At 36.9% G+C, this 48,776-nt stretch carries 40 protein-coding genes and 2 pseudogenes; 23 read left to right on the forward strand and 19 right to left on the reverse strand.

Going from position 1 to position 48,776, the window contains the following annotated elements; translation table 11 throughout:
• The 5 genes from dnaB to CY0110_RS19080 all read right to left on the reverse strand — a co-directional run.
• Window positions 1–1,197: replicative DNA helicase (gene dnaB / locus CY0110_RS19060; protein WP_008277158.1), on the reverse strand; the 1,197-nt coding region annotated here is incomplete at its 3' end.
• Window positions 1,197–2,048, reverse strand: coding sequence for a DUF6262 family protein (locus CY0110_RS19065; RefSeq protein WP_008277159.1), 852 nt, complete (start codon window positions 2,046–2,048; stop codon window positions 1,197–1,199). The genes dnaB and CY0110_RS19065, both read right to left, overlap by 1 nt.
• Window positions 2,041–4,200, reverse strand: coding sequence for a tyrosine-type recombinase/integrase (locus CY0110_RS19070; protein ID WP_008277160.1), 2,160 nt, complete (start codon window positions 4,198–4,200; stop codon window positions 2,041–2,043). Before CY0110_RS19070 ends, CY0110_RS19065 begins: the two co-directional genes overlap by 8 nt.
• Window positions 4,193–5,665, reverse strand: coding sequence for a site-specific integrase (locus CY0110_RS19075; protein ID WP_008277161.1), 1,473 nt, complete (start codon window positions 5,663–5,665; stop codon window positions 4,193–4,195). The genes CY0110_RS19070 and CY0110_RS19075 overlap by 8 nt, the downstream gene beginning before the upstream one ends.
• Window positions 5,662–6,774 carry a tyrosine-type recombinase/integrase gene (locus CY0110_RS19080; protein ID WP_008277162.1) on the reverse strand — a complete coding sequence of 371 codons (1,113 nt, stop codon included), beginning with the start codon at window positions 6,772–6,774 and terminating at the stop codon, window positions 5,662–5,664. Before CY0110_RS19080 ends, CY0110_RS19075 begins: the two co-directional genes overlap by 4 nt.
• A 262-nt stretch (window positions 6,775–7,036) precedes the next feature.
• Here CY0110_RS19080 and CY0110_RS31000 point away from each other — a divergent pair.
• Together CY0110_RS31000 and CY0110_RS19085 are read left to right on the forward strand one after the other, a co-directional pair.
• A pseudogene (locus CY0110_RS31000) lies at window positions 7,037–7,120 on the forward strand (MBL fold metallo-hydrolase); the annotation flags it as partial.
• Window positions 7,121–7,160: 40 nt separating this feature from the next.
• A complete protein-coding gene (locus CY0110_RS19085; RefSeq protein WP_008277163.1) occupies window positions 7,161–7,664 on the forward strand; it encodes a DUF3122 domain-containing protein in 504 nt (167 codons plus the stop codon).
• Here CY0110_RS19085 and CY0110_RS19090 read toward each other — a convergent pair.
• Together CY0110_RS19090 and CY0110_RS19095 are read right to left on the reverse strand one after the other, a co-directional pair.
• Window positions 7,661–9,286, reverse strand: a complete 1,626-nt coding sequence (locus tag CY0110_RS19090) for a CocE/NonD family hydrolase (protein ID WP_035800041.1) — start codon at window positions 9,284–9,286, stop codon at window positions 7,661–7,663. The two genes, CY0110_RS19085 and CY0110_RS19090, sit on opposite strands and share 4 nt — an antisense overlap.
• Before the next feature lie 25 nt (window positions 9,287–9,311).
• Window positions 9,312–9,788 (reverse strand): YbjN domain-containing protein, encoded by a 477-nt coding sequence (locus tag CY0110_RS19095; RefSeq protein WP_008277165.1) that lies wholly within the window; start codon window positions 9,786–9,788, stop codon window positions 9,312–9,314.
• A gap of 150 nt (window positions 9,789–9,938) precedes the next feature.
• On the opposite strand from CY0110_RS19095, the gene CY0110_RS19100 reads away from it, so the two are divergent.
• A complete protein-coding gene (locus CY0110_RS19100) occupies window positions 9,939–10,571 on the forward strand; it encodes a TetR/AcrR family transcriptional regulator (protein WP_198139208.1) in 633 nt (210 codons plus the stop codon).
• A gap of 30 nt (window positions 10,572–10,601) precedes the next feature.
• On the opposite strand, the gene CY0110_RS19105 is transcribed toward CY0110_RS19100, so the two are convergent.
• Both CY0110_RS19105 and CY0110_RS19110 read right to left on the reverse strand, forming a co-directional pair.
• Window positions 10,602–13,526, reverse strand: a complete 2,925-nt coding sequence (locus tag CY0110_RS19105) for a leucine-rich repeat domain-containing protein (protein ID WP_008277167.1) — start codon at window positions 13,524–13,526, stop codon at window positions 10,602–10,604.
• A gap of 248 nt (window positions 13,527–13,774) precedes the next feature.
• Window positions 13,775–14,740, reverse strand: a complete 966-nt coding sequence (locus CY0110_RS19110) for an RpnC/YadD family protein (RefSeq protein WP_008277168.1) — start codon at window positions 14,738–14,740, stop codon at window positions 13,775–13,777.
• Between the two features lie 96 nt (window positions 14,741–14,836).
• Here CY0110_RS19110 and glpK point away from each other — a divergent pair, with 96 nt between their 5' ends.
• Window positions 14,837–16,342 (forward strand): glycerol kinase GlpK, encoded by a 1,506-nt coding sequence (gene glpK / locus CY0110_RS19115; RefSeq protein WP_008277169.1) that lies wholly within the window; start codon window positions 14,837–14,839, stop codon window positions 16,340–16,342.
• Between the two features lie 174 nt (window positions 16,343–16,516).
• Here the strand turns inward: glpK and CY0110_RS19120 are convergent, their stop codons facing one another.
• A complete protein-coding gene (locus CY0110_RS19120) occupies window positions 16,517–17,068 on the reverse strand; it encodes a thioredoxin family protein (protein ID WP_035800031.1) in 552 nt (183 codons plus the stop codon).
• Window positions 17,069–17,166: 98 nt separating this feature from the next.
• Between CY0110_RS19120 and CY0110_RS19125 the strand changes: the two genes are divergently transcribed.
• The gene (locus tag CY0110_RS19125) at window positions 17,167–17,571 is read left to right on the forward strand and encodes an NIL domain-containing protein (RefSeq protein ID WP_008277171.1); all 405 of its coding nucleotides are present in this window, start codon (window positions 17,167–17,169) and stop codon (window positions 17,569–17,571) included.
• A gap of 40 nt (window positions 17,572–17,611) precedes the next feature.
• On the opposite strand, the gene CY0110_RS19130 is transcribed toward CY0110_RS19125, so the two are convergent.
• Complete coding sequence (locus CY0110_RS19130) at window positions 17,612–18,523, reverse strand: cation diffusion facilitator family transporter (protein ID WP_008277172.1); 912 nt, start codon at window positions 18,521–18,523, stop codon at window positions 17,612–17,614.
• 424 nt (window positions 18,524–18,947) lie between these two features.
• On the opposite strand from CY0110_RS19130, the gene CY0110_RS19135 reads away from it, so the two are divergent.
• Both CY0110_RS19135 and CY0110_RS19140 read left to right on the forward strand, forming a co-directional pair.
• On the forward strand, window positions 18,948–19,622 hold the full coding sequence (locus tag CY0110_RS19135; RefSeq protein ID WP_008277174.1) for a response regulator transcription factor: 675 nt from the start codon (window positions 18,948–18,950) through the stop codon (window positions 19,620–19,622).
• Between the two features lie 34 nt (window positions 19,623–19,656).
• On the forward strand, window positions 19,657–20,973 hold the full coding sequence (locus CY0110_RS19140) for a sensor histidine kinase (protein WP_008277175.1): 1,317 nt from the start codon (window positions 19,657–19,659) through the stop codon (window positions 20,971–20,973).
• Window positions 20,974–21,341: 368 nt separating this feature from the next.
• Here CY0110_RS19140 and CY0110_RS19145 read toward each other — a convergent pair whose 3' ends face one another.
• Window positions 21,342–22,733 (reverse strand): malic enzyme-like NAD(P)-binding protein, encoded by a 1,392-nt coding sequence (locus tag CY0110_RS19145; protein WP_008277177.1) that lies wholly within the window; start codon window positions 22,731–22,733, stop codon window positions 21,342–21,344.
• A 247-nt stretch (window positions 22,734–22,980) separates the two neighbouring features.
• Window positions 22,981–23,624, reverse strand: a pseudogene (locus CY0110_RS31540) (Uma2 family endonuclease).
• A gap of 75 nt (window positions 23,625–23,699) precedes the next feature.
• On the opposite strand from CY0110_RS31540, the gene CY0110_RS19160 reads away from it, so the two are divergent.
• A complete protein-coding gene (locus CY0110_RS19160) occupies window positions 23,700–24,782 on the forward strand; it encodes an acyl-CoA dehydrogenase family protein (protein WP_008277180.1) in 1,083 nt (360 codons plus the stop codon).
• 687 nt (window positions 24,783–25,469) lie between these two features.
• Window positions 25,470–26,861 (forward strand): AAA-like domain-containing protein, encoded by a 1,392-nt coding sequence (locus CY0110_RS19165; protein ID WP_008277181.1) that lies wholly within the window; start codon window positions 25,470–25,472, stop codon window positions 26,859–26,861.
• Between the two features lie 289 nt (window positions 26,862–27,150).
• On the opposite strand, the gene CY0110_RS19170 is transcribed toward CY0110_RS19165, so the two are convergent.
• Window positions 27,151–30,603, reverse strand: a complete 3,453-nt coding sequence (locus CY0110_RS19170; RefSeq protein ID WP_008277183.1) for a WD40 domain-containing protein — start codon at window positions 30,601–30,603, stop codon at window positions 27,151–27,153.
• A gap of 152 nt (window positions 30,604–30,755) precedes the next feature.
• On the opposite strand from CY0110_RS19170, the gene CY0110_RS19175 reads away from it, so the two are divergent.
• Entirely contained in the window at window positions 30,756–31,439 is a 684-nt protein-coding gene (locus tag CY0110_RS19175) for a Uma2 family endonuclease (RefSeq protein WP_008277185.1), read from the forward strand.
• On the opposite strand, the gene CY0110_RS19180 is transcribed toward CY0110_RS19175, so the two are convergent.
• Window positions 31,436–32,461 (reverse strand): alpha/beta hydrolase family protein, encoded by a 1,026-nt coding sequence (locus CY0110_RS19180; protein ID WP_008277186.1) that lies wholly within the window; start codon window positions 32,459–32,461, stop codon window positions 31,436–31,438. The two genes, CY0110_RS19175 and CY0110_RS19180, sit on opposite strands and share 4 nt — an antisense overlap.
• A 76-nt stretch (window positions 32,462–32,537) precedes the next feature.
• Entirely contained in the window at window positions 32,538–34,055 is a 1,518-nt protein-coding gene (locus CY0110_RS19185; protein ID WP_035800048.1) for a hypothetical protein, read from the reverse strand.
• A 222-nt stretch (window positions 34,056–34,277) separates the two neighbouring features.
• On the opposite strand from CY0110_RS19185, the gene CY0110_RS19190 reads away from it, so the two are divergent.
• The 9 genes from CY0110_RS19190 (at window position 34,278) to CY0110_RS19230 (ending at window position 44,167) form a co-directional block, all read left to right on the forward strand.
• Window positions 34,278–34,517, forward strand: coding sequence for a DUF4278 domain-containing protein (locus tag CY0110_RS19190; protein WP_008277188.1), 240 nt, complete (start codon window positions 34,278–34,280; stop codon window positions 34,515–34,517).
• Between the two features lie 26 nt (window positions 34,518–34,543).
• Window positions 34,544–36,349, forward strand: coding sequence for a hypothetical protein (locus tag CY0110_RS19195; protein ID WP_008277189.1), 1,806 nt, complete (start codon window positions 34,544–34,546; stop codon window positions 36,347–36,349).
• Window positions 36,350–36,783: 434 nt separating this feature from the next.
• Window positions 36,784–37,704, forward strand: coding sequence for an ornithine carbamoyltransferase (argF, locus tag CY0110_RS19200; RefSeq protein WP_198139210.1), 921 nt, complete (start codon window positions 36,784–36,786; stop codon window positions 37,702–37,704).
• Between the two features lie 206 nt (window positions 37,705–37,910).
• Window positions 37,911–38,939, forward strand: a complete 1,029-nt coding sequence (locus CY0110_RS19205; RefSeq protein ID WP_008277191.1) for a dihydroorotate dehydrogenase-like protein — start codon at window positions 37,911–37,913, stop codon at window positions 38,937–38,939.
• Window positions 38,940–39,043: 104 nt separating this feature from the next.
• Window positions 39,044–39,943 (forward strand): alpha/beta fold hydrolase, encoded by a 900-nt coding sequence (locus CY0110_RS19210; protein ID WP_035800035.1) that lies wholly within the window; start codon window positions 39,044–39,046, stop codon window positions 39,941–39,943.
• Between the two features lie 13 nt (window positions 39,944–39,956).
• Window positions 39,957–41,144, forward strand: coding sequence for an MFS transporter (locus CY0110_RS19215; RefSeq protein ID WP_008277193.1), 1,188 nt, complete (start codon window positions 39,957–39,959; stop codon window positions 41,142–41,144).
• A 110-nt stretch (window positions 41,145–41,254) separates the two neighbouring features.
• Window positions 41,255–42,259: a glutathione S-transferase family protein gene (locus tag CY0110_RS19220; RefSeq protein WP_008277194.1), complete on the forward strand. Its 1,005-nt coding sequence runs from the start codon at window positions 41,255–41,257 to the stop codon at window positions 42,257–42,259.
• A 118-nt stretch (window positions 42,260–42,377) separates the two neighbouring features.
• Window positions 42,378–43,157, forward strand: coding sequence for a pseudouridine synthase (locus tag CY0110_RS19225; RefSeq protein WP_008277195.1), 780 nt, complete (start codon window positions 42,378–42,380; stop codon window positions 43,155–43,157).
• 2 nt (window positions 43,158–43,159) lie between these two features.
• Window positions 43,160–44,167, forward strand: a complete 1,008-nt coding sequence (locus CY0110_RS19230; protein WP_008277196.1) for a helix-turn-helix domain-containing protein — start codon at window positions 43,160–43,162, stop codon at window positions 44,165–44,167.
• Window positions 44,168–44,201: 34 nt separating this feature from the next.
• Here CY0110_RS19230 and CY0110_RS19235 read toward each other — a convergent pair whose 3' ends face one another.
• Complete coding sequence (locus tag CY0110_RS19235) at window positions 44,202–44,762, reverse strand: low-redox potential cytochrome (protein WP_008277197.1); 561 nt, start codon at window positions 44,760–44,762, stop codon at window positions 44,202–44,204.
• 533 nt (window positions 44,763–45,295) lie between these two features.
• Here CY0110_RS19235 and CY0110_RS19240 point away from each other — a divergent pair.
• Together CY0110_RS19240 and CY0110_RS19245 are read left to right on the forward strand one after the other, a co-directional pair.
• Window positions 45,296–46,171: a 6-pyruvoyl trahydropterin synthase family protein gene (locus tag CY0110_RS19240; RefSeq protein ID WP_008277198.1), complete on the forward strand. Its 876-nt coding sequence runs from the start codon at window positions 45,296–45,298 to the stop codon at window positions 46,169–46,171.
• Between the two features lie 207 nt (window positions 46,172–46,378).
• The gene (locus CY0110_RS19245) at window positions 46,379–46,789 is read left to right on the forward strand and encodes a CAAD domain-containing protein (protein WP_008277199.1); all 411 of its coding nucleotides are present in this window, start codon (window positions 46,379–46,381) and stop codon (window positions 46,787–46,789) included.
• Between the two features lie 145 nt (window positions 46,790–46,934).
• Here CY0110_RS19245 and CY0110_RS19250 read toward each other — a convergent pair whose 3' ends face one another.
• Window positions 46,935–47,660, reverse strand: a complete 726-nt coding sequence (locus tag CY0110_RS19250) for a class I SAM-dependent methyltransferase (protein ID WP_008277200.1) — start codon at window positions 47,658–47,660, stop codon at window positions 46,935–46,937.
• Window positions 47,661–47,715: 55 nt separating this feature from the next.
• Here CY0110_RS19250 and CY0110_RS19255 point away from each other — a divergent pair, with 55 nt between their 5' ends.
• Both CY0110_RS19255 and CY0110_RS19260 read left to right on the forward strand, forming a co-directional pair.
• Window positions 47,716–48,111, forward strand: a complete 396-nt coding sequence (locus CY0110_RS19255; protein WP_008277201.1) for a YybH family protein — start codon at window positions 47,716–47,718, stop codon at window positions 48,109–48,111.
• Window positions 48,086–48,619: a GIY-YIG nuclease family protein gene (locus tag CY0110_RS19260; RefSeq protein WP_008277202.1), complete on the forward strand. Its 534-nt coding sequence runs from the start codon at window positions 48,086–48,088 to the stop codon at window positions 48,617–48,619. The genes CY0110_RS19255 and CY0110_RS19260 overlap by 26 nt, the downstream gene beginning before the upstream one ends.
• On the opposite strand, the gene CY0110_RS31545 is transcribed toward CY0110_RS19260, so the two are convergent.
• On the reverse strand, window positions 48,536–48,751 hold the full coding sequence (locus CY0110_RS31545; RefSeq protein ID WP_332306409.1) for a DUF4440 domain-containing protein: 216 nt from the start codon (window positions 48,749–48,751) through the stop codon (window positions 48,536–48,538). The two genes, CY0110_RS19260 and CY0110_RS31545, sit on opposite strands and share 84 nt — an antisense overlap.
• Between the last annotated feature and the right edge of the window lie 25 nt (window positions 48,752–48,776).

The following is a 48,776-nucleotide window of genomic DNA, read 5'->3' on the forward strand; positions in this document are numbered from 1 at the left end:
AGTATCTGACTTGTAATACTCATCTCTATATAATAATAATCCTAAATCCATATCTTGCTCAATATCCCCGGAATCTTTAATATCAGAGATAAAAGGACGTTTATTAGCTTGTCCTTCCACGCCTCTGTTAATTTGTGCCAAGGCAAGAAACGGACAATCAAACTCCTTAGCCATATCCTTAAATGCCCCTGAAAACTTACCCACCGCTTGCGCTCTATTCCCTGCTGCTCTATCACCTAGCTTTTGAATATAATCCATTACTACTAACCCAATAGTTCCCCTTTCAGCTTTAATTCGGCGCAATACAGAGCGCATTCTTGAAGGGGTTAAGGTATTAGCAGGAGTATCATCAATAATAATGGGTAACTCGGTAAGTATTCCTAATCCTTTTACCAAAGAATCATATTCATCCTGATAAATTTCATTTCGCATTAATCGTGATGAATCTATTTTTGAGTGTATGGCTAAAAACCGTTTAGTTAACTGAGTTTTAGACATTTCTGCTGAGAAGAACACCACAGGAACTTTGTAAGTCATAGCGACATGATTAGCAAGATAAATAGAAAACCAAGTTTTACCCATTGAAGCACGACCTGCAATAATAATTAAGTCTTTTCTAGTAAGACCTCCTGTTAACTTATCTAAGTCGGATAAACCAGTAGAATAACCAGGACTTTTTCCTTCTTCTAATTCATTAAAAACATCCCTAAGACAATCATGAATAGGTTGAGGTTGAAAAGGGTCTTTTTCATCTACTGTTACCTTAAATAACTTTTCTTCTGACTGTTCTAGAATAGAAGGTAATTCCGTTACTGTATCATAGCCTAATTCTTCAATCTCACGGGCTGCATTAATCAGTAAACGACGCTGATACTTATCAACCACTAACGTTGCGTAACGGTCTATATTAACCGCAGAAACCGTCCTATCAAGTAATTGGGTTAATTTATTCTCTCCCCCGACTTTAGTAAAGAGCTTATGGTCTTTTAACCAAGTTTTGACTGTCATAAAATCACAGGGTTGATCTTTATGGTAAAGGTCTAAAGCAGCTTGATAAATTTGTTGATGAGCCATGACATAAAATGCTTCAGGAGGTAAAATATCTGCTACTCTGCTTATGGAATTAGGGTCTAAGAGAATACCGCCTAAAATGCTTTCTTCTGCTTCAATATTCTGGGGTAGTAAATGATTATCCATTATGATTTAGAATTGAAAAGACTACTAAGTTGTTTAAGTTTGTCCAGACTAACTAATTCTTGATTAGATTCCTCTGAAGTTTCATGAATCGTCGGTTTAGATGGCTTATCAACTATCTCATTTGATGTATTAGGCTGTGCTTCCTCTCGAATCATTGATAATAAACAAGCTTCTTGACTGGTAATAGTATGATGATTTCTATACTGTTGAAAAGCATCGATAGCTAATTTAACTTGTTGAGGGTCACGGTTATTTATTTCTTCTTTAAGTTTTGCCCCTACTTTGAGTCCCATTTCTTTAATTAAATTAATAATGTTCTGGGGTATCTTCATTTTCAGGGTTAGAAATAGAAACTTTTTTATCTTTAAAGGGGTTTGTATAGGAATGACTTTACTTGATGAATTTTGAGTGTTTAATAACTCTCGTAACTGTTTTCTCAATCGTTCACATTCATCCCTCAGTTCATAGATTTCTACTACATGACCTCTAAGCTTTTCATTCTGCTGTTTCAGGTCTTTTATTTCAGCTTCTAAAGCCTTAATTCGTTGCCTAGCAACTTCGTGTAAAGTCTTGAGGCTATTGGGTCTTGCTTCTGGTTCTTCTAAAGGATTTAATTGAGTATTTTCCTTTTGTTGAAGTTCATGAATATAAGCTTTAATTTCATCCCATTTGTATAAATAAGAAACTGAACAACCAGCGACCTTAGCAATATTAGCAAAGGTCAAAGATTTCTTTTGAGCTATTATTTCTTGTACAGCCTTTAATACTTGCTCCTTTTTCTGTTCCTTTCGTTGGGCTTGAGTCCGCCTTAAAACCTCCGCTTGTTTTTCTCGGTTATGCTTTTTAGCCATCAGCCAACCTCCTCAACTCAGGAAGCCATTTATTCATGGCCTCAATGGTAGCTTTAGCTTCCTCTGAGGCTAATTCTGCCCCTGCTTTCTCTGCATCTGTTAATCGTTGCTGTTCCCCATGATATTGACGTTCATAGAGAGGTAATTTTCCTGTACTGGGACGAAAACTTGAACAACCATAGCATTTAGGATAAAGATTGACAGGACAGGGAGTTTTGGGGTCAAGGGTGCAGTGTCCGTAAACTACTAAACGAGGGGCTATTTCTAAGTCAAGTTCATGGGCTTTAGGATTTTTTAGTAAGCTTTCAGGTAATGATTGCCAAGGTAAGAACTTATTATTAGGGTTCATCAAAAGTTCTTGGAAGGGTAAATCTACCTCTGCTATCTGTTCTCTTGTTGGCGGTGCATAGTGTTGGAAGGTGGTGCTACTGCTTTTGTGGTCAGCATACAATTGAGCAGCTTCCATACCATATTTAGCCCGAACTTCTTGTAAACGACTATGACGAGTAATTCTTCCTGTAAAGTGTGGTTTCTGTCCATTAGCATCTAAGATATTTTCTTTCTCGATTAACATCCGAATGATACGAACCATCGTGTTTTCGTCAGCATCTACACGAGGTGGCCTTGGTAGAGGCTTAATATTAGGAAAAAATGGATAAAAATTCGGCCTAATATTCCGAAAGTGACAAAACAAATAGGAATAATCTTCACCAAAAACTTTCCTAATCCATTGCTGTTGTTCTTCTATGACTGTCCTTATCTTCCGATTTGCCAGTATTTTATGCCATCGTTTTGTTTTCTGCTGAAAAAATTTGACATACCACTTACCATTTTCTTCTTCTAAGCAATCAAACCCTAATTGACATACATCCCCTGGCCTTGCAGCAAGATAAGCTTGAACTAAATAGTGATGAGCAATAGGTGCAGGTATTTTATCTAAATACCGTTTAATAGATTTACGAGTAACTTCATCTAACCAATCAGCATCATTGTTATTAGTTTTCAAAAAATCACGGCTACGAACTAGCGAATGAGTTTCTAAGTTTAGCCATTCAAAAAAATCTCTTAAATTAGCTAGTTTTCCATTTATGGTTCTACTTTTATTGTTTTTACAACTATCTAAAAAATTGCTAATAGTGTCTCTATTGATTTCATTAAAATCTTTAAGACTTGAAAGAGTAATGATTTTACCAAACTGTCTCAAGGTTATGATTTTTTCCCTTACGCCTGAATCTGAGGAAAATACCTTAGACTTTAGTAAATAGTATAAATATTTTTTAACTTCTTTTCGATACCAATAAGGATTGATTTCTTGAAAGTTTAGTATTTTTTGATAAGGTTTTTCATAAAAATATTCTAACTCCCAGACATCCTCATCAAAAGAAAATGGTCTTACTTTATCTTTCTTTTTATTGCTTACCCAACTTGCCGAATGAATAGAATTAGGATTAAAAGAAATCTTGCAATAGTGGCATTGACACTTACTACTGTTCTCTCCTTCTCCTATTTTGTACACCCATCCCTTTTGTCCATCATGTCCAAAATTACAATCTAAAGCTAAATTACAAATTGAATTATTACGATAGTAATATCTAGTTAACTTACCTTGATTACAGCGAGGACATTCAAATTCTTTATTATATTCTTGATGCCAGTTTACTTTTAATATCCCATCTAAAGTTTGATGCTGAGAAATAGGAGAATGCTTTGACCCAACTCCAGATACTTTACAGGTTAGGGAAGTTCTTTTTTGACATGAGTTGCATTGAAGTGCTAATTTGCAGAAACGATTTTCTCTACGAAAAAACTGAGTAAGTTTTCCTTCTTCACAATATGGGCAATCGTATTCTTCTTTATATTCTTGATGCCAATCAACTTCTAATATTCCACTTAAAGTTTGATGTTGAGAAATAGGAGAATGTTTTAAGCCAATTCCAGGGATTTTACAAGTTAAATAAGTTAGTTTTTTACAGTAATTACATCTAAGATTTAATTGACAAAAATAACTCTTATTAGAGATCAGTTGTGTAAGTCTACCGAATTTACAGTATGGACAATTATACTCTTTATGATAGTTCAGTCCCCAATCAACTTCTAATTGACCCTGTAAGGTCTTGTGAATTGAAATAGGAGGATATTTACGACTACTCATAATTTTGTTCTCCTTTTAAATTTCTCAGTTTTTCTAAACCTTGCAATCTAGTTTTTAATAACTTTAATAACCGATTAATTTCAGTAATTCTCCGCTCTTGTTTTGCAGTTTGTGCTTGTTCTAAATCTTGCTGTAAATGCTGAACATCCATTTCTAACTTTGGTTTATCTTCTAATGTCACTCGATGATGGTCACAACTTAAACAAGAATAACGATACTGGCAATCTCCTAGCATTGTTGGTCGATGACATTCGCCTAATGGCGTACTAATTTTGAGAAGTTCAGCTAATTTTTCATACCTTTTTTTTCTTGGTGTAAAGGTAGTTACTTGACCATACATATCTACATAGCCTTTCGTATTAGCTTCTTTTTCTAACCTTTCTAAAGATCGTTGACGATAATGAGGTAACATATCCAAAGAACCATGTCCTAGTACCGCAGCAATGTATTCATCTTCAGCTTCACAATGAGCCATAATACTCGCTTTTGTGCGACGTAGTTGGTGACTTTTTAAGTGAAAACGATTACCATACTTATCTTTTAAATCTGCTTTTTCACTAAAATCTTGTAGCCAAAGACAAATTAATGTATTAGAAACGAATTCTGGTAAATAGATTGGTTCTATTTCAAATCTTTTTCCATTTCCTGCACCATCTCGAAGGGCTGTAGAAGCTTTGCAAAATAACTTATCAAAATCTGAATCTGAACCTATTTGTTTATCTAAAAACTTCTGTTGTTCTCTAACTAATTCAGCAACCGAAGGATGAACCTGATAGAATCGCCAATGTTTTCTTTTTTGTATCCATCTTAGTAAAAACCAAGTATCTCCTTCTTTTTTAAGACATTGGCGAGGCATTCTTAATATTTCCCCAATCCGACAACCTAATACCAATTGTAGTCTAAATAATCTTTCTAATGGGGGTGGAAATAAATCAAAGTTTTCGTAAACTTGGTGTAGAACTTCTTCAGGAATCGTCTCTATTTTTGGTGTTGCTCTTTTATATTTACGAGGCGTATAAGGAAGTTTTAACCATTCTTCTTCTGCCCATAGCTTTGTAACATAAGTTATAGTTGATTGTCTATTCATTCTAGAACCTTTGCTACCATTGGTAACAAATTTCTGTAAGATTGAATCAGTTAATAACTCTGGTTGATTATACCCTTCTTGGATTAGAAATTTATCTAATTGCTTTAAGTAACAGACCCTTTTTACTACTCCACTTAAACTACATTTTTCTCTGGCACTAGCTAAAGCTGTTAACTTAACTAGGAATTTCAACCAAGGCAAAGAAATTTCCTCAAAATAAATATTACGAGTTCCTTGTATTTTTGATTCTTCCTCAGAATAACCTAATTCTTCAACTGACCAAATATTTTTACTTAATAAAGGGTTATTGATCCATTCTTTACTTAATTCTGAACTACTTATTTTTTTCTGTAATGCTTGTAATGGAAGCGAATTCATTCTTCTTCCTCCCTTTGTAAATAAGCATCCAGACTCATTTCATCTAACACATGGGAATAGATATCTTTGGTTGTAGCGATAGATTTATGTCCCAACAACTGCTGTACATATTGGTCAAGATAACCTGCTTGTAGCATTCTAGTGGCAAAAGTATGTCTAAAAAGATGAGGATGAGCTTTAATACCTGTTCTTTCTTCTAATTGATAGAAAAGGCTATTTAATCTAGCACTAGACATCGGTTTACCAATGTATTCACCTTCTAAGTTGACAAAAAGCATTCCATGTTCCAATTTTTCGGCTTCAGGCGGATATTCTTCCAATAGATAGGCATGAAATGTCTCTTTAACCGCATCTCGGTTATGGATTATGGGTATTTCTCGTTCTGTCCCCTTAGCTGTTGCACTATTCGGGTTATTATCCCGTCTGACAATACGAATTCTGCCTCGACTATCAAAATCGGCCACATCTACTAAATGTAATCCCAATAATTCTCCCCTTCTTACACCTGTTTCCCTTAAGAGCATCACGATTAGTCTATCTCTGTAGCTGTAACAAGCATCGGCTAATTGAGTTACTTGTTCATCCGTTAGACACCCAGGAAAGTTTTTTGGTTCTTTTACTTTGATGCGTTTTCTTTTATCTGGGGTACTTTTAACAATACCTCGTAGAAAACCGCCTCGTTTACCCCAACCGTGTGCTAACTTCGTAAAATGCTTTTCATCTACCCTACCTTCTACAGTGTGGAATTCATAGAATCCTTGTACGGCTGTAATAGCTAGATTAACGGTGCGTGGACTACGTTTTGACATAATTTCTCTTACGTCTTCTGAGATGACTTCTACTTCCCCACCTAGTAGATACCAATTTACAAAGTCCGCTAGTTCATTTAATCCTACTTCTTGCCAATCAAGAGATTTATACTCTAGCCATTGCCAGAAATCTAGTAGCCGACAAGCGTATGTGTTGACTGTATTAAAGGCTAATTGTCCCTTACGACAATAATTTAGGTATCGCTGAATAGGTTCTACTGGTAAACAAGTTTGCTTATCGAATATGCAACAGAACCTTTCCTCTGTCTGAGGATCTATAGCTCGTTCTAACTTCAGCACTTAATCTACATCGTGTAAAATTTTGACCCTTCAACTATATCACATAAATCAGGGTGTGTTGTTGTTGTTTATCTTTATTATGGAATATATAATTATTGTTGTTATAATGCTGCTTCAATGATAGTAAAACAACGAGGTTTAGAACAAATCGCGGTCGGTGCGCCCGTGATCAAACAGCCCAGTAATGGCGGTCTGTCGGGGGAGAAATCCTAGATAAGAGTCTACACGGGAATCCCTCGTCTTTCAGCGAGGGAGGTTCAACACTTATATGAATAATCTTAACTTACCTAATCCTAAAAAGATAATGGAGGCGGTTCCAGCTAATGAAAAATGTGGCAATGTTTAAACAGTAAACAGTTATCAGTTGTTTTTAGCTAGAGATTACAATGAGTCAGAAAGTATTTAAGTTAATTGTCCTGTTGGGGTTGATGTGTTTATTATTCATACAACCTGTTTATGCTGTTGTTAGAGAAAGCAAAATTCCGCCTAATACTGTGCTTTATAAGTCTATACAAACTTGGCGAGATAATTTTAAAAACCCTTGGCAAGTTATTTTTTTTAAAGAAATCAAGGGTGAGAATGAACCAATAATTAATCTTCGTTTAGTCGGGTTTCCTGATTTATATGAATTTGCACATCCTCAACCTTTAATTATTAAAATTCGAGAGGATTTAATCCTACCAGTTCCCGATGTATTTGCTAGTGATCAGGAGTCATTTGCTCCTAATATGGGACAGTATGACTTTACACCGATTCTCAATCAATTAGCAAGTAATAATTTTTGGGTCTTAGAATTACCCTTAAAAAATGGTGATTCTAGTACCATTAAAATTCCTTATTTCATTTTAGAAGAATGGCAAAAAATCATAGCTCGTGATTTACAAAACTAATTAATCGGTAAAATTATTTTTGATATTTGATCGAGTTGACTCCATACTTTTATAGTGATAACTTTAGCATCAATCAATCGTTCCTCATAGGGTAATTTTCCTGTTCCTGTATTCAAAGCATAAGCAGGAAAACACGCACCACTAATACTTATTCTTAAACAGTTCCCTTGAGTAATTTTAATACAAGTGGGTTGTAAAGGAATTTTTATGGGTAATTGCTCGCATTCTATTCTATAGTATCCTTGACTAAAATTATAAACTTTTCCATCGGGTTTAACTTCCGATAAAATAATAGAAATATCAAAGCTTACTGTATCAGCAGTACAATATATTTCCATGAAAGGTGTTCCCTTAATTAATAAATCTTCGGTTAACTTTTCAGAGGTATAAGTTAAGATATCAAAACGATTATCTAATTGCGATCGCTCAAAAGAACCTGATGGAATACTAGCATGACCCCCTAAAGATGGAACAGGCCGCCACGGATCATGAACAATAATATCATTAATATTATTATCAGGAATCGTATTAATTAATTGTCCATCATCTTCTTTAATATTGCCTAACCCTTGACTAAAAATATAGTAATTTTTTTCTTCTTTATTTGTCCAATTTTGAGAATATTTCCATTTATTAGTTCCCATTTCAAACAATGATACGGGTTGAGAATATAAATAGTCTATCTCTTTCCCTTTAAGAAAATGATCAAACCAATCAATTTGATATTGATCAATAAAACTGCAAGCTGATTTTGTATAGTTTTGACTCCCTAGTTTTGACCCCCAAGGAATATGACCCCAAGGACCAATAATGAGATTTTGGGGATAGTTACTATGGCTTTTCATAGCATTATAAAGGTTAAGATTACCCCGTAAATAAGGGTCAAACCATCCCCCAATATGTAACATAGGTAAATCGAGTTTATCGATGAATTTTTTAGGAGATAAATTACTCCAATAATCATCGGGGTATGAATGATTAATCCAGTCATGATAAAAAGAATTAAATGCAACCTCTTTCATCAAATTTGGGTAAGCAAAAATAGGATCAGATAAGGGTAAATTCCGAGATGCTTCATACAGTTTATGAAAAGCATTACTATCCCCTTTTAATCTGGCTGTTTCTGCTGCTAATTGTATCGCCCAACCTAAATTAGTTTGTAAACAAAAGGCTCCGTTTTCATAACCCCAATCATGGTACAAATCATAAGCTACCATAGAAGGGCAAACCGTTTTTAATGCTTTTGGTTGACTAGAAGCTGCATATAATTGAGTCATTCCTTGATAGGAGAATCCATACATTCCTACCATTCCTGTACTGCCAGGTAACTGAGATATCCAGTTTATTGTCTCAAAACCGTCTTTTATTTCGTTAGTAAATAAATCAAAATTGCCTTGAGACGTTCCTCGTCCTCTCACATCTTGAATAACAACAATATAACCATGAGACGCATACCAAATTGGATGAGAATAAACCACCGTAGAAGCAATTCTTCTCCCATAAGGTTGTCGCATCAATAAAATAGGAAAAGACTCGGTGCTGTCGGGTCGATAAACATCAGCATCGAGACGAATTCCATCCCGTGTGGTTAAGGATAAGGTTTCTTGTTTAACCTGATACATTCCTGTAATTGATAAAGGGTTTAGGTTAATTATTTGGGATGGGGTTGCCTCCATAAGTTTCGATTAATTTTTCATCATTGTCATCTGCAATAGTTGCCACTAAAGTGATGGCGCGAGAAATTTCTCCGGGGGATAAATCAGCAACAGCACGCTGACTTAAAACGACAATTTGATTATTCATAATTCCAAAACGAGTTTCTAACGTTTCTTCTCCATTCATCTCTAATAATTTTCGCATTAAACCCAGTTCATCTTTAGCAGGAAGGGTTAACACAGGAGACCAAACAGTTAATAAATCTTCTTCTGTTTCTCCTGTTAGCTGAACATAAGTTTCCACACTGCCATATTGAAACTTCCAAACATATCCTTGATCATCGTGATGCACCATCGCACTGTTATTTTGTTGTAAACTATCGATGACCGTTTCTATTGCTTCTTGATGGCTGACTTCGGTGCTAGTAAAGTCATCCGGTAAAGTATATTCGCTGGTTACGTTAGTCATAATGAAATAATAATGTTGAGTAAGTGGATAGTCTACTTTCTTATTATCTCTCGTTGAGGGAGTCAAAAAACAACATTTTGTGAAGATATCTAAAAATTTGATCCCTCATAGGAGAAAATGGCCTGAGTTGTTATGCTTATTATTATGGTAATGTCCGGTTTTTCCTCAACTTTAGGCCGTGAAACCCTTAAGGCTTCTAATACAGAAGAAGATACGCGATCGCGCATTCTCAAAGCAGCTTTACGTTTATTTGCTGCTAAAGGTTATGATGGCACAACGACTAAGGATTTAGCTAAGAAAGCCAAGGTAGCAGAAGGAACCTTATTCCGCTATTTTCCCAATAAAAAAGCCATTTTAATCGAAGTAGCAACCCAAGGATGGATAGAAATTTTAACTGACTTATTAACCGAATTAAGCGAAATGGGAAACTATAAAGCGGTAGCGCAAGTAATGCGGAGAAGAGTGTTAAGAATGCAGGAAAATAAAGATTTATTACAAGTATGTTTTATTGAAGCGCAATTTCATCAAGAATTACGGGAAAAAATACAATCAGAAGTGATTATAAAAATGACTGATGTAGCAGAAGCTTTCTTTGAAACTGCGATGGAAAAAGGCATTTATCGTCGGACGAACCCTAAAATTGTTGCTCAAGTTTTCTTAGGAATGTTTGCGATCGCAGGGTTTTCTTCAGATACAATTATCACCCCGGAAGCCTCTCCTAAAGCGTTACAGGAGATGGCCGAGGGGATAGCAGATATATTTTTGCATGGAGTCTTAGCTTGATATTAATACATTAAAAAGTACAAAATTTATTTAATATTCTTGTACATAGTTGGGATGAACCCAGAGAAAGTCTCCGCGTTTATTTTGAACTCTTTCTAATCCACCAAAACTAGGATCTTTTTGTTGTAAAAGATGATGTAACTGTCTTAGAATAGAGCCACTAGCTTTGATTACTTGAACCGAATTAGAACCAGATGACTCATATTCCCAGTCATCATTTTTAGACCCCCATTTATCTAATAAATCATTTCCTTTGAGTAAAGAATCAGTAGATTTAACCCCGAATTCAAGTTGTTCTGCGATCGCTTTATATTCGGTATCATCAGTGTTTATTTTTACGGTAGGAATCGCTACAGGTAAAGCAAGTTTAAGGGTTGTAGAAATAACTCGAATGATAGGGGAAGCTTTTTGAAACCACTCTCTTGTTAATTCAATTTCATAAACTCCACTACTATCATTATTATTAATCATTGGTAGTGGAAGACGGGAATGTTCACACCATAAAGTAATACGAAAGGGTTCTTTTATCCAATTTTTTAAATTGAAGAAATTTTTATTAATGGGTTCAATATGAAATAATCTAGGACCGTCTTTTGCTGGATCACTTAATGTATTTAATAAGAAGTTGAACTTTTCATTAGATACCGTCATAGACGTTTTTATTTCGGTACTTAAGTTATTAACTTGAGCATCTAAATTATTCATAGATTGATTCATTCTAATCATTTCTTGACGATGTTTTTCAAGGATAGAAATCAGTTTATTTTGATTCCATTCTTCTGTAATTATATTAACCGCCATTAAATCATCAATCTTATGAAACTTACGACAAACAGGACAACGAACTTTAGGAATTTCTTCTTGTTTAGATTCTATAATTTCATCTTTTTCAATTAATCCTTGACAGGTATCAGTCGGACAAGGGATATATAATCTAGGATCTAATCCTTTCCAAAATCTTTTAACTAACCCCATAATTTCCGAAGAAAGATAACCTAAAAAACCTTTAGGATAAGCTGCTCTCACAGTAATATAAATATCCCCGTCTCTGTCTTCAATAAAAGCGCGTCCTTCAACTCCATTATCTAATAACATTCCCGTCTTCCAATGACAACTATTATTATAGTTTTGACGACCCAAAGAATAAGGATGAAATCTAACAATTAAACGATAAATTAATCCTTCTGCTTGTTCTGTTCGTCCTGTTTGAACATCAGTAATACGACAAACTTCTGTTAATTCTTTATCTCCTGATTTCAAAACCCATTCATTTTCCCAATGTTGAGGACGTTGACTAGGAACTAATTGAGCAATTAAATTAGTAGGTGGTGCATCAACATCCGGTAGTTCAACTTGATAGGAAAGATCACACCGTTCCATTAGTTTACAAAAAATAGGATGTAAAGCTTCAGGATAACGATCTTCACCCCGTTTAGGGTCATTCCATAACTCACTAAGTTGTTGATGAGTAGCTAAACCAAAATTGTTTTTTACTTCTCTACTTTCTAAGACAAAACTAATTGCTTTACTTAACCATTCAGGTTTCAGAATTATGGTATCTTTAAGAACAGGATCATGTTTATAATAAATTAAATAACCTAATTCATTAAGAAGGGTTAAATAGGTTTTTGCTAAAGCTAAATCAATCTTTTTATAAAGACAAATTTCTAGAAACTGTTCATAAGTAATCCAAGAATTAACTTGACTTTTTTCTCGAATTGTGTCTAAAATTATTTTCCAACTGGCAGGAACAGAACGACGAATCATAGGCATTTCAGTCGCTATTTTGGCCAGTTTATTTTCAAGAATTTCTAATCCTTCTGTTGTATAACTATCGACATGATGAAAATCAACAATTAAGTCATCAAACTCATTACGTAATAATTGTTCATCAATATGATCTAAACGTTCTTTTAGTCCACCATGAGTGGCAATCACTAAAATTCGGGGTTGATAGTCTTCTTGTTTCTCATCATAAGTACGATGTTTAATCATTTTAATCCATTCATCCACTCGACAATTTTCTGGTCCTCGACGTGGATTCCAAACCGCTAAATAAATAGCTGGAGTGGTAAAAAACATTTGATGAGTATAACGATAAATATTTTGTCCCCCAAAATCCCAACCATTAAATGTTATTTCTGTATTAGATTCTTTATCAACAAGAATAAGTGATTTAATATCAATTTCTACACCATGAGTGGTTGGACGATTTTCAATCCATTCATCTCCTCTAAGTGCAGCTAGTAAACTGGTTTTACCGACTTCTCCTTCTCCTACAAAAATTAGTTTGACTTCATTTAAAATAATTTCTTTTTCTTGTTGCGATTGTAAGTATATTTTCAGTTTCTTTAAACCTTGTTCATAGATTGATTGTAATTCAGGGTTTAATGGATTATTAGAGAGGTAGAGTTGTTCAAGAGAATGTAATTGAGTGATTTCTGGTGGTATATTACTTATTTGATTATTAGAGAGATAGAGTTGTTCAAGAGAATGTAATTGAGCAATTTCTGGTGGTATATTACTTATTTGATTATTAGAGAGATAGAGTTCTTGAAGAGAATGTAATTGAGCAATTTCTGGTGGTATATTACTTATTTGATTATTATAGAGGTAGAGTTGTTCAAGAGAATGTAATTGAGCGATTTCTGGTGGTATACTACTTATTTGATTATTATAGAGGTAGAGTTGTTCAAGAGAATGTAATTGAGCGATTTCTGGTGGTATATTACTTATTTGATTATTATGGAGGTCGAGTATTTCAAGAGAATGTAATTGAGCGATCTCTGGTGGTATCTCACTTATTTGATTATTGTGGAGGTAGAGTATTCTAAGAGAATGTAATTGAGCGATCTCTGGTGGTATCTCACTTATTTGATTATAAGAAAGATCGAGTTTTGTCCATTTTTCTAATTTGGCTTTTTTTATAAGATCCAATAGTTCATCATTTGTCATAAAATTATCTCTTAATCAGTTATCAGTCATCAGTCATCAGTCATCAGTTATCAGTTACTTGTACTCAGCTATGCCGAAGTATCAGTTTTTTAGTTTCTTCATACTTCTTCAAGAAAAATGCTTTTAACTAGCTTGAGTTCGGGATAAGCTGAAAAACTAATTTTATCCTTATTTGAAAAACCTATTATCTCGTTAATAATCGTTTAACTCCGAACTCCGAACTCTGAACCCCGAACTCAGGTTAACTGTTAACTGCTACGTTCAAGAAGTTCCTGAAATTCGTCCAGTGAACCGATAGTGATTCCTTGTCTATGTAACGTTTTCAATAATTCTAAATCCTCAATTTGGTTAATTTTCTCAATTAAATCTGAAGGTAACATCTCAAAGCGAACTTCTAACACTTCAATCACGTTTTCACGGCTACCTTGTAGAATACCCTCCGATATTCCTTCGGATCTTCCTTCTTGGCGTGCTAACCGTTCAAAACTGGTAACATAAGGCATCTTTAAATCCTCCTCGAAACTCATAATTTCCTGTTTAAATTGACTTTCGATGGACTCTGGTAAACTCATCATCCAATCAATTAATCTGAATAACTCTAATATATCCTGTCTGCTATATCCCCGTTGATACAAACTTTTGGCGATTCTTAATTTTCCTTGATAACGTTGATCGGGATCTTGGTTGGTTTGCTGTGTGGTTAAATGAGCAGCCACAATCACCGCAAAAGGATTATTATCAGTTAAACTCTCGCTTCGTCCCTGATAATCCAACAATTTAACCGCAGGAAACAAAAAATTAACCTCACATCCCCATAGTCCATTTTGATATTGATTCGGTCGCCAAGAATCCTGATTATCAGCTAACACAGCTAAACTGACCACAGACCGCCGATACATATCAAAAATGCGATAATTATAGACATACATCCGTTCAGCAAAGTCAGAAGCAGCTTGACTCTGGATTTCAATATGAATTAGTACCCAGACTTCGGCCCCATCTCCTCGCCAAACCTTCACTAATTTATCTGCTTCTCGAAGACCTATTTCTGCATCCCTAACCACCTGTTGAAATTCCTTATCTAAAAATTCATAGCCACGACTCCAATTAATATTGCCATTAATTTCAGGAAAAAAGAAAGCCATAAACGGTTGAAAGTACAGCGATAAGGCTTCTTTCCAGGGATTATCATAATCGGCACGTTGCTCTGTCATTATTGTCCTAAATTATTCTCAATTATCTATAGTTTCATTATTTGATTAAAATGTTTAGCAACAACAAAAACAAAAGAATTCAGGGTGTTATCACCAATGACAGATAATAAAACAAAATATATCTTATCTATTGATTTAGGAACCACCGGCAACCGCGCTATTATCTTTAATCATCAAGGGGGAATGATCGGCCAAGCCTACAAAGAATTAACCCAACATTATCCTCAACCCGGCTGGTTAGAACACGATGCCCTAGAAATTTGGCAAGATACCCTGAGCGTCTTAGAACAAGTCTTAGAAAAGACCCATATTGCTGCAAAAGACATTGCAGCCATCGGTTTAACGGTACAACGGGAAACCTGTCTCTTATGGGATAAAACCACAGGTAAACCCCTCCATAAAGCCATCGTTTGGCAAGATAGACGCACCTCCCCGATGTGCAGTCAATTGAGAGAACAAGGCAAAGTAGAAGAGATTGAAAACCGCACCGGATTAGTATTAGATCCTTATTTCTCTGCCACAAAATTAGCTTGGTTAATAGATTGGGTAAAAGAACATAAACCCGACACCAATTTTGATAATGTGATTGCTGGAACCGTCGATACTTGGATGTTGTGGAACCTAACTGGCGGAAAAGTTCACGCCACAGATCATAGTAACGCCTCTCGTACTATGTTGATGAATCTTGATACTCGCAACTGGGATGAAACCCTACTGGATTTATTTAACATTCCAGCCCAGATTATGCCGAAAATTAAACCCAGTATGGGGATGTTTGGTCACACCGATGCTGACTTATTGGGAGTAGAAATTCCCATTACCGCTATTTTTGGAGATCAACAAGCAGCCCTCTTTGCTCATGGTTGCAATCGTCCGGGGTTACTGAAATGCACCTACGGAACTGGGGCTTTTCTCATTGTACAAGCAGGCCGTGAGGTGATGCGTTCTCCCAATGGTTTACTATCTACCGTTGCTTGGACTAAGGATCAATCTACGAATTACGCTCTAGAAGGGGCTATTTTTACTGCCGGAGCTTCTATTCAATGGTTACGGGATGGTATTAAATTGATTAACAGCGCAGCTGAAACCGAAGCTATTTGTAATCAACTGGCCGATACCAATGGGGTTTATTTTGTACCTGCTTTAAGTGGTTTAGGCGCACCCCACTGGGATATGTCAGCGCGAGGGTTGTTTATGGGTATTACTGGCGGTGTCCAGCGAGAACATATGGTAAGGGCGGTGTTAGAAGCGATCGCTTATCAGGTAAAAGAAGTGGTCGACGCAATGAATAAAGATTCGGATTTATCTGTGGCGCGGTTGAAAGTGGATGGCGGTGCGTCTCAAAATAACTTTTTAATGCAGTTCCAAGCAGATGCTTTAGGGGTTCCCATTGAACGTCCAGTTGTCTTGGATGCGACAGCACAAGGGGCTGCTTTCGGAGCAGGTTTAACGGTGGGTTATTGGGATAATTATGATGATTTGATCGCTTGTCGTAAAATTGATCGCGTTTTTGAACCAGGAAAAAATGCAGATGCGGTACAGGAGAACTTTTCGACTTGGACAAGAGCCGTTGAACGAGCGAAACATTGGATTGAAGAGTAAGGTAGTCGGGAGCAGAGGGAGCAGGGAGCAAGGAGAAATATTTATATTCTTCCTAGTCTTCTCATACTCCCTAGACTTCGCCAACCTTATACTAACTTTCAAAAGTTATTAGAGACTTAACCTCACACCCTACACTCCACACTAGATATCTCTAGTTATTTCTAAGAATTGGTATTACCCAGACTTAGCTTGAGAACTATGACTACGGGGATCAGTGGTTGGGTTGTTTGTATTTTTTAACTCGGAGGTTTGACCCGTAGAAGCAGCATAGGGTAAGGTTTCATGGTCAATTAAGGCGTTTAAGTTGGCTTCCATTACTGATGGGGGTTGTTCGCCAATGGTTTGAGCGATCGCTTTTCCCTCATCGTCAATAAAGACAAAATGAGGTATCCCATCAACACGATAACGAAGAATTTCGGGCAACCATTTATTATTATCCACATTTAACATGACGAAGTTGACCGAATCCCCATATTTTTGCTTCAATTGAGCTAATTCGGGAGCCATGGCCTGGCAACTGGTACACCAATCAGCATAAAATTCGGTTAAAGTCGGTTTTCCATTTTTCATCGCCACTTCAATAGGGGTTGAGTCCTTAGCTTGGCCTTCTAAGGAAACGGAACCAGTTTGGGTTTGAAAGCCAAAAAATATCGCTATACTAAGAGCAATGGCAGCAAAGGCAATGATACTATTTCTGATACGATTAGCATTAACAATTTCAGACATATAACTTATTAAAGAAAAAAGATTTTTACGTCTCATCTATTTTATAATACTTCCCCTTTTTTGGAGGTTAATGTCAATTTCTGAACTTGAGTTAAATCATGAAAAAACGAGTCACTCTTACGTTTCCAAAACGCACCGTACAAATGCCGTTAACCTATCGTTTAGCTAAAGATTTTAATATTGCTTCTAATATTATTCGCGCTCAAGTTGCTCCGAATCAAGTGGGAAAATTAGTATTAGAATTATTAGGGGATATTGATGCTATTGAAGCAGCCATTGATTGGATGCAAGCTCAAGATATTGGTGTATCCTTAGCCAGTCGAGAAATTAGTATTAATGAGCAACAATGTGTAGACTGTGGATTATGTACTGGGGTATGTCCTACAGAAGCTTTAGTGCTTGAACCCGAAACCTTTAAGTTAACCTTTCGGCGATCGCGTTGTGTCGTCTGTGAACAGTGTATTCCTGCTTGTCCTGTGCAAGCGATTTCAACTACTTTTTAAATAATAATGTGGCAGTTTTATTCAAATTAAAGATAGAATCTCAATTAATTGAGCGAGCTTCAATAAAAATACGTTTAACTTCATGATGAGAAGCCCAAATATCTGCTTTAATTCGACGAATAGCGACCTCAATTTGATCAGAAGTTAAATCATCTTGAAACTCGATACTCAAAGCTAATAAAATGTCCGTCGGTCCAAGTTGCAGCGTGATGGGAGATTCTACTTTGTAAACGGATGTGTCTTTGACCACAATATTTTTGATACTATCTCTGACTTCAGGAAATGCGCTTTCTCCTATCAATAAACCTTTTGTTTCGATAACCAGTACAATAGCGACAATTGTAAGAATAACTCCAATAATAATAGAGGCTAATCCGTCGTAAAAAATTGTACCTGTCAATTCACTCAAAAATACCCCTAAAATAGCCACAACAATGCCTAATAGTGCTGCAGTATCTTCAAAAATCACAACAAAAGTAGTCGGATTTTTACTACGGCGCAGAGCTTTCCAGAAGTTAATATTGTTGTCGGAGCGTTCTTGATTAAACTCCTGCACAGAAATAAAAAGAGCAGTTCCTTCAAATACGGCAGCAATAGAAAGAACTCCGTAACTTACAATAGCGTTAGTAGATTCTCTTGAATCATGAAAAGACTTAAATCCCTCATAAATTGATATACCACCTCCCAGAGCAAAAATTAGAACGGCAACGACCAAAGACCAGAAATAAATTTCTTGGCCATGTCCCAAAGGATGATCCTCATCAGGCTCTTTTTTACTCCGTTTAAGACCATACAGTAGTAAAACCTCATTGATTGAGTCAACAACTGAGTGAATTCCTTCAGATAACATAGCTGAACTACCGCTAATAGCAGCACCGAAAAACTTAGCCACGCCAATAGCTATATTGGCAATCATGGCAGCGTAAATTGTGCGAGTTGATTCTTCTGGCATATAAGCAACAAGAAATGTGACTTTTTTTATTGATAAAGAAAACTTTCTAAATATAACATCGAATGGACAAATTATGTGAGATTTGACTGTCGTTAACTACTTTTAGAAAAACTCAGGTGAGTAAGGAAATTATTGAGATATGGCTGGACGACATTGGGAAGAAGTTAATCTTCTTAGTAACTGTTCCTAAAGAAAAAAAGAAAGAAATTGACTGGGAAGAACGAAATACATGAACATTATTTTAGAGGCTTGTGCTGTTGTTACTTGTTTACGATCTTAAGAAGGAATTGAAATTAAAATAATAAAAATTCAACCATTTTGTTAAAGATGAACAGTTCACAAGTATCTTGCTATTTTAGAATAAGGATATTGACTTAATGACAGGAAAATTGTCAATTGAGTATCAATATTAGGGGTAACAGTCATGAGAATTCTTTTAGTGGAAGATGACGAACGAATTGCTAATGTTTTAGCTGCCAGCCTAACTGAACAAAGATACACCGTTGATATGGCTGGTGATGGGGAAAAAGGATGGGAATTTATCGAAGCCTTTTCCTATGATTTAATCCTGTTAGATGTCATGTTACCGAAACTAAACGGCATTGGTTTATGTCAACGGATTCGTCAGTCAGGTTGTAGCATTCCTGTTCTCATGTTAACAGCAAAAGATACTAGCGAAGATAAAGTTACTGGGCTAGATGTAGGAGCAGATGATTATGTGGTAAAACCCTTTGATGTACCTGAATTATTAGCACGAATTCGTGCTTTATTAAGACGGGGTAATGTTGCACCTAATCCGATTCTAGAATGGCAACAATTACGCCTCGATCCCAGTAGTTATGAAGTGACTTATAGCGATCAAATATTACATTTAACTCCTAAAGAATATGGATTATTAGAGTTATTTTTACGCAACGAAAATTTAGTGTTAAGTCGTAGTGCTATTTTAGATAATCTCTGGTCATTTGAAGATCCTCCTAGTGAAGAAGCAGTAAAAGTTCATATTAAAGATTTACGAAAAAAATTAAGAAAAGTTGGCGCACCACCTGACTTTATTGAGACAGTTTATGGCGTAGGCTATCGACTCAAACAAGGATAAATCATCAACAATTTAGAAGTCAAAAAAGATTGAGATGAAAACGAAATCTAAACAAAAAACCCTTGATCACCAATTTAAGGCTTTACGATGGCGTTTATTACTGTCTTACTTATTAGTTATGGTAGCCATTCGTTTAATTTCAAATGTATTAATTTATCAATTGTTTGCTCATGGTTTATATGAACAGTTGGATCAGCGTTTAATTAATTTAGCCCAATCAGCAGCCCATAGTTTAATTGACATTAAAAATAATCCTAAAGCGGTTGATAATCCAGCCTATCGGGAACTGGATCAAGATGGAGATTTAGATATTGCTTGGCAAAACCTCCGACAACCTCAACAAAGTGTAGAATGGTTTGGCGATCGCCAAGAACCTTTAGCCCATTCTGGCAACCTTAAACCCTCGTGGCCTTTCAAAGTAGGTTTTCAAACCGTTAAAGGGGGAAAAATTCGTATTTTAACGATTGTTGCTTATCATGATCCCGAAGAAAAACGACATTTAGAAGGCTATGTAAGGGTTAGCGAGTCTACTCAGTCAATTGAAGCGGTTTTAAACCGATTACGCTGGAAATCCACCGTTGGGGGTATGATCGCCCTAGGATTGATTGGTGTGGGGGGGATGTGGTTAACCCGACAGTCTCTTAAACCCATTGAACAAAGTTTTCGACAATTAAAACAGTTTACTGCTGATGCGTCCCATGAGTTACGCAGTCCCCTAACCGCCATCAAAACCTCTGCAACCCTCTTAAAAAGCCATCCTGAGCGATTCCAAGCCGAAGATATTCCGAAACTGGATATTATTCTCAGTGCCACTGATCAAATGTCCCATTTAGTAGAAGATTTACTCTTATTAGCCCGTATGGACGGAAAACGGGAGATGACCCGTCAAAGGTGGCAAAAAATCCCTCTCATAGAATTATTAGAGGATGTGGTGGAATTTTTAGAACCCAACGCGGAAGGAAAAGACATTACCTTACAATTATTCTGTCTTAAGGATGCAATCATCAAAGGCGAAAGCCATCAATTATTACGGTTATTTTCTAATTTAGTAGAAAATGCCTTACAGTACACTCCCATCGGGGGAAAAGTAACGGTTAGCTTAAAACAAGAAGATAAATCCGCCCTGGTGATGGTAGAAGATACCGGCATTGGTATCGCAGAGGAAAACTTACCTCATATTTTTGATCGGTTATGGCGAGAGGACACCGCCCGAAGTTATCGCCCCCAAGGATCAGGGTTAGGGTTAGCCATTTCCCAAGCGATCGCTCAACACCACGATGGAAAAATTACTGTTAAGAGTCAAGTGGGTATAGGTAGCTGTTTTCAGGTTCGTCTACCTTTAGTTAGTTAGAGAAAAATTTTAGATCAACCCGACTTCCTTACTATCTTTCCCTACAGTAATAAGTAACGAAGCAAAGAGTCGTTATTACAGTTTAGGAGTAAGTCTTATGAATCGTGAAGATGGACAAGTTTTATGGATTACCGTGATTACGTCTGCTTTTTCTTTAGTTCTCACCTTTGGGTTTGCTTTTTAACTCATATCTTGCACCTTCGATACAATTAGCCAGTGATGATAGGCAACAGGTTTTTATTTTGATGCTAACTTAATTGATTACCCTCTCATGATTATTAAGTTTATTTGTTCTAGTACAAGATGTCAGTAAACCCCTTCTAGTGTCGATTTTGCATGGGCTTAATCGTATTAAGCCCCTACAATCATTATTCCATAGCCACCCCATCTTCGCGGGCTGCTAATTCTACCGCACTAGCAACAGCATGAGACACTCGCTTATCAAATACAGAAGGAATAATATGTTCAGCATTTAACTGGCTTGAATTTACCAGAGAAGCGATCGCTTTAGCGGCCTCTAAATACATATGCTCAGTGATATTTCTAGCCCGACAGTCCATAGCCCCGCGAAACACCCCAGGAAAAGCCAAAACGTTGTTAATCTGGTTAGGATAGTCACTGCGTCCGGTAGCCATCACCGCTACATCATTAATAACTAACTCAGGTTGAATTTCAGGAATAGGGTTGGCCATGGCAAAGACAATGGGATCTTTATTCATCGACTGCACCATCTCTTGAGTTACCACTCCTGGCGCACTCACCCCTAAAAACACATCGGCTCCTTGCATCGCATCAGCCAAAGTACCAGTAGCACTCACCGCATAAGCTTTTTTTTGAGAGTTGAGATCCTCTCTATCGTGAGAAATTAATCCTTTCGAGTCGCATAACCAAATGGTGGTAGCCCCGGCAGCACGTAATAAGGAGGCGATCGCAACCCCGGCAGCCCCGGCTCCATTAATCACAATTCTCACCTTTTCTAGAGACTTTTGCACCAATTTCAGAGCATTAAATAAAGCTGCTAAAGTGACAATTGCCGTTCCATGTTGATCGTCGTGAAATACAGGAATATCCAACTCTTGGCGCAGTCGTTTTTCGATTTCAAAGCAACGAGGGGCTGCAATATCTTCTAAGTTAACCCCTCCGAAAACCGGGGCGATCCGTTTAACAGTTTCGATAATTTCTTCTGTATCTTGGGTGTTTAAACAGATGGGAAACGCATCGACTCCAGCAAATTCTTTAAATAACATAGCTTTTCCTTCCATCACCGGTAAGGCAGCTTCGGGTCCGAGGTTGCCTAACCCCAACACTGCACTACCATCAGTGACCACTGCCACCGTATTATGTTTAATGGTTAGATTGTAGACTTCAGCCGGATCACGGGCGATCGCTTTACAAATACGTCCTACCCCTGGAGTATAAGCCATAGCTAAGTCACTTTGAGAGGTCAGGGGGAGACGACTTTCTACAGTAATTTTACCTTTACGATGAAGTTCAAAGGTGCGATCAGAAACTTTAAGGATTTTAACGTTAGGAATTTCTCTGACAGCAGAAACAATTTTTTCGGCGTGTTCTTCACTCGATGCTTCAACTGTAATTTCTCGTTGCGTAATTTTGAGGTTATGCTCAATCAACAAAATTTGTCCAAAACTTCCCTGGGCGCCTGCGATCGCTTGGGTAACGTTGGCGAGGGTTCCTGCAATATTCGGTAATTCGATGGTTAATGCAAGGCTATAACTTGCGGTTGGGTTGAGGTTTGCCATGTAACTCCTTAACTCATATCAAGAGAGATTGACACTCTCTCCCTTCGTGTTTATCTTTATTCTGACTACAGTAGCCATCCGTTTGAGATGGACGGGATCAGCAGATCACCATTTCTTATCTGTGTCCCTTTTAGTCTATACCTTAGATTCGGTTATTCTAATTCTTTGAATAATAGTTTAACGTCTTGGCTATGGGGAGGGATTAATAGGAATAAATTAAGAGTGTATCTGATGAGAGTGAGAAACCCTATATTTGTTTTTTTACCCATTCTTTAACGGCTTTTCGGAAAGTTCGTCTTCCTAATTTACGGTATGATCCAATTAAGGAAGGAATGCCTTGAATATCAAGATTAGGAAAAATTAAACTCTTTTCTTTTTCGATATATGTTTCTGTTTCTAATTGATAAATGTTGAGTTTTCCTGAATCATAACACCAGATTTCGGGAACGCCTAAGCGAGAATAAATAGGAAAACGCTCTAAAGATTTACTGGTTAAATCAATTTCTAACACTAAATCTGGGGGAGGATCTTGATTCAAATCAAAGGTTAATTTTCCTCTAATTAAAGGTTCATTTTGGAAGTAAAAAGAGTTATCAGGTTCAACTCCTGCTTGTTTAATATCTCGTTTCCATGTTGTTGACCCTAAACATTCAAAGTCTAAGTCTAATATTTCAGCAGCATCGCATCTTTAATGGTATCACTAATTCTTTCTTTATAATATTCGTGTTCAGATAAAGGAGTCATAATTTCTAATGTTCCTCGATCATAAGCAATTCTAGCAGAGCGATTGTTTCCTAAATATTTTAATAAGTTGTTAAATTGTTCCCAACTAATATGATATAAAACCACTCGATCAGCTTTTGGCTTAGTAGGCTTTTTACTGATTAACATAATTTTTATTGATGTTAGACTTGTTTAAATCTATTATAATAGTTAGTATTGATTATTGCATTAGAAAATTATTCTATGTCTATCTGTGAAAAGATTAACAATTTAGAGAATTTTTTAGATAAAATTGAATTTTATTTACAAGAATTTGTTACTCCTTTTGCTTTGGAAATTGATCAGTCTCCTGATGCTCTTAAAAAAGCTTTAGACGGATTAATAGAACTCTCATTATTGTCCAGTAGAATCCCTCAATCTTGGGGAGGATTAGAGTTAAACACAGAAACTTTTTATCTACTTCAGCAATTGTTATCTCAATATTCTGGAGCATTAGCTTTTTTACAATTACAACATCAAGGGGCTGTTAATGCTATTGTAAAAAGTGAGAATGAAGCTTTAAAACAAAACTATTTACCGAAAATTATTGAAGAAAACTTATTATGTGGTTTGGGTTTTTCTCAATTACGAAGACAGGGACAACCGATGATTACTGCTACTCCTATTCAGGGAGGATATGAGATAACGGGTAACATTCCTTGGATTACAGGATTTGATTTTTTTGATATCTTTATTTTAGGAGCAACTTTACCAGACGGTCAAGAAATTCGGGGAATTGTTCCTTTTACTCTATCGTCTCAAGTCAGGTTTAGTGAACCGATGAAATTAGGAGCGATGCAGTCAACTAATACGGTAACCGCTACTTTTGAAAACTATTTTTTACCTGAAAATAATGTTGTTTCTCTTGCTCAACCTGGAGACATACATAATAATGATAAAAAAGTGGTTCTTTATCCCAGTTTTTTAGTATTAGGTTGTGCTAAAGCTGGTCTCAATATTGTTGAAACAACTGGTCAAAAAAAACAGCTTGATTTTATCCAAGAAGCTTATAATCACCTCAATGAAGAATGGCAAATTTGTCACAATAAAATTAGAAAAGCTATCAATATCGAAAGCCGTTCTTTTGAAGAAGATTTACAGTTAAGAGTGTGGTCAATTAATTTAGCTCAAAGATGTGCTACAGCAGCTTTAACAGTATCTAGCGGTGCTGCAAATTATGATAGTCATCCGGCTCAAAGGGTGTATAAAGAAGCCCTAGTTTTTAGTGTTTTTGCCCAAACCACGGATATTATGAAAGCAAGTTTAGAGCAAGTTATGTACAATTAATCATTAATGATTAATAATTCAATGTTTTCATCAAGCAAGTTATAGCAGTAGCAAAATATATGAGGACATTTGACTATTACTGATCTCTTGCACCAACACAGAAAAACCAAAATAAAAAACCTCAGTAAACTGAGGCTGCCTAGGAGGAATCAAAATGTAGAGCAAGTAAAACAATCAACATTAAAAAAGTTTTTTAAGAGCAGGTCTTGATCAAAGCTGACTTGTTGTAATCTATTCCTAGTTTGCCCAAAAATAAACGGTTTTCTATCACCTCAAATTAAATAAATGATAAAAAAACCTCAGATAAACTGAGGTCAAGTAGGAGAACCCATGAAGAAAAAGTAAAACAATTAATATTAAAAGAGTATTGAAAAAGCAAGTCTTTATAAAAGTTTGACTTGTTGTAATCTATTCCTAGTCTGCCCAAAAGTTGATCATTTCCTATCACTCTGGATAAAAGTCACATCTTGTCCCTTTGAAAAATTGGCTAGTGGTGAGAGGGAACAGGGAAAAGGTAAGGGGTAAGCAATTCCCTCTTTCCCAATAAATTTACAATACAAGCTGTTTAAAAATGCCCATTAATACTGATTTCGGCAAGAGCTTTTTTACTTGAGCAACACTTTGGTTACAAGACCAACAAAATTGACCTAAAATGTTAATTGCGTCCTTAATTTGTTAGATTAGTCAATGGAAGAAAGTCATCAAGAACCGTCACTTTCCTTTGAAATTGCGTTAAAAGTTGCCAATGAAGCGGTTTTTTCTCAAACTTCTAGACATCTCAAAAATATTGAAGTAGCTGTTTTGCAAGGGGCTTGGTTAGGCCACAATTATGACAAAATTGCTGATACAGTCGGGTACGCACCAGAATATATTAAACATGATGTTGGCCCTAAATTGTGGAAAATTCTCTCAGCTAGTTTTGGGGAAAAAGTCAGTAAAACGAATTTAATTGCTGTCTTAAGCCAAAAAGCTCTGTTAGAAAATTCATCAATCAACCCTTCTCCTCTCAAAAAGTTAGATTTTAAAGCTCCAACGGGGATTATTCCTTTAGACTCAGCCCTTTATATAAAACGATATCCCATTGAATCACGCTGTTATGAGGAGATTATGCGTTCTGGCTCATTACTGCGGATTAAAGCTCCTTATAAGATGGGTAAAACCTCTCTTATGATTAGAATTCTTGCCCATGCTCAACAAACTTCTGAAGATAATCAGGTTAATACGGTACTTTTAAATTTACAACGGGCTGATAAAGCGATTTTTTCGGATTTAGATCGGTTTTTGCGTTGGTTTTGCGTTTCTGTCAGCCGCAAATTGAACTTACAGCATCAAGTTGACAATTATTGGAGTGATACGTTTGGCAGTAAAAGTAATTGTACAGCTTATTTTGAGGATTGTATTTTATCAGAAATAGAAGGGGTTTTAATTCTCGCCTTAGATCAAGTTGATGAGGTTTTTCTTCATCCTGAAATTGCAGATGATTTCTTTACTTTATTACGATCTTGGTATGAAGAAGCAGCTTATGGAGACAGTGGTAATCCTCTGTGGCAAAATTTAAGATTGTTGATTGTTCATTCGACTGAAGTCTATATTCCTCTTGATATTAATAAGTCTCCGTTTAATGTGGGATTGGCTATTGAATTATTCCCTTTTACTGTTGAACAGGTGGGACAATTAGCAGATGTTTACGACTTAACGTTATCTGAAAAAGAATTGAATTTATTAATGACATTAATTGGGGGACATCCCTATTTGACTCAACAAGCTCTTTATCATTTAGCCACTCAATCTTTAACCATAGAACAGTTTCTGGAAACTTCAATTACCGATGAAGGAATCTATCATTATCATTTGCATAGACTTTTACAATCGTTACAGGAAAATCCCCCTCTTGCTGAAGCCTATCGTCTGGTACTAAACACACCAAACCCCATTGAAATTAATCAATTATTGGCGTTTAAATTACATAGTATGGGACTTGTGGTTCTGCAAGGAAATCAAGTTATTTCTAGCTGCGAATTATATCAACGTTATTTTAGCGATCGCTCGATTAAAGATCACAATATTGAGTTAATGTAAAACTTTATCAAGGGTTTATAGGCAGATACACTTCACCTAATCTACCTTTATTATCATTTAAAATGATATAAAAAAGTAGTATGGTTTGTCAAGGTTATTCTGTCGTTAATTATTGAGAATATTTTTTACAAGTTTTTGATCATAGTGAACATTTTTAAGGACATTTTGTATAAAAAGTTACTTTTTTGGCTTAAAAAAACAACTGGAAAAATACAAATATAATACATTTTCATAAATAAAATAATTTTATATAAAGTTTTCCTCCCTCCTCTACCCCACTTAAAGACTTTTAAATATCGCATAATTGTCTTTCTTGAGAACTGAGATTAACATTTGTTTGGAGATAATCATGTACCCAGGCACATCCTTGGGTTAATAATTGGTCAGGATTAACCGCTAAAAATCCCTGCCAAAGAATCACATTTCCCATCAAATCTGATGAAATTAATCCTTTACCATCAGGGGTAAAACTAATACTTTTCACGCCAAAACGATGACCGCCTAAAGTTTGTAAAACTTCCCCTTGTAACGTCCATAATTTAATGGTTCCATCCTCTGAAGCCGTTGCGATTAGATAACCATTAGGACTAAGACTAAGATCATTGACCTCCTGTTCATGACCTTGAAGTGTTTTTAATTCTTGTCCCTGAAGATTCCACAATTTCACAGTTTTATCTTTACTAGCGGTGGCAATGATTTGACCATCAGGACTAAAAGCTACAGCTAATACACCGTCCTGATGTCCTTGTAGGTTAACTAATGCTTTTCCTTGTAAATTCCATACTTTTGCCGTTCCATCTTCACTGGCAGTAGCTAACAATTGAGAATCAGGACTAAAACTGACTTTTCTAATAACACCCTGATGTCCTTTTAGGGTTAATAATTCTTTTCCAGTTACGTCCCAAATTTTAGCCGTGGTATCCCAACTAGCAGTGGCAATTAACTGTCCATTGGGACTAAAACGAGCATCCCTAACATCTCCCTGATGTTCTTCTAAAGTAGCTATTAGTTGACCTTGAAGATTCCATATTTTTGCTGTTTTATCTCGACTCGCTGTAACAACTAGATCCCCTGTCGGACTAAAGTGAATACTTCTGAGGTTGTCTCCATGACCATTTAATACCGCTAATTGATTCCCCTCTAAATCCCAAAGTTTGGCCATGGTATAGCGTCCTGCGGTGCCTAGAACCTTACCGTTGGCACTCAAGCTAACCGAGACATTGGCCGTATCTCCCAAATTAAGAAGATTAATAGACTGAGCGTTATGAGCCTTATCTTTGAGAGACCAAAGCCTAACGGTGCCGTCTTCCCCACTACTGGCTAAAACTGAATCATCGTTGTTAAAATTCACCCCCCATACAGCATCGGTATGACCTTGGAGGGTTTGCAATAGCTTACCTTGACGATTCCATAACCGAACCGTTTGATCAAATCCTGCGGTAGCAATGGTTTGGCCATCACGACTAAACACCGCACTTCCCACCGTATCCGTATGACCCTGCATGGTTGCTAATTCATTCCCTTTCAGATCCCATAATCTGGCTGTTTTATCCTTGCTCCCTGTAATTAGAGTTTGACCATCGAGACTAAAATTAACATACATGACCCAATCTTGATGACCCCGTAAGGTAGCTAATTCTTGACCCTGAAAATTCCAAATTTTTGCCGTCCCGTCTCGACTGGCCGTTGCTACCATCTTAGTCTGAGGATTAACATGAATCGCCACCACAGGGGCTTTATGAGTGGGAAAAGAGGTGATCAGTTCTCCTTGCAAGTTCCAGAGGTAAATGATGCCATGCCAGCCCATTGTAGCGATGATTTGACCATCGGAGCTAAACCCGACACAAGCCACCCAATCTTGATTAACTTTGAGGGTGGTTAATTCTTGTCCATCTTTAACTCGCCAAATTTTCGCGGTTTTATCCCGACTGGCACTGACTAAATATTCCCCATTGGGACTATAGTTAACACTCCACACCGCATCACTATGACCTTTTAGGGTATGTAATAAAGTACCATCTGGTTGCCAAATTTTTAAGGTTTTATCCCAACTGGCAGTGGCTAAGGTTTGACCATCAGGACTATATTTAACTCTAGTAATGACATCTTCATGTCCTTCTAAACGGTTGCGTTCTCGTATCCAGTAAAGGGATTGACTGAGGGCTTTTTCCAGGCGTATTTTAAGATCAGGATCAGCATTATTCCATCCCATTTCTTGTAGTTTTATCCCCGCTTTCAAGCTTTCTAAAAGTGCATCTAGGGTGTGATGAGATTCAAAGGAGACTTCTGAAGAAAGAGTCATGGCTTTAATTTCGCCGAAGGCGACTTGTCGTCTTTGGGAAGCCGTTTGTAGGGCGAACCATCCAGCAGCCCCTAATAGCATAGCTGCCATTAAAGAACCAATGCGAATAATTTTTCTGCCTTTTTTTTCTGCTGTTGTTAGAATTTGATTGGCTTTTTGACTAATGGCTAAATCCCCTTCAACGGCTCGTTTTTCTTGTTCTTGACTAGCTGCTAGGTAACGATAATCTTGATTACTTAAATTTTTATCTTTGGCCCAGCTTTGAGCATCTAAAAGAGCTTGCCCACGTAACAAATAAGCTTCATCTTGATAGTTTGAAGCTACCCAAGCTTTGAAATCTTCTGCATAGGGACGTAATTGATTAATTTGTTTTTCGACCCAATCTAAATTAAAAACATTTTGATAAATTCGATTATAAATCTGTAAATAGCCTTCTTCTTTAACCACTAATCCTGATAATAATAATTCAATTTGTTCGGGAGAATCATCCGCTATAACTTTACCTTCAAGTAAAATTTGTTGATAAAGTCCTAACAGTCGGCTGGCCCGTTGTTCATTATTTAAAAGGCGATCGCGGATCGTTCTTAAGTGAGGGGGTTCGTCTTGAGCAGCCCAATTATCAATAATATTAGATTCGACAATTTCTTTTACATTGGAAGTGTTTAAAGAAATGCTTTGATCAGAAGCCATGATTTGACAAAGTTTTTGGGTTAAAAAGGGTTGTCCTCCTGTCCAATTTAAAATTTCTTGCATTACCCATTGGGGTTGTTTTACTTTATCTTTTAATCCTAAAATTAGGGGCTGTACTTCTTCTAATTCAAACCCTTTAAGTTGAATAGCGCGACCAATATTAAAGGGGGTACGAATTTTATCAGCAATGAGATCAGAAGGGGTTGCTACTCCCAATAATGTAAAGGTGAGATGCTCATATTCATGGCAAGAACGTAACAAGGCAAAAAAGTCATCAGTATTAAAAGGAAGACTGAGAGTGCTATCAATTTCATCGAAAAAAATAACAATCGATTGATCAATTTTCTCTAGCAAAACATCTTGTAATAATTCTCCTAAACAGTTGATAGGAGACAAGTTTTTTCGTTCATTTAACCAAGGCAATAGTTTAATTTCTTTCGATAATTTTAGTCCCCGTACCAAACGCATCATAATATCGGCATACCATTGATTCGGGGTACTATCTCGATTCCCAATGCCAGACAGATCCACATTAACACAGACAAACCCCTCCGCTTGCAAACGCTGAGCCACCCGAACCCGTAAACTAGACTTTCCTACCTGACGAGCATTAAGAACATAACAAAACTCTCCAGCTTTTAACGCTTGATAAACCTCTTCATCTGCTTTTCGGGTAACATAACTCGGTGCGTTGGAAGGTAAACCACCACCGACTTGATATTGGTAGGAAATAGGGTTGGAGTTAAACATCTGGGGTTGGTTAGGTTAGGGAAATAAAGTGACTACATTCTTTATATGTTCAATTCCCAAAAAAGGGGAGGTAGAAAAGTTAAGGATTTTGGGTTAGGTTTGATGAATGTTAGTTGTCTTATAATAAAATTCGATGCTAATCTTGTTTCAAAATGATTACTTCTATTTCCCCTCAAGTTTTAGAAAATGATATTCCTCAATGGCAACCTGCAACCTGGTCAGATTATCTGGCTTATCGAGACGATGAAACCCAAGATGCAATTAAACTCTTTTTTGATCAAAATTATTTATTAATCGAAATGGGACGGGAAGGAATTAACCATTCTCAGTTTTGCGAATTGCTAACGATGCTAGTCTTTGCTTGGTTCTCCCGTCATCCTGACGAAAAATTTAGTTTATTAAATCGCTGTCAACTGGAAAAACCGAAAACACAAGCGGCCGCGCCTGATTTAATGTTATATCTAGGAGATGATTATCCTACTTGGGAAGCTGGACAAAGACGTTATATTAATTTAGCAGAAGTTAGAGTCCCTGATTTAGTGGGAGAGGTGGGTGACACCACTTTGGCAACGGATTTAGACGAGAAAAAACATCTTTATGCGAAATTAGGCATTCGAGAATATTGGGTGATTGATGTCCGAGGAAAACGAGTAATTGCTTTTATTTTAGGGGAGAATGGAGTTTATCAAGAAATTGAGATTTCTCAAGCTTTAAAAGGACTTAAACTATCATTAATCAATCAAACTTTAGAACGCTTAGAAACTGAAACGAATGGCATGGCCGCCATTTGGTTTTCTCAACAAGTTGCCAATTTTTTAAAAGATAATTCAGTTTAGCTGACTGAAGATTTCAAATGAACTTGAATCAAACCTAATAATCCTAAAATAGTGATTAAAATGAATCCTTTGGTGCCGGTGGGTTCAGGAACACTTTGAGAGATAATACTGACCCTTGCATCAGTATTAGTATCTCGATAAATTAGATTATAAGCGGTTGAATTATTTTCTAAATGAGCTAATAAGAAAATAGCTGTCCATTGAGCAATCAATTGATTGGCTTCCAATTGGTTTAAAGTCGCTTCTTGAGGATCGGGATTTGCCCCTAAAGGATTATTAATATCTGTAATAGAATAATGATTTGCGCCGTCAATGGTAATTAAAGCTTTTGGAGGAGATTGCACTAAATTAAAGGTATTAATTGCTTCATCTGGAGTGGCAATTCCATCAAGACTTCCTTGAATAAAGCCAATAGGAATTCCTTGATTATTAGTCACTTCAAATTGATTGGTAAAGAAATTAAATCGGTTCATTCCATAACCAATGACAGCTTTTAATTCACTAGGACGTTCAAAAGTTCCTGTACAAAAAGGAAAGTTACATTGTCCTTCTGTACTCTGAAGAACTGCCCCTCCACCATGAGAATGTCCCACTGCACCTAATAATTCAAGATTAATTTTTCCAAATAAAGGAGAAGCTGAATTTTCATGTTCTTGTTGAAAATAATTTAAGGTATTGGTAATTTGAGAAAGTTCAGGGAGTTGTCCATCAAAGTTAAAAGCAGGAATCACTTGTCGATGGTTAGAAAGGGCAACAATAAACCCATAACTCGCTAACTCTTGAGCAAACTGAGTATATTGCTCTTTTTCCACTAATGCACCCGTTAAAAAGACTACCATTGGCAAGGGTTCTAAACTCTGGGGATAATAAATATCTGTTTCATCTGATTCAATAGTTGTCATTAAAGAATTGACAGAATAGCGAGAAAAAGACTGACCATAAACAGGAGAATCGATTAAAACACTAAAAAGTGTCAGGGGAATCAAACCGAGAGAAAAAGTTAGTTTAGGTAAAGTTTTCATGGTTTTAACAACGCCTCAATCCATGATAGTAAATTCGTCAAAAAAATAGGGGGAAAGTTCCCCCTATCGCTAAAAATTACTCAAATTGATAATCCTTAGCATCGACATAATAGACGATCAAACTCCAATTCATTGCTCTGTCGTAACCCGATTCAACCATGATGGTTGCATGATTCCTTAAGATAATTTGTGAGACAGTTTTACGCCAAGATCCATTATGACCATCAGTGCGATTAGAAACCACCTCCCAACCGACAATTAAAAAACGACTATCGGGACCAAACTCAAAGGTATGATGACTATGACCAATTTTAACGCCTTTTTTGAAGTTATACTGATTCTTATGAATCACCACCGCATCACTTTTGAGGTATTGATCTAATCCATACATCCATTTATTTACCCCTTTACTTTCATTAATTTTGTGATTTGCAGGGGGTTCAGGATTATTTTTCAGGGATTCCTGTACTTCAAAATAGAAATCCATCCGCGCTGCTACATCATCTAAATCCGCTTTCAAAATTTGGGCTTGTTGTTGATAGGATTTACGCAAGGTTGGATTTGTAACTAAAGTGTCCTGATTGGAAACAATCCCTAAATTTAAGGTATTAAAAGGTACTTTATATTGATCCTGATAATACTTAGGTAAAGAGTCATAACGGGCGCGAATATCCCACAGTTGACTATAGAGAAGGCTTAATTCAACAAAAATTCGAGGATCAACGGGAATGGTACGCGGATAACCAGGAATAATGGTGCTATAGTGCTTTAACTCCGCTTTCATGTTTTCGCCTTTTTCATTGGCTTTGAACCATTTTAAAGCGTCTAGGATGGTTTGAGGACTCCAAGGACCACTGGGGGCTGTTCCTGTGTAACCTTCCAGGTAAAGATAAGTAGAGATGCTCACATGATGTTCACTAGCAGCCCGCATAAAGCGACTACTTCCTTCTGCACTGAAGACTTCGGGAACTTCTGCCCCTAAACTGGCTTTAAATTCTACTAAACTTTCGGCACTGCTTGTCTCACAAACATAAACAGCTAAGAAGCGTGAACCTCGTTGAGAATCAGCGATAAAATAATCCCCATAGGTTTGTCGAAATTGTGCAGGATTTGTTGCTAGTTGTTTCGCTTGTTCGGTTAATTCATAATTGACAGGTTGATCTGAATAACCAAATAGAGAGGAATATTCAGCAATTAAAGTAATACTTGTTTCTGAATATTTAATCTGAGTTAAAAATTCCGTTGATGCACTAATTTTGACGTTATTGAAATTGTAACTTCCCGACGCACTCGCCCCAATTTCTAAATTTAAACTACTATCATCGGAAATAAAACGATAGGATTCAGAGGATGTTTTAATAGGATTGAGATTAGGCATAAAAGATTTTAAGGCAGATCCTAATAAGCTTCCTGTAATCACATCTACCCCAGATCCCAGGGTAAATCCATCTGTCCAAGGAATATTAGTCAGGGTTCCTTCAAGAGTTGTTTGAGGAGTAGAAACAGCCAAAGTTGCGGGGAAACTGTTTATTTCAGGGTCAACTGAAACACCGTTTGTTATATCGAGAGACTGAGTTTCATTAGTTAATAGCATCGTGCTTTCTCCGTTTGTTTTTTGAGTTGATATTTCCATCTAATCAAATATTTTTAGGAATGAGAATGTAGAAAAGTTAAGTAAATTTGAGTCGGGATCTTAAGTTAAGGCTAAGTTAAGTTTTTAAGTTTAATTAACTCCTTAACTTTTCTGTATCGACACTAATCTTTAAAAAATTTATAACGGTAATAACTTCAAAAAAGCACTCAAGGAGTTATACCCATGCAATTATCTTATCGCGGTTGCCAATATTCAAAAAAATCGGTTATTTCATCTCAAGATAATAATACTATTCAGGCTAAATATAGAGGGATTAATTACCTTATTCATCAAAATAAATCTGTTTTAAAACAACCTTCAGCGTTACTCAAATATCGAGGGATTCCTTATTCAAGGGAAGCCAATGATTCTGTTATTCAAATTGATTCAAGCTGCCAATTTAATCCTGCGATCGCTCAATAATTTCTAACTAAAGGAGAATAAAAATTATGGCTACTTTTACCATTACTACAACCAGCGATGTTGTTAATGCGAATGATGGGCTTTTGAGCCTACGAGAGGCTGTCACGGCAGCAGAAGCCCTACCGGGAACTGATACGATCATTATCAATGGCATTGCTCTACTAAATAACCCAATTGTCATCAGAACAGGCAATAACATTAACTTCCAGGGTAATGGCACTAGCATTAGTGGCTTCAATGGACAGGGACGCACTTCCCTATTTCTCATCAACAACAGCACCGTTACATTTAATAGTTTGCACATTAACAGAGGTCTTGCTCAAGGAGGAAACGGCAGTCGAGGTGGTGGCGGAGGTTTAGGGGCTGGAGGAGGCCTATTTCTGAATCCAGGTGCGAATGTCACCGCAGATAATGTTGTGTTTTTTGATAACCGAGCAGTGGGAGGTAATAGTTTTGCTGGTCGTGGCGACGGTGGACGGGGTGGAAATGATTCCTCGGCTGGGAGTAATGGCTTTCCGGGTGGTAGTGGCGGTTTGCCGAGTTTCTTCGCCATTGGCGGTATCGTCCCAAGTGGTGGCGGTAGAGGTGGTGCTGGTGGTCGGATAGTGGGAACGACAGGTCTCGGAGCGGGTGGCGGCGTGAGTGGTGTCTTCGGCGCAGGCTTTGGTGTCGGCGGTGGTAGTGGCGGTGGTGGCGGTGGTGGTGCTGGTGGTGCTGGTGCTTTTCGAGATGCGACGGGTGGCGGTGGCGGCGGTCGTGGTGCGAATGGGAGCTACGGTGCTGGCGGTGGCGGCGGCGGCGGCGGTGGTGGCGGCGGTGCCAATGTGTTGGGAGGACAAGCTCGCCCCGGTGGTGCTGGTGGTTCTGGGGGCGCAGGTGGTGCATTTGCTGGGGACGGACGCGCTGGGGCGAATGGAGGTAACGGTCGTGTAACCTTTACTGGCGACAGTCCAGGTAGCGGTGGTGTCGGTGGACAAGGCGGTGGCGGTGCGGGTTTAGGAGGTGCAGTTTTTGTCTCTAACAACGCAACCTTTAACGTCAGCAACAGTTCATTTCTCTTTAATTCTGCTGTTGGTGGTACTGGCTTTGAGAATGGTCAAGGGCGAGGTGGTGCAATCTTCGCTCAGTCAGGTGGTAGATTACGGGATCTCGGTGGAGTCAGTTTCATCCAAAATTCTGCATCAACTGGAAATGCTGATAGCAATATCTATCCAATTAAAATTAACCGAGGTGATGGCACTATTGAGGTAGAAGGATTTCAGGGTGTAGGTACAGGTGATAATCCCTCATTGGAAGTTCGGGAAACTTTTGATGAACTAATATTTACAGGAGACGGATTAATTGCTGAAAAATTGCTCCTCGCCCAATCTGGTGATGATTTAGTTGTCAGCTTTGAAGGGGTCGATGATACCCAAGTGATTCTTAAGGACTTTGCTCTCGAAAATCTCGATAACTTGCCAATTCCTGGGGGTCAGCACAGTCAGATTGGGAACATTCTGTTTGATGGCGAGACTACCGTGCAAGATAGTTTTGATGTCTTCAACGCCGACTCAAACCCAAGAACTGTTGAGAAACGCAACACTGTCACTTTCCTCAATGATTTAGATAATCGTGTGCGCGGTTTTCATGACTCTGATGATGTTATCAATGCTCAAGGGGGTGATTCCTTCGATTTTACTGAATACCTACAAGTTGGCGGACAAATTAGCTTTACTCGCCATCAGCACAATTTACTGATTAATCTCAGTAATGAGGATTCAGTGATTGTTAGGGGGGATCTTAATGCTGCTGAACAGCAACTTTTAACATTCACTTCGCTTATTCAGTCTTGATTCTTGATTCTTGATTCTTAAAGAAAATTTGGGGTTATCATGAAGAGCGATCGCTGCTTAAATAGCATTGAAACTTTTCTATAGTATAACCTTTTGGTTTTTCTGTTACGAGATATCAATAAATTATTAAAAAACCTCAGATAAACTGAGGTTAAGTAGGAGAACCCATGAAAAAAAAGTAAAACAATACAAGAGAGACAATTAAGAGAATTAATATTAAAAGAGTTTTGAAAAAGCAAGTCTTTATCAAAGCTGACTTGTTGTTATCTATTCCTAGTCTTCCCAAATCTGAATCGTTTTATATCATTCAGAAATAATTAATTTAACTGATCACTGATAAGTGTGAAAACAATTATAAAATCTCAATTATGATTCGCTAATAACCCCCAACCCTGTCGCTATAATGAAGTCCTCAACAGATGAGGATAACAGCCATTATGACAACCCTCCAAGGAAGAGATATCTTAGGAATTGGTGATCTCAGTGCAGAGGAAATGACTCAGGTGCTAGACTTAGGTGCAGCGTTAAAAAGTGGTCAGCGATCGCCTCGTTGTCAAAAAATCTTAGGACTGTTATTCGATAAAGCTTCTACCCGTACTCGTGTCTCTTTTAGTGCAGCTATCTATCAACTTGGGGGACAAGTCCTCGATCTAAACCCTAGTGTAACGCAAGTGGGCAGAGGAGAACCTACCAAGGACACAGCAAGGGTGTTAGATCGCTATTTAGATATTTTAGCTATCCGTACCTTTGAACAATCAAAGTTAGAAATCTTTGCCGAATATGCTGAAATTCCGATTATTAATGCGCTAACCGATTTAGAACATCCCTGTCAAATTTTAGCAGATTTTATGACTATTAAAGAATGTTTTGGTCAATTGGCAGGGAGTACGGTAACTTATTTAGGAGATGGTAATAATGTGGCTCATTCTCTTATTTTGGGTGGGGCATTAATGGGGATGAAAATTAGAGTAGCAACCCCCAAAGATTATCAACCGTTACCGATGATTATTGAACAAGCTAAACAGTTAGCCAAACCCGGTTTTGAAATTACCATAACTGATGATCCGATTGCTGCGGTTAAAGATTCTAATGTTCTTTATACTGATGTTTGGGCAAGTATGGGACAAGAAAATTTAGCAGAATCAAGAATTCCTATTTTTCAATCTTATCAAATTAATGACGAACTGTTAAATCAAGCAGATAAAGATGCTATTGTTTTACACTGTTTACCCGCCCACCGAGGAGAAGAAATAACCGATAGTGTCATAGAAGGAAAACAATCAAAAGTGTGGGATCAAGCTGAAAATAGAATGCACGCTCAAAAAGCTTTAATGGTTAGTCTATTAGGTATTTAGAAGGAAGGATAAAATCTAGATTAATAATAACATTTGTAACTAAATTTTACAAATAAATAAACCTATCAATCAAGGAGTATAAAATTGATACAGTAAAAGTATAAAGTCAACAAGAAATAAAGAATAAAAAGATTAAACAGTTGTAAAAAAACTGGTCAAATAATCAGTATAAAACTAAAATTAAATCATTATTTAGGAGTCAAAGAATGGACTTAACAACAACCTATATGGGAATGACCTTAAAATCTCCTTTAGTTGTAGGTTCTTGCGCCCCACTAACTGAAGAAACCGATAACATAAAAAGAATGGAAGATGCAGGGGCTGCAGCCGTTGTTTTACACTCGTTTTTTGAAGAACAATTACGACAAGAACAACTTGAATTACATCATCATTTAACCCACGGTACCGAAAGCTTTGCCGAGGCTTTAACTTATTTCCCTGAACCTGAGATTTTTCATGTGGGTTCTCAAGAATATTTAGATCATATTCACCAAGCAAAAACAATGGTGGATATGCCAGTTATTGCTAGTATTAATGGCTCAACGTTGGGCGGATGGTTAGACTATTCTAAACAAATTGAACAAGCCGGTGCCGATGCTTTAGAACTTAATATTTATTATGTTCCCACGGATTTAGATATTTCGGGGGGAGAAATTGAACAGAACTATTTAGACATTTTAAAAGCGGTAAAATCAGAAATTAATATTCCTGTTGCCATTAAAATAAGTCCCTATTTTAGTAACATGGCTAACATGGCTAAACGGTTAGGAGAAACTGGTGCTGATGGTCTGGTTTTATTCAATCGTTTCTATCAACCCGATATCGATTTAAACAATTTAGAAGTGCATCCTAATGTTCTTTTAAGCACCCCTCAAGCGATGCGTCTTCCTATGCGTTGGATCGCTATTTTATATGGAAAAATTGATGCAGACTTGGCTGCTACCAGTGGCATTCATTACTCAACTGACGTTATTAAAATGGTCATGGCCGGGGCAAAAATAACCCAAGTGGTGAGTGCTTTATTACGTCATGGTATTCATTATTTAGGAACCTTAGAAGAAGGAATACGTAACTGGATGGAAGAAAACGAATACAGTTCCATTCGACAGATGCAAGGTAGTTTCTCTCAACTTCATTGTCCCGATCCGACGGCCTTTGAACGATCGCAATATATGAAAGCCTTACAAACCTATGCTCCCATTTGGCGATCGCTTCAAGATCCACCTCTAGTATGAAGTAAGCAGGTAGCAGAGGAAACAGAGGGAGAAAAATATAAATGTTCCCCGTGAGGGCGTTTCCTTTTCATTAAGATATGAATTGAAGATAAGTTTAAATAACAATGTTAAATATTCCTGGGTTCCACAAAAATTACCTGCCCACTAGCCTTGGAAACATGGTCTATTATATGGCTGATGGTCTTCCTTGGTGTACCACAGAAGAAACAATATCAGATCGTCCCACATTGGTCTTTTTTCATGGGTTTGGGGGTGGTTCAAGTGCTTACGAATGGTCAAAAGTATATCCTGCGTTTGCCAGTGAATACCGCATTATCGCACCGGACTTAATTGGTTGGGGACAATCATCCCATTTAGAAAGAAACTATACCATTGATGATTATTTGACGACCCTACCTGAATTTCTCGAAGAAATTAATTCTGGTCCCGTAACGGCGATCGCCTCTTCTTTAACGGCAGCTTTTATGATTAGAGTTGCCATTACTCGGCCTGAGTTGTTTAAATCCTTAATTTTAACCACACCAGCAGGATTATCTGATTTCGGTGAAAATTATAGCCAAAGTTTCTTTGCTAAATTGGTTACGACTCCCGTTATAGATCGGTTTATTTATGACTTTGGGGTGGCCAATGAAACGGGAATTCGTAATTTTTTAGAAAACCGTCAATTTGCTAATAGTGATCGCGTTTATCCTGAAATTGTCTCCGCTTATTTAGACTCGGCCACTCAACCATTAGCTGAATATAGTGCTTTATCTTTTGTCAGGGGAGATTTATGTTTTGATCTCGCAGAATATATTGAAAAATTAACTACTCCTACGGCGATGATTTGGGGGAGAAAATCTCAGTTTACTGGCCCTGAAATTGGTCTAAAATTAGCTCAAATGAATCCTACTTTCATCAAAGCATTTGAAATTATCGAAGAGGTTGGCTTAACACCACAATTAGAATTACCTGGGGTAACTATTGGTTTAATTCGTCGCTTTTTAACTAAAGATTTAGCATGATAACTCTTTTGGTATGCCCTTAAATTCTAAACTAGCTTTGCAAAGGAATTTACCTAAACTTTTGATTTTAAAAGGGTTATCTTTTGCTTGGTTTCCCATTCCCACTATCATGTTATTTTATGAATCTCATGGGTTATCGATTGAGCAATCAATTTTCTTAAAAACAGTTCTTTCTATCTCCTTTTTTTTGTTAGAAATACCTTCAGGATATGTTGCTGATCAATGGGGAAGAAAGTTTTGTCTTGTTAGTGGTAGTGGAATTTGGGTTATTAGTTGGTTAGTTTATTGTACTCAAGAGACATTTTCCTGGTTTATTGTAGCAGAAGCCTTAACAGGAGTGGCGGGTAGTTTAATTTCTGGGGCTGATACAGCAATAACCTATGATACCTTATTAACATTAGAACGCGCTGAAGAATACCGTAAATTTGAAGGAAAGTTAATTGCGATTTCAGGGATTAGTGAGGCGGTTTGTGGCTTAATTGGAGCTTTTACCGCTCAATATAATTTAGTTTATCCTTTTTATTTGCAAACCATTTGCTTGATGATTTATTGTTTCTTGTCAACCCAATTAATTGAACCGAATAATGATGATCTACAACTGCCCCAAGAGTCACAAAATTTATGGTCAATTGTCAAAAATGCTTTGCTGATTAATGCTTCAATTCGCTGGTTTATTTTATTCAGTGCCACGTTTTCAGTGGCTACTTTTTTAATTGTTTGGTTATCTCAAACTTACTTATCAAATTATAATGTACCGACAGCTTGGTTTGGAGTAGTTTGGGTTGGGTTTCATGGGGTGATGAGTTTAGCTTCTCTCTCTACTAATAATCTAGAAGAAAAATTAGGATTGAAAAAAAGTTTATTATTCTTAATTATATTATTGGGAAGTTCTTATATCTTTTTAGGCATCATTCATCAAGCTTGGGGCATTATATTTGTTGCTATTATTTATGGAGTTAGAGGTTGGGTGAATCCTTTACTCAATGAAGGACTTAATAAGCTAGTTTCTTCTACTTCACGGGCAACAATGTTTTCTATTAAAAGCTTTATTTTTCGGTTGGGTTTTGCTATTATTGGAACAGCTTCGGGGTGGTTAGCAGATCAAAAATCCTTAAATTTATCATTAACAATAACAGGTATCGTCTTTTTAGTCTTTGGTTTATTTTGTTGGCGAAACTTGATTAAATTAAAAGCTATCTAAAAGAAATACTTATTATGTATGAACTACAAAGAAGAATACTATAAAGAAATATTATTTCTATCTCCCTGCTCCCCATACCCTACACCTGACTCCCTATTCCCTCAATAAATATGTCTCTTCCCTCAACCATTATCATTAAATTAGGTAAATTTGTCTGGACAACCATGTGGCATCAAATGATGTCTCAGTTAGCCCCTCGCAACGAAACAGGGGCGTATATACGACCTGAAAGCGAATTTCGTCATGATATCAATAAGCAAGCTCAGAACCTCTATAAACCCGAATCTGGCCGTTATGCTTTGTACGTTGGCATCGGTTGTCCTTGGGCCCATCGGACTTTAGTGGTTCGTGCTTTAAAAGGTCTAGAATCAGCGATTTCCTTGGTTTGGGTGAGGGGAGAAGCAACGGAAGGCGGGTGGATGTTAGAAACGCCACAAGAGGGTTGTCGAAGTTTGAGGGACGTTTATCAACGGAGTCAACCTGGTTATCAAGGAAGGGCAACAGTGCCGGTTTTATGGGACAAACAAACTCAAACCGTTGTCAATAACGAAAGTGCCGACATTATTAAAATTCTGAATCGAGAATTTAATGAATGGGCAAAGCAAGCAGAACTTGATCTTTATCCGACTTCACAAAAAGAACAAATTGACAGCTTAAATGATCGTATTTATCACACTGTTAATAATGGAGTGTATCGTTGTGGTTTTGCTCAAACTCAATCCGCCTATGAACAAGCCTGTGATGAGTTATTTTTAACTCTTGATGAACTAGAAAAAATATTAACCAATCATCGTTATTTATGTGGGCAAACGATTACCTTAGCCGATGTGAGACTGTTTACGACTTTGTTTCGCTTTGATGCCGTTTATTATGGATTGTTTAAATGTAATAAGCGTCGCATTCGAGACTATAAAAATTTATACGGTTATTTACAAGATATTTATCAATTGCCTGGGGTGTCTTCTACTTGCAATTTAACAAAAGTCAAACAAGATTACTATAGTAATTTATTTCCCCTTAATCCAGGAGGCATTATCCCATCAGGACCTAACCAACAAGACTTATTATTGCCTCATAATCGGGAAAATATCAAGCTTTCTGCTGTCAAAGAATGAGTTGATAAATTAAGCTAAAATCCATTATCATTCTATCATTAACATTCAAAGTAAGGGTGAGGAGATTGGACAAAAAAGGAAGATGAAACAAGATCGGCAAAGGCGAGGTCAATAACTTATGGTTCAACGGGTGCAAAAAATTTTATCTCAATGGGGAGTTGCTTCCCGTCGTCATGCTGAGGATATGATTATTGCTGGACGAGTTAAATTAAATGGGGAAATCGTGACATTAGGAGATAAAGCTGATCCGAGTTGCGATCGCCTAGAAGTAGACGGTCGAATGATTCAACCTAGTCAACGACCTCAATTACTTTACATATTAATCAATAAACCCGTCGGAGTGGTTTGCACCTGTGATGATCCCCAAAATCGATCAATTGTCTTAGATTTATTACCCAAACAATTAAGTAAAGGGACAGGAATCCACCCCGTAGGAAGACTCGATTTTAACTCATCTGGCGCTTTACTGTTGACCAATGACGGAGAGTTAACTCTGAGATTAACCCATCCCCGTTACCATTTGCCCAAAACCTATGAAGTCTTGATTCAAGGACATCCTACAGAAGAAAGATTACAACAATGGCGTGAAGGTGTTATGCTAATGGGCAAAAAGACTTTACCGGCTCAAGTAGAAGTGATTTGTCGTTATCGTCAAAATACTCGCTTGAAAGTGATTCTTACTGAAGGAAGAAATCGCCAAATTCGTCATATTGTTCAACACCTTGGTTTCCATGTTCTTCGACTCCATCGCACTGCTATTGGTTCTCTTGTTTTATCTTCTCCTAACGAAAGTAGCTTACCCAACGGCCACTATCGTTTGCTTACCCCTTCAGAGATTCGTTTTCTTAAGCGTCGCACCAACCTTATCACTGACACGGAAGGGAAGCTGATTGAATAGATATGTCCAGGAAACAATCGTCACTTAATTCTCCTCATCACAAAACTAATCACACCCAAGAATCTCAGTGTCAGACTCCTGTGGTGGCTGAAAATAGTCGATGGCAACAATTGTGGGATAAATTTATCTTAAATGGTTATAAAACCAGCGAGGAATCAAACGGAGAAAAACCACCCTCTCCACCCTCTAAAAAAACAATTTATCTGAAACTATTACTTAAGTTATTATCTAAATTTCCTAAACAAAAAAAACATTATTTTGATCCTAAAAAATTACAGAAACAAATATTAGAAGATATTGGACAACAATTATATAATGAACGTCAAAAACAGGGATTAAGTCTCGCTCTTATTTCTGGAGAGACTCGTATTTCTTTGGCATTATTAGAAGCCATTGAAAAAGCCAAATTAGAGGAATTACCTGAAGCTATATATACCCGTAGTTTTATTAAAAAGTTTGCAGATTTTTTAGGGTTAGATGGAAAAAGTTTATCAGAAAGTTTTCCCCTGGATAGTAATCCTAAGTCTCAAAGTTCTTCTAGGTTTCGTTTTTTCTTTCCTGTTTTACAATTTCGTCCCTTACATCTTTATTTTTTATATATTATTATTGTGGTTATTTCCGTTCAGAGCATTTCTAATACTTTAAAACGGGCTGCAACAGAAGGGGCGATCGAAGAATTACCCGTTCCTGTGGTGGTTTCTCCTCCTCCACCTCTGATCAAAAAACCAGTCATAATTAAGGTTCATAGTAAAGGAAAATCAACCTTAAAAGTCATAGTAGATGGAAAAACCACCTTTGAGGGAACATTAACCAAAGAAACCCAAAAAACGTGGGAAGCTAATAAAAATATTACCCTCGAAGCAAGCAACGCTGGCTTAATTTTAGTCACATTTAATAATCAAAATGCAAAACGATTAGGTAAATTAGGAGAAAGCAAAAAGGTAACTTATTCTCTTCCGAATATTTCTAATAATTCAAAACAAAAAGACACAGTCAATCAGCAAGAGTAAAGGTGTTTGCTGATAACTGTTCACTGATTACTGTTTATGGCGAATCTTCCCATTCTGCTGTCAAAGTACGATAATTAAAATCTTTTACTCCTGGATGACAAACCACACAATTTTTGGTGTTGATAGGTTCATTGAATTCAACACGAGGATGAAGAATTTTAAAATACTGAGATTGCTCAATATAATAAGGAACGGGGGCATCTTTGAGCAAAATAGGGCGAGAATTGCTTTTAAGATAATCCCACATTAATACTTGACTCAGACGAATCATGTTAGGAACTGATGTTCCATAATGTTTTTGAGGGTTTTCTAGTAGTTCTTGCCAAGTTTCTGTCGGTAACACTTCTGGAGGAATGGCAATATGACACCCCGAACAAGTAGAGAGATAAATGTCTTTTCCGGCTTCAACCGTCGAACGATTTGGACCAAGAGGACCGATAGATTGAGATTGTGCTAGGGTATGACTCGGTTTGGCTGCTAAAGCGTGGGTAAATGCAGAACCTACACTGACACACCATAGTAGGATAGCTAGAGAAATCACTAAATATAAAAGATTTGACCGTTTAAAATGAAAGAATTTTCGTAATTTCAGCATATTTTGAATTAATTAATTTTAAACTAGCAACCCAGAGAATTCTCATGTTGATGAGTTTGTGGCTCAATCTATATTAACGGTTACTGATTATCTTTTGTCTGCTAATTAATATTAAATAAGAAATAACAGCAAAAATAAATTTTAAAAATAGTAAGGTCAGCAAATAAAAGAATTTTCTTATTGAATCATAAATTAGAGCATTTTGCACACCTATAAAACTTAAGTTGAGTTGTTAAAATTAATTAGAATTTAAACTATCGTTATACTAATTATAATGAAAATATTATGAAATCAAAGAAAAAAGTAAAACCAATCAACTTAAAGTTAAAGACATATTAGCTGATCTAGAACAACAAACAATAAGCGTTGATGGATTAAAATTTGAAATCTTAATTTCTCCTAACTCAGAATGACAAGATTGTAAGGTAGGCATTGCCCACCCTACGGATGACTGAAAATGTTCCAAAACAGTTTATGCTAGAAAAAAAGTGACGTTACGAAACGTTACATAAGGGAATTTGTAATCATTAATTATGCAATGTATTATCAACCGTCGCGCCCAATTTAGTGCCAGTCATCGTTATTGGTTGCCAGAATGGGACGAAGCCAAAAATAAGCAAGTCTTTGGTGCCTGTAGCCGTTTCCCTGGTCATGGTCATAATTATGTCCTTTTCGTCTCTCTATGGGGCGAGATTGACCAATATGGCATGGTAGAGAACCTATCTACTGTCAAACAGGTCATTAAACAAGAAGTTACCTCTCAACTTGACTACAGTTACCTCAATGATATTTGGGAGGACTTTCAAACCACCCTACCCACCACCGAAAACCTGGCGAGAGTTATCTGGCAACGGTTAGCTCCCCATTTACCCATCGTAAAAATACAACTATTTGAACATCCCCAACTCTGGGCCGAATATCAAGGAAATGCCATGAAAGCGACGTTAACCATTCAAACCCATTTTAGTGCAGCCCATCGTCTTGCTCGTCCAGACCTCAGTTTAGAAGAAAACACCAAAATTTATGGTAAATGCGCCCGAACCCACGGCCACGGTCATAATTATCACCTAGAGGTGTCTGTTAGCGGAGAGATTGATCCCCATACTGGCATGATCGTTGATTTAGGGGAACTGCAAACTATTGTAGATGATTATGTCGTGGAACCTTTTGATCATAATTTTTTGAATAAAGATGTGCCTTACTTTGCTGAGGTTGTCCCTACAGCCGAAAATATTGCTCTTTATATCGCCCAACTTCTAGAACAACCAATTCAAAAACTAGGGGCCCAACTGGAAAAAGTTAAATTAATTGAAAGTCCTAATAATTCCTGTGAAATCTATTGTGGTACTTCTGCTGAGTCCTTAAATCTACCCTCTCAACAAGCCCCTCAATTAGTGACACTTCATTAACTAATGTAACATTATTGCCTTGAGTGTGACTTAGAGACTCAGGGTAGCCCTAGGGTGTTTCCTGGGGCTTTAAACTGAAAGAAGATACCTTTTATTTTATTGGTGTCTAATAACATTAGCAACAATTAGACAGTCTGTTATATAGTTTGATTGTCTGGTTGCGTTTCAAACATCCAATTCTGAGATTTTTAGAAGGATCAAGCCAATATGGAATCTAAAGTTCAAGAACAAACCACCCCCAAAGATTTGAGTTCAGAAGCCCCCGGAACCCTTACTAAATCATCTGGTATGGGAGATCAACCCTGGCAAGAATCATTCGATTATGTAATGCAGATCCTCGCTAAAGTTCCCGAATATTTGGGAGAGTTTTTTAGTGAGTACAAACAACCCCTAACCATTGTAGGACTGTCACTTTTAGCGATTATTACTGTCAAAATTATCGTCGCTGTTTTAGGCGCAGTTGATGATATCCCCCTATTAGCCCCTCTATTAGAAATGGTTGGCTTAGGTTATAGTGCTTGGTTTGTTTGGCGTTATCTCTGGAAAGCATCGAACCGTAAAGAGTTATTAGCCGAGTTTGATGCGATTAAAAATCAAATGTTTGGTGATAACGCCTAAATTTAACTGCATTTATACCGTTTTTTGAATCCCTCCGATCATTAAAGTTCGGAGGATTTTTTCTTTTTTTAACAGAATTTCAGGAGAAGTCCTTAATACCAATTCTCAATATTAGCTAGAGAATAAATTTAACTTCTGACTTCATTCAAATCCAACCACCCAAAACAGCTAATCCAAAAAATCGCCAAGGAACGTCGACAGTTTTAAATCCCACTGAAGACAGCATGGTTAAATGGGTTCTTAAGGTCGTTAAACGATCCGGTCCGGAATGACCTTTTGGTTGACTATTGCCTATTTGAGAACGAACTTTTGCGATTGTAGTTCCTTGGTTAGCTGTCCATTCTTCTCTTACCCTGGAATAAATTGTTTGTAATTGTGATGCTTCTTGTAAAATAGGATCGGCATTCCAAAAACAGCCACCACTGGTTAAATTTTTAGCCACACAAGTTAATAATTTATACTTCATTTCATCTGTTAAATGATGAATGGCTAAAGAAGAAACACAAGCATTGAAATTACTACCGATTTTCTCTTTTATTTCTCCATTTGCCCATGCTCCAAAATCAGCTTCAATGAAAGTAATGCGATCGCTAAATGGGGTTTTTTCCAGTTTAGATTGCGCCATTTTGATCATTCTCGGAGAATAATCAAGGGCGACTATTTTGGCATCGGGACAATGTTTGAGTAATTTAAGACTAAGTTCTCCAGTTCCACAACCTAAGTCTAAAACATGACGGGTGTCTATGGGAACACAAGCGACAAGAGTATCAAGCATTAAATCATAATGGGGGATTAATTGACGAATTCCTGTGTCAAATGTTTTTGTATCGGCAAAAACTTCTCCTGGATAAATCGTGGTTGATTGATTCATGAACCGTCCCAAAACTTAATATATAATAATTGTAACTCTATTCTTTATCTATATTATGACGACTGATGAAAAATCGGAATTAATTGCTATCAATCAAGCTTTTTATCGAGGGTTTGAAAAAAGAGATATAAAGGTGATGAATCAAGTTTGGTGGCAGGGTTCAAGTAGTACCTGTGTCCATCCTGGAGGTAATGTTATTAAGGGATGGGATGCTATTCGTTCTTCTTGGGAAACTATTTTTAAAAATACTGATTATTTAGAAATTGACACAGAAATTATTAATATTGATATGGGTCAAGAAGTAGCTTATATTATACTCATTGAGAAGGTAACCCAAATCAATAATGGAAGGCGTTTAGAAGCTCAATCAATAGCCACCAATGGCTTTAGAAAAATGGCTCAAAAATGGTCTTTAGTTCATCATCATGGTAGTCCAATTATCCGAAGATAAATGTTTACCTTTACCTTCTCAAACAGGAACTTACTGTTTAGTTTTTTACTGCTCAATTTTATCACAAGTTACCGTGGGAAAACTAGGAATTTATCAAATTGTTCCTGGTTATTACTGTTATATTGGTAGTGCTTTTGGAAGGGGTGGATTACAATCACGGATAGAAAGACATTTAAAAATAAATAAACGTCATCATTGGCATTTAGATTATATTAGACCTTATTTGGAACCTATTGAATTTTGTTACACAACTGATAGCATTAAGCGAGAACATCAATGGTCTGATTTATTCTTAAAAGAAGAAAATTCAAGCATTCCTATTAATAAATTTGGTTCTTCAGACTGCCATTGCTCTACTCATTTATTTTACTACAAAGTTAAACCAAAACTAGAAAAATTATTGAGTAATTATCCCATAAAAATATTATCTTTGAGCCGGCGACATATTACGAATCGCAGCAATTTTCCAGTTACCTTCTTGCTGTACAACGATAAAGGTACTCCATAAATTTCTCACTTGATTACTCTCTAGTTTAATTTCATATTTTGTATCCACAATGGCAACATTTGGATTTAAAAATCGGATTGTTTCAATTGTAATTGTTCTTTCTCCTGGGTTACGATTGGAACTTCTTAACATTCCTTGGATAGAAGTTTCAATACCT

This window comes from Crocosphaera chwakensis CCY0110, assembly GCF_000169335.1.
Classification (GTDB): Bacteria; Cyanobacteriota; Cyanobacteriia; order Cyanobacteriales; family Microcystaceae; genus Crocosphaera; species Crocosphaera chwakensis.

Excerpts from the sequence above, each read along its gene's own strand:
- CY0110_RS19120 (WP_035800031.1), bottom strand. The coding sequence starts at position 17,068 with ATGTCTGAAATTGTTAATGCTAATCGTATCAGAAATAGTATCATTGCC.
- CY0110_RS31545 (WP_332306409.1), bottom strand. The coding sequence starts at position 48,751 with ATGTTAAGAAGTTCCAATCGTAACCCAGGAGAAAGAACAATTACAATT.
- CY0110_RS19075 (WP_008277161.1), bottom strand. The coding sequence starts at position 5,665 with ATGAATTCGCTTCCATTACAAGCATTACAGAAAAAAATAAGTAGTTCA.
- CY0110_RS19215 (WP_008277193.1), top strand. The coding sequence starts at position 39,957 with ATGCCCTTAAATTCTAAACTAGCTTTGCAAAGGAATTTACCTAAACTT.
- CY0110_RS19165 (WP_008277181.1), top strand. The coding sequence starts at position 25,470 with ATGGAAGAAAGTCATCAAGAACCGTCACTTTCCTTTGAAATTGCGTTA.
- CY0110_RS19210 (WP_035800035.1), top strand. The coding sequence starts at position 39,044 with ATGTTAAATATTCCTGGGTTCCACAAAAATTACCTGCCCACTAGCCTT.
- CY0110_RS19220 (WP_008277194.1), top strand. The coding sequence starts at position 41,255 with ATGTCTCTTCCCTCAACCATTATCATTAAATTAGGTAAATTTGTCTGG.
- CY0110_RS19110 (WP_008277168.1), bottom strand. The coding sequence starts at position 14,740 with ATGACAGAGCAACGTGCCGATTATGATAATCCCTGGAAAGAAGCCTTA.
- CY0110_RS19185 (WP_035800048.1), bottom strand. The coding sequence starts at position 34,055 with ATGCTATTAACTAATGAAACTCAGTCTCTCGATATAACAAACGGTGTT.
- CY0110_RS19230 (WP_008277196.1), top strand. The coding sequence starts at position 43,160 with ATGTCCAGGAAACAATCGTCACTTAATTCTCCTCATCACAAAACTAAT.
- CY0110_RS19235 (WP_008277197.1), bottom strand. The coding sequence starts at position 44,762 with ATGCTGAAATTACGAAAATTCTTTCATTTTAAACGGTCAAATCTTTTA.
- CY0110_RS19180 (WP_008277186.1), bottom strand. The coding sequence starts at position 32,461 with ATGAAAACTTTACCTAAACTAACTTTTTCTCTCGGTTTGATTCCCCTG.
- CY0110_RS19225 (WP_008277195.1), top strand. The coding sequence starts at position 42,378 with ATGGTTCAACGGGTGCAAAAAATTTTATCTCAATGGGGAGTTGCTTCC.
- CY0110_RS19190 (WP_008277188.1), top strand. The coding sequence starts at position 34,278 with ATGCAATTATCTTATCGCGGTTGCCAATATTCAAAAAAATCGGTTATT.
- CY0110_RS19170 (WP_008277183.1), bottom strand. The coding sequence starts at position 30,603 with ATGTTTAACTCCAACCCTATTTCCTACCAATATCAAGTCGGTGGTGGT.
- CY0110_RS19260 (WP_008277202.1), top strand. The coding sequence starts at position 48,086 with ATGGTAGTCCAATTATCCGAAGATAAATGTTTACCTTTACCTTCTCAA.
- CY0110_RS19125 (WP_008277171.1), top strand. The coding sequence starts at position 17,167 with ATGAAAAAACGAGTCACTCTTACGTTTCCAAAACGCACCGTACAAATG.
- CY0110_RS19140 (WP_008277175.1), top strand. The coding sequence starts at position 19,657 with ATGAAAACGAAATCTAAACAAAAAACCCTTGATCACCAATTTAAGGCT.
- CY0110_RS19130 (WP_008277172.1), bottom strand. The coding sequence starts at position 18,523 with ATGCCAGAAGAATCAACTCGCACAATTTACGCTGCCATGATTGCCAAT.
- CY0110_RS19090 (WP_035800041.1), bottom strand. The coding sequence starts at position 9,286 with ATGTATCAGGTTAAACAAGAAACCTTATCCTTAACCACACGGGATGGA.
- CY0110_RS19070 (WP_008277160.1), bottom strand. The coding sequence starts at position 4,200 with ATGAGTAGTCGTAAATATCCTCCTATTTCAATTCACAAGACCTTACAG.
- CY0110_RS19175 (WP_008277185.1), top strand. The coding sequence starts at position 30,756 with ATGATTACTTCTATTTCCCCTCAAGTTTTAGAAAATGATATTCCTCAA.
- CY0110_RS19105 (WP_008277167.1), bottom strand. The coding sequence starts at position 13,526 with ATGACAAATGATGAACTATTGGATCTTATAAAAAAAGCCAAATTAGAA.
- CY0110_RS19145 (WP_008277177.1), bottom strand. The coding sequence starts at position 22,733 with ATGGCAAACCTCAACCCAACCGCAAGTTATAGCCTTGCATTAACCATC.
- CY0110_RS19250 (WP_008277200.1), bottom strand. The coding sequence starts at position 47,660 with ATGAATCAATCAACCACGATTTATCCAGGAGAAGTTTTTGCCGATACA.
- CY0110_RS19135 (WP_008277174.1), top strand. The coding sequence starts at position 18,948 with ATGAGAATTCTTTTAGTGGAAGATGACGAACGAATTGCTAATGTTTTA.
- CY0110_RS19255 (WP_008277201.1), top strand. The coding sequence starts at position 47,716 with ATGACGACTGATGAAAAATCGGAATTAATTGCTATCAATCAAGCTTTT.
- CY0110_RS19160 (WP_008277180.1), top strand. The coding sequence starts at position 23,700 with ATGTCTATCTGTGAAAAGATTAACAATTTAGAGAATTTTTTAGATAAA.
- CY0110_RS19205 (WP_008277191.1), top strand. The coding sequence starts at position 37,911 with ATGGACTTAACAACAACCTATATGGGAATGACCTTAAAATCTCCTTTA.
- glpK (WP_008277169.1), top strand. The coding sequence starts at position 14,837 with ATGACAGATAATAAAACAAAATATATCTTATCTATTGATTTAGGAACC.
- CY0110_RS19095 (WP_008277165.1), bottom strand. The coding sequence starts at position 9,788 with ATGACTAACGTAACCAGCGAATATACTTTACCGGATGACTTTACTAGC.
- CY0110_RS19195 (WP_008277189.1), top strand. The coding sequence starts at position 34,544 with ATGGCTACTTTTACCATTACTACAACCAGCGATGTTGTTAATGCGAAT.
- CY0110_RS19240 (WP_008277198.1), top strand. The coding sequence starts at position 45,296 with ATGCAATGTATTATCAACCGTCGCGCCCAATTTAGTGCCAGTCATCGT.
- CY0110_RS19085 (WP_008277163.1), top strand. The coding sequence starts at position 7,161 with ATGAGTCAGAAAGTATTTAAGTTAATTGTCCTGTTGGGGTTGATGTGT.
- CY0110_RS19100 (WP_198139208.1), top strand. The coding sequence starts at position 9,939 with ATGTCCGGTTTTTCCTCAACTTTAGGCCGTGAAACCCTTAAGGCTTCT.
- CY0110_RS19245 (WP_008277199.1), top strand. The coding sequence starts at position 46,379 with ATGGAATCTAAAGTTCAAGAACAAACCACCCCCAAAGATTTGAGTTCA.
- CY0110_RS19065 (WP_008277159.1), bottom strand. The coding sequence starts at position 2,048 with ATGGCTAAAAAGCATAACCGAGAAAAACAAGCGGAGGTTTTAAGGCGG.